Source organism: Agrobacterium sp. Azo12, assembly GCF_029193765.2.
Lineage (GTDB): Bacteria > Pseudomonadota > Alphaproteobacteria > Rhizobiales > Rhizobiaceae > Agrobacterium.
In genome coordinates this window covers 1-57,671 of the sequence record NZ_JARFYO020000001.1, presented here as the reverse complement: position 1 = coordinate 57,671, position 57,671 = coordinate 1, and the positions used below count along the sequence as shown (strand labels likewise).

Sequence of the window (57,671 nt, the reverse complement as noted above, 5' to 3'; positions counted from 1 at the left end):
GTGGCGGGTGCTTTAACCAAACGGTCGAGATCCGGGCTGACCAGCGCGGAACCATCAACGGAAACCGTCGTGTCGACCGTTCCGGTAAAGGCTGCGAGATTTAGGTCCTTGCTTGCCGCAGATAGCTTGATGCCATCCAGACGTCCCTGCGGAATTTCCACAGATCGCAGTGCGGCGGCGACATTCAAGGCTGCAGCCTGCGCGTTGCCGCGCAACGAAATATCGGCGCCATCGATCAGAAGCCGTGCCTGACCACCATCCATCGGCAAACGGAAATCAACAGGGCCATTGGTGCCAATCAGGTTGGCGCTCAAGTCGTTCATGCCTTGCGGATCAACGGTGCCGGAGGCGGCCAGCAGCAGCGCGCCGGTTGTCAGATTTCCGGTTTCGATGTCGATACGGCCGTTCGGATCGAGTGCGACATTGAAGTCGATCTGCGTTTCGCCATTAAAAAGCTGGCGGTACAGCGGGGGCAATAGCATGTCCGGCTGACCACCGCCGGTCAGCGCAATACGGCGCACGCCGGTATCGGCAAGTTTATGCTGGCCGGTCAGGCTCAGGATGCGATTGCCATCGACGGCGCCGACCAATTGGCCGCTCCAGTCGGACAGTGGGCCTTGACCATCAATGTCAAGCGAAACAGCGGGGGCGCCGGGCAATGCCAGAAGGTTTGCCAGCATGCCGCCCTGTGGTTCGCTTAAATTAGCCTTGAGTTGCAGAACATTCTGCTCGGGCACATAGGTGAAATCGGCCGTGATGCCTGCCTGTGGCACATCCTTGCGGTGAACGGCGATGTTGGCGGCCATATCTTTGGACGATGCCTTGGCATTGCCTGACGCTACCAATTCAAACGGGCGTCCAGCCAAGGCTTCACCAAGCTTGATGTCGTCGAAAGCAAGGTTTTTGATATCGACTGCAATCGGCAGCGAGAAACTACCGCTTTCCTGTTTTGCCGGTTGTTCAGATGGCAAGGGAGTGCGGTCAAATTCGATTGTGCTGGCTGAGACCAGATCTGCGCGGAAGGTGCCGGTGAGCAGCGCGGTTGGAGACCAGTCGACAGCAATGCCATTGATACGGGCATAGACCCCTTCGCGGTCGGACAGCACGACGCTGTCAAGGCGCAGATTTCCGGTAAGGAGACCCTGTGGGGCGGAAATCTCAACCTTTTGATCGGCTGTGGAAGCAAGCGATGAAATCTGGCGGGCCGCAAATTTTGAGCCGGATGCGGTAAAGCCTATGAACGAGACAAACAAAACAAGAAACAGCACCAACCCTGCGGCGATGTATAAAACCCATTTTAAAGGTTGAAGCAGTTTCTTCATGGTGGTGTTTTGCCTTGTTTCAGACGAACTGCAGCACGATCAGAACGATTGACCGATACCGGCGTAAATGCCGTAACTGTTGCCGCCATCATATTTGTCGAGAGGCATTGCAACATCCAAACGCAATGGACCGAAAGGAGTTGCATAGCGTAAGCCGATGCCTGCGCCTGCTCTTATATCTGAAAAATCCGGTGTCATGCGGGTAGAAACCGCTGCCGCGTCGATAAATGGCACAAGACCGATTGTTTCGGTGATCTTGATACGGGCTTCTACGGAGCCAAGAACGTAAGAGCGACCACCTGTTGCATCGCCATTGGCGTTATAGGGTGAAATTTCCTGATAGCTGTAACCACGCACCGAGCCGCCGCCACCGGCATAAAAACGTCGAGTTGCAGGCACATCCTGAAGGTCACTTGCACCCACCAAAACGCCCGCGCCAAGTTTACCGGCAAGCACAACGCGATCTTCTTGTCCAAGTCCCTTATAGGCGGTGGCTGAGCCTTCAAAGGTCGAGAAGAATGTGCCGTTCATCGCTTCATAGCTGGGCTTGGCGGCAATGGCCGCACGGAAGCCGGTTGTCGGATCAAGCTTGTTGTCACGGGTATCCCGCACATATTCCAGCGGTATGGATGTCGTCAGATACTTGTTGTTGCCATAGGCATCATCGGTATCCGTCCAGCTGACCTCCAGTCCGGCCGCTGCAGTATCGGTATCATTGACCTCATAACTGAAGCCTGCAGCACCTGTAATGGTCTTGGCTTCATAGGTGTCAGGATGCTCGGTCTTGGCAATAAGGCTTGCTTTGAATGTTGCTGAGGGATGGAAGACGCCTGGCTTCGTGAAGGTAATGCCAGCGGAATAATCCATGCCTTCGACGCTGGATGCCTCACCCAGTCGCGAAACAGAACCTTCGATGCGCAGGGTTTCCGCCTTGCCAAACAGGTTGCGGTGGCCCCAATAGCCTTGCAGGCCAGCACCTTCGGTTGTCGAGAATTGCGCACCGAGGCCGAAATAGCGGTGTTTTCCTTCGGACACTTCGATGGTCAGTGGCAAGGAGCCGTTGGCCGCGAGTTGCTCGGATTCACGAACTGTGACGCTGGAGAAGACACCAAGCTGGCGCAGCCGCTCGGATGCCTTGCGCAGGCTTTCCGGCGAATAGGGCTGTCCGGCATTCAGTCTGGAGTAATAACGAATAAAGTCCGGATCAACGCTTTGCTGACCCTTGATGCCGATCATGCCAACCGGTGCGACTGGCCCCGCTTCTGCCGCCATCGTCACATCAACGGTGTTGGTAGCGTGGTCGGCGACCGCCTGTCTTTTGGTCAGCTTGGCCAGCGGGCGGCCTTCGGATTTCAGCTGCTCAATCAGCTTTTCGCCACCACGGATAATATTGAGCGAGCCGGCCTTGCCGCCGCGCACCAGACCAAACTCTTCCAGGTTGCGCCCTGCGGCGTCACCTTCCAGAATTATGTTGCCAAGAGTAAACTCTGGGCCTGGTGTGATCTGGATATGCACAGGAACCGGCTTTGAATGGTCAAAGACCGGATTGGGGGGAAGATTTTCAATGTCCGTGCCAGCGATACTGACTTTGACGACACCGGAATAACGGGCATTTTCATAAAGAGAGGCGACGAGACGGTCGCGGTCGTCGCGCGCCTTTATGACGAGGCCAAGATCGCCCGATACGGGTTTGTCCTGATCGGAAATCAGAAACGACGCGTTTTCCAGATTTTCGTAGAACTTGGGATCAACGAGCGGAACATCCATGCTTGCGCTGTAGCGAACCGGATTGATGATCTCGAGTTCCGGTTCGTCTGATCCCCAAAGCGTAATGCCAAACAGCTTGAACGCGTTCGCTTCCCGCACAAACGCAGGGTATAAAACCACTGCTGCCGCAACCGCCAGTGCGGTGCCTGCCTTCCGGTACGCAATACTCAATCTCGGGTCAGTCCGTTTTGTCGGCATCTGCTACTTTATGGTTGAGCATTTATTATCGCTCTCACCGGTTTCCCGTTCGTTAATATAATAATCTAAGCATAAAAGTCCGATTTTGATACGCAGAATCAACTTTTCCGATGTTAAAATGCAAAAGCCCCGGAAAACCGGGGCCTGCATTCTGCATAAATCTGCAATCGAGATTAGCAACGGTCTACGTAGCGGTTACCATAACGGTCACGGTAGTAGCATTTGCCAGGTTCATTGGCATTACCAATGAGCGCGCCGCCAACACCGCCGATAGCAGCGCCAACTGCTGCGCCGCGAACGTTACCGGTGATTGCGCCACCGAGAACAGCTCCGGAAACGGCACCGATTGATGCGCCTTTTTCAGTTTGTGTGCAGCTTGCGAGCGCCAAGCCAACCAGTGCAAATACGATGGCCTTCTTCATTTACTCTCTCCAACGTTACAATGAGCCTCAGCTCCGATAGGCGTCCCAGTTTTTTATGCGGTGACTGCTTGTCCTCCGACCGCTACGGATTGCTTTAACAATTCACCGTCATTTATGGAAGCCTGATTAGCTGGCTGATGAACCGGAATTGCCGACAGGTTTCAAACGCATGCTGCCGGTTTTCGTTCCAATCTTTTTCTGAATTTGATGTGAATCAAGTTCAAGCCATCGCGAAAGCGCTAAAAGAAGTATATTGGAATCGTTCAAAAGAGTAGGCGAATTGCCGCAGGCTATGTAAAGTTGGTCTGTCGGGGTTGACGGTTCGAAGGGGAGAACTCAAAACTCCCTCAAGAATTCTGGAGCAAGGCATGGATTTCGAGGCATATTTCAAGGGCGAACTGGACAGCTTACACACAGAGGGGCGGTACAGGGTATTTGCGGATCTGGAACGCCATCAGGGGCAGTTCCCGCGGGCCACTCGCTACAATGCAAATGGTGAAAAGCGCGACGTAACAGTCTGGTGTTCTAACGACTACCTCGGAATGGGGCAGAACCCGAAAGTTATCGAGGCCATGAAAGCGGCGATCGATCACTGTGGCGCGGGTGCGGGAGGCACCCGGAATATTTCTGGTACCAGTCACTATCACGTCCTGCTTGAGCAGGAACTTGCTGACCTGCACGGCAAAGAAGCTTCACTGATCTTTACGTCTGGCTATATTTCCAACTGGGCAACCCTTGGAACGCTCGGACAGAAAATTCCTGGTCTGATCATCTTCTCTGACGCGCTTAACCATGCGTCGATGATTGAAGGTATTCGGTATGGCAAGTGCGAAAAGGTCATCTGGAAGCATAATGATCTCGAAGACCTCGAGGCAAAGCTGAAGGCTGCTGATCCGAAGGCGCCAAAGCTGATCGCTTTTGAATCCGTCTATTCGATGGATGGCGACATTGCCCCGATCAAGGAAATCTGTGATCTGGCCGACAAATATGGCGCAATGACCTACCTGGACGAAGTGCATGCCGTTGGCATGTATGGTCCGCGCGGCGGCGGCATTGCCGAACGCGAAGGTCTGATGCATCGCCTCACCATCATCGAAGGGACGCTTGGCAAGGCATTTGGTGTAATGGGCGGCTACATTGCCGGTTCCACAGCACTTTGCGACTTCATCCGCTCGTTTGCTTCGGGCTTCATTTTCACGACTGCGCTTCCGCCATCATTGGCTGCGGGTGCCGTGGCGTCCATCAAGCACCTGAAGTCCAGCCCGTTTGAGCGTGCACGTCATCAGGACCGGGTTCGCAAATTGCGCACACTCCTGGATGCCAGCGGCATTCCGCACATGCCAAACCCGAGCCATATCGTGCCTGTCATGGTTGGCGATGCTGCCAAGTGCAAATGGATTTCGGATATTCTGCTGGATAACCATGACATCTATGTCCAGCCGATTAACTATCCCACGGTGCCGCGCAAGACAGAGCGTCTGCGCATTACACCGACGCCGCTGCACAGCGATGCGGATATTGAGCATCTGGTGGGTTCGTTGCATCAGTTGTGGGCACGTTGCGCACTGGCACGTGCCGTCGCGTAAGATAAGGCTCAGCCTTAACTCGCTGAAACATTTGGAATGGCCGCCTCTCAGGCGGCCTTTTCTGTTTGGGCGATGTAATCTTCAGCCAAAATACGAGCATGCTGGTCTGCCGCGATAATGTCGTCCATGCTGTTTGCTGTGCGACCATCAGCCATTCGGTCCATCGCAAACTCGACGGCTTCAGCCATGTGCAGGAAACTGATCCGGCCTTCAACAAAGGCATGGAAAGCAGTCTCATCAGCTGCACTCAGCACAGCGCCCTGCACACCGCCACGTTCCAGAGCGGTGCGGGCCAAACGCAATGCCGGGAAGCGTTGTTCATCGGGCGCTTCGAAATCCAGCTTGGCAAGTTTGGCGAAGTCCAAACGATCAACGTTGAGCGGCGCGCGCTCCGGGTAGGTCAGAGCATAAGAAATGGCGGTGCGCATATCCGGGCAGCCAAGCTGAGCAATCACCGAACCATCGTGGTAGCTGACCATAGAATGTATGATCGACTGCGGATGGATGATCACCTCGATCTGTTCAGCCGAAACATCAAACAGGAATTTCGCCTCGATCATTTCCAGCGCCTTGTTGAACATGGTGGCGCTGCCAATTGAAACCTTCAGGCCCATTGACCAGTTGGGATGCGCTTTGGCCGCTTCCACCGTCACACCAGCCATCTGCTCCTTCGTCCAGGTTCGGAATGGTCCACCGGACGCCGTCAGCAGAATACGCTCCAGGGATTGGCGCGGATTTCCTTCAAGGCACTGGAAGATGGCGCTATGTTCGCTATCGACAGGGATGAGCTTGCCGCCGCCCTGCTTGATGGTGCGAATGAACACATCACCTGCCGACACAAGGCATTCCTTGTTGGCAAGTGCGATGTCAGCGCCGCGTTTTGCTGCTGTGATCGTTGGGGCAAGACCGGGTGTTCCGGCAATGGCCGCCATAACCCAACCGGCATCCATCTCGGCTGCTTCCGTCAGGCCATTTTTTCCAGCTGCAACTGCGATGCCGGTGCCGGCAAGCGCTACCTTCAGCGCTTCATATTTTTCATCATTGGCGGTGACGGCCAGCTTTGCGCCAAATTCCTTGGCCTGCGCTGCCAGCAGCTCGATATTATCCGCACCGGTCAACGCCAGTATGTCGAATGCGTCACGGCCGCCGAGTTGGCGCAGAACATCGAGAGTGCTGGTGCCGATAGAGCCTGTCGAGCCAAGTACTGTCAGGCTGCGTGGTGTGGTCATGCCGGGTATCATCGTTGCAATCCGGTATCTTTTACGTTGTGATGGCTCTACCTGCGAAAACAGGACGGAACAAGAAGAAACCATCGCCATTGTTTTCCTGAACGGCGAAAGCCATATGCTGAAGAGCGATAAGGTCAGACCAACAGGAGTTGCATGAACAGATTTATTGTTTCCAGTGGTTGGGTGTTTCTGGCGTCTATTGTCCTGGTTCTGGTTTTCATGCCGTTTGATGCCGCTCTGTCCGAGAGAGCGCAGGGCTTGCCGGGCAGGGTTGTCGGCTTCAACAGTGCCATTACCGATCTCGGTACATTTCGGTGGATGCTTTATTCATCGGGTTTGGTGATCATTATCGCCTTCATTGCCGGAAAGGTTTATCGCAACAGTACCTATGTCGGGAAATTACGGACGGGTTACCGGCTGTTTTTGTATTTCTTCCTGACAATTGCCTCTGCCGGAATTCTGGTCCATCTGCTCAAGTTTCTGATTGGTCGGGCAAGGCCGGAACTGTTCAGTGAACTCGGTGCCTTCAGCCTCACACCCTTTGCCGGTCAGTGGTCTTACGAGAGTTTTCCATCTGGCCATTCCACGGCTATCGGTGCGCTGTGTGGTGCGCTTGCCATGCTGACCCCGCGTCTGCGGCCGGTCTTTCTCCTGCTTGCCCTCATCATCGGAATTTCACGCGTCATCGTTGGGGCGCATTATCCGAGTGATGTCGCTGCCGGTTTGTTGCTTGGTGTGTGGACGGCCATGGCCTTTGCCTTTATCTTTGCGCGTTACAACTGGTTGTTCCGGTTTGATGAGAAGGGCTGGCCACAGCCCAAATCCGTTTTTGCTGCGAAAACGGCCGATAGGGCGCAGTGACTTGCAAGACGTCTGGGGAGTGGAATGAACGTTCAGCAGAGCCTTTCCGATAATCCTCCAGCCGTGCGGCATTTGGAAACCACTGTTGCGATTGCCGGTGGTGGACCTGCGGGAATGATGCTGGGTTTGCTGCTTGCGCGCGCTGGTATTGACGTCACTGTGGTTGAAAAACACGGCGATTTCCTGCGCGATTTTCGTGGCGATACCATCCATCCATCAACGCTTGAGGTGATCGAGCAGCTTGGTTTCATCAAGGAATTTCTGCAGCTACCGCATACGCGAGCTGAAAAGCTGCATGCACAGATCGGGGATGACACCATCACCATTGCCGATTTCTCATGGTTGCCGGTCAAGAACCGCTTCATTGCTTTCATGCCGCAGTGGGATTTCCTGAACTTTCTGGCAGGCAAAGCAGGGCAATACGAAAACTTCCGTTTGTTGATGAATGCGCCTGTTACTGGCCTGTCGATAAAAGACGGTCGCGTTTGCGGGCTGGAGGTCTCAACACCGGAAGGCGATCTTGTCATCAAGAGTGCGCTTGTCATTGGCGCCGATGGTCGAAACTCCGTCGTGCGAGACAAGGCCGGCCTTCAGGTTGAACGGTTTGGTGTGCCAACCGAAGTCTTGTGGATGCGACTTTCCAAACAGCCGGGTGATCCCAACGAGACGATGGGACATGCTGGCCCCCAGCAAGGTCTGGTGTTGATTGATCGCGGTGACTATTGGCAATGCGGTTTTGTGGTGCGCAAGGGTACATTTGCCGAACTGCAACATAGGGGCATCGAAGCATTTTGGGATGCAGTTGCGTCTGTCAGTCCTCTGCCGAAGGACAGGATGCGGGAAATTGCGTCATGGGATGATGTGCATCTACTGACCGTGCGGATCGATCGTCTGAAACGGTGGTGGCGACAAGGTCTGCTTTGTATTGGTGATGCCGCCCATGCCATGTCGCCGATTGGCGGTGTCGGGGTCAACCTTGCCATTCAGGATGCGGTTGCTGCCGCCAATATCCTGACACCTGCACTGAGTACCAGAGGTACCGTCTCAGATAATGACCTTGCAGCTGTTGAAGCACGACGCTCTTTCCCGACCAAAGCTACGCAAAAATTGCAATTGATGATGCGCAGCCGACGAAAGGCACCGAAAGCGAACGCGGGCAAACCATCGGGACCGCCAGGTTTTGTAAAGGCGATCATCAAATTCCCGCTTCTTGCCCATTTGGCCGGCCGCTTGATCGGCCTTGGTTTCCGGCGGGAAAAGCTGAAATAGGCTATACTGTCAGCGCGATTGATAGAGCTTGTGCAGAATTGCAGCGGTGCCTTTCGCACCGTTGAGATCAAGGTTCTGACTATCAGGTGATGGAAGCGCCAGTGCCTGTCTGATGGCATCTGCCATGGCCGGGCCGGAGATTTGGTCTTCCTGCAGGACATGGGCTAGCTGTAACTTCGCCAGCCGCTCGGCACGGGCGCCCTGTTCGGTTTCACCGCCGACAGCGAAGGGAATAAGAAGCGAGCGGCATTTTGCCCGCAAAATATCGCAGACCGTATTATAGCCCGCCTGAGAGACCGATAGTTTTGCCGCTGACAGCAGGCTTGGAAAATCTTTGCGGAAACGGAAAACGGAAACCTTGTCACTGGCCTGAGCGGAAATCGCGTCGAAGTCTGCCTGCGGCATGTTAGGGCCTGTTATCAGGCACCAGCTGTTTACATCGTCAACGATGTTTGACGCTTCCAATGCACTTTTGATGAGTTCCGCACCGACGGCGCCACCGCCTGCGGAAACGACCACGTCATACTGCTCTGTTGGTTCCGGCGGCGGTTCAGGGGCAACGAGGCCAGTGTAAACCACGCGTGCGGAAATCTCGTGCGCGAGCGGGAACGTTTCCTCAAGCTTAACGAAATTCGGGTCGCCATGAACAAGAATGGTGTCGAAGTGTTTTTTGACGAGTTCGATTGTTTCTTCGTCACGGCCCGGTTTGTTGCGTTCCTGTAAGATATCGCGCAGCGACGTCATCAGCAGTGGGCGTGGCCGTGATTGTTCGATGGCTTGCAGCAGTGGCAAAAGCTCAAACCGTACCTGCCGTCGACCGAACGGAAAGGCCTCGATAATAACGATATCCGGTTTCACCTCTTCGAAGGTGTTTAAAAGCAGGGTGGTGCGCAGCTGCTTGAAGCTGTCATCGACCGCCTTACCGTTGATATCGACCAGACCGGAAAAACCGCTATCGCCAACGGCAATCGGCGGCAATGCCACATGCTTCAAACCGTCAGCCGGAAAACCGGGTACTGGCAGACCGCCGGTGACCAGCGTCACATCAAAACCGTCTCTCTGCATGGCGTTGGCGACGCGACTTGCCCGCGCAATGTGACCGATGCCGAGCAAATGCTGGACGTAAAATAAAACGCGTGGTCCCGGCGTGGCGGTTTCTTTGGTCATACGCCTTTTTCCCACTCTTGTTCGAACAGGGATTTGAGATGGGCAATGCTGGTATTGTTATCGAATGCGGTGCGCACTTTCTGCTCGGCGGCAGCACCAAGTCGTGCGCGCAGGGCGGGATCCGTGATCAAGGTATGTAGTGCTGTGGTGAAAGCGGCGACATCTTCCTGATTGGTCAAAAGGCCGTTTTCGCCTGAAATGAAAAACTCCGGGATGCCTGAAATGTTGGTAGAAAGACAGGCGAGCTTCTGGCTAGCAGCCTCAACCAACACGTTCGGCAGACCGTCGCGGTCACCATCCTGCGTGATACGGCAGGCAAGTGCGAAGAGGTCGGCTTTGCGGTAATGGTCCAGAACCTCCTTCTGATCCATCGCGCCTTTCCAGGTCACCCGGTCAGCAAGTCCAAGCGAGTTTGACAAAGCCTTGAGGCTTTCCAGCTTCTCACCACCGCCGATGTGAACGAGTTGCCAGTGCAGAGAAGAGGGCAATGAGGCCAGCGCTTTCAGCAGAATATCGATGCCCTTTTTCTCGACCGCGCGACCTACACTCAAAATGGTGATCGGACGGGCAGCATCCGAGCCGTCATTGATCGGACGGTCGGCATCAAAATGCGGAAAGCGGGTGAGGTCCAGCCCGTGATAGCTCAAATGAACCGAGCCTTTGTCTGCAGCAAGATTGCGCAGATGTTCGTAACCGCTGGCGGTGCAGGTAACCGCCCAGCGCGCGCTGTTGAGCTTGCCCGAGAGATCGTGGTCGTTGGACGTCCAGATATCCTTGGCATGGGCAGAGATCGTCCAGGGAATATCTGTCAGAAGATGGGTATAGGCAGCGACAGAGGCGGGCGTATGAATGAAATGCACATGCAGCCATCCGCCATTGTCTGGCCACTCGGCAACAAGAACGGCTGCCTGACCAAAGCGGCGAATACGGTTACGGTTCACGTCATGGCGAAAATCGCACAGAAAGCGTTTAAAGGCTTTGCCAAATCCGGGGCGTTTGCGGCAGGCCCAAAGCGCCCGCAAAACCCTTATCGGTTCTTCATGCAGATATTCCGGCAGGTAAGAAACCGGAGCCTTGATTTCATCATGGACGGGATGGCGTTTCTTGTCGGTAGGACGGCGCATGGCGACCAGTTCCAGCTCCAGCCCGGCTTTCTCCAGCCCAAGCAATTCCTGTGCAATGAACGTCTCAGAAAGCCGCGGATATCCCTTCAAAAGGACGACGATTTTTTTCTTGTCGCTCAAGCTCTTACAATCTCTTTTTTCTCGGAAGGCTATCGGTTGCTTTGTTGTGTTCAAAAGCGCTTAGCCTGTCGCCTTGGCGGCGTTGATGTCTTCGCTGGCATGCAGCCATTCTGCTATTCTGCGCGAAATGTTCTGCAAACCATCGAGCTGTAAGTTCTGGGAGTTTGCAGAGGGCGGCTGTCGGTGTGGCAGGGCCTTCAGCGCCTCTGCCATCAGCTGAGGATTTTCTGCTTCTTCCGGCAACAGCATGTCCAACAGGCCCAGCTCCTTGGCGCGGCTGGCGCGGATCAGCTGTTCTTCGCGGGGCACGACGCGCGGCACGATGAGAGCCGGTTTGTCGAACGAAAAGATTTCGCAAACGGTGTTATAGCCACCCATGGAAACAACGGCCTTCGCGCCCGCAACCAGATCTTCCATACGGTTGTCGAACTGGATGATTTCCAGATGCGGAATGTGGGCAGCCTTGCTCAACAGCCTGTCGCGTTGCTCGGTCGGCATGTAGGGACCGAGAACAACAAGAGCTTTGTGGGTCAGTGTCTTGTCATAGTCATAGGCGTTCAGAACATCATCAATCAGTTCGCTGCCGTCACCGCCGCCGCCGGTGGTAACGAGGATGTAGTCATCCTTGGGGCGAGGGTTGTCGATTTCACTTTGCGTTTGTGATCGTTGCAGGAAGCCAACGAACTCCATGCGATCGCGTACAGCTTGCGGCACATCGAGGCCATTGAGCGGATCGTGGAAATCGGGCGGCCCGTAGACCCAGACATTGTCGTAGAATTTCGCAATCTTGTTCATCACATCATTGCGTTTCCATTCGACATCAAGAAGCTGTGGCGCATCCATGACGTCGCGTAGGCCAATGACCAGCTTCGTGCCTTGCGATTTCAGATATTCAAGTGTTTCCTCGACTTCGCCGCGCAGGCCCATCGGCTCCTTGTCAACGATGAAGACATCCGGCTGGAAGCTTTCTGCGGTGTGGCGAATGATCGACCGGCGCATTTTCAGCGTGTCCTGAAGGTCGATATGACGATCCAGCGAAGTGTATTCGCCATTGCGCAGCTTGATGATACTGGGAATTTTGACGAAATCGACGCGGGCGCGATAATCGAAAGCCCCGGCTATCGTGGCGCCGGAAATGATCAGCACGTTCAGGCCACGGTAGTCTTCTACCAGCGCATGGGCAATCGTGCGGCAGCGGCGCAAATGGCCAAGGCCGAACGTATCATGACTGTACATCAGGATGCGTGCATCGTTCAGACGGGATGTCACTGAGAATGCCTCATGGTGTTTGGACAGATGATGGCGAGGTGCCGGACTACCGGTTTTTGCTTATTTGAAAGGATCTGCAGCATCTCGTAGACCGTCACCCAGAAAATTGAAAGCCAGTATCACAAGGACAACCGGTAGCGTTGGTAGCAATAGCCAAGGATATAACGCAATAACGCTGACACTGCGCGCCTCAGTGAGCAGAATTCCCCAACTTGTGATCGGAGGGCGCAAACCAAGGCCGAGGAAGCTGAGGGCAGTTTCGCCAAGGATCATGCCGGGGATAGTCAGTGTTGCAGAAGCGATAAGATGCGACATGAAGCCGGGAATAAGGTGCAGGCCAATAATGCGGCGGGTGCTTGCACCCATCAATTGCGCAGCAAGAACATAGTCTTCTTCGCGCAATGCCAGCAGTTTGGAGCGCACCGCTCGTGCAAGTCCCGTCCAGTCCAGCATGCCGAGAATGACGGTGATGCCGAGATAAACAAGGATTGGGCTCCAGGTGACCGGCATGATTGCGGCAAGCGCCAACCACAGCGGAATGCTTGGAATGGACTGCAGAACCTCGATGATCCGCTGAACGATCAGGTCGAATACGCCACCGCGATAACCGGCAAGACCGCCAATCACAATTCCGAGAATGAAGCTCATGGTCACGCCAAACAGGCCGATTGTGAGCGAGATGCGTGCGCCGTAGATGATGCGCGACAGCACGTCACGCCCCAGCCGATCTGTTCCCAAGAAAAAGAACTCGCCGTCTTTGGCAGGGCAGACCAGATGCGTATTGGACTCGAAAAGCCCCCAGAACCGATAGCTGTCGCCACGGCAGAAGAACCGTAGCTGCTGAATGTCGTTGGGGTTGTCAGTATAGACGCGTTTTAGATCTTCCATTTCCAGCGACATGGTCCGTCCGTAGACGAAGGGACCAATAAATTTGCCGTCATGGAACAGATGCACGCTTTGTGGTGGCGCGTAAATCTGCTCAACATTTCTGGTGTGCAGATTATAGGGTGCCAGAAACTCCGCAATGATGATGGCGAAATAGGCCAGTATCAGAAAGATGCCGGAAAACAGCGCCAGCTTGTGCTGTTTGAACTGCCACCACATCAGCTTTAGCTGTGAGGCCCGTGCAATCCCAGCCATGCCGCTGGTGTTCGGTTCGACCAGATAGGGATCGAATGGCGCGGTTGATACATAATGCTGCAACGGTTCACCGGGACCGGGAATAGGCGCGCTCATTTATGGCTCCCTCCGCCCAGGCGAATACGCGGATCAAGGATGGCGAGTGCAATATCCGACACCAGAACACCGATGACCGTCAGGAATGCCAGGAACATCAGGAATGACCCGGCCAGATACATGTCCTGACTTTGCAGCGCTTTGATGAGCATCGGTCCGGTGGTTTCCAGAGACAGCACGACGGCGGTGATTTCCGCGCCTGATATGATCGATGGCAGGATGGAGCCGATGTCGGAAATGAAGAAGTTGAGGGCCATGCGCAGCGGATATTTGGTGAGAACGCGAAACGGGTGCAGGCCCTTGGCGCGGGCGGTGACGACATATTGTTTCTGCAACTCATCCAACAGGTTGGCGCGCAGTCTGCGGATCATGCCAGCCGTTCCGGCGGTGCCAATGATTAGAACCGGGATCCACAGATGTTCAAGAATGGATTTGAACTTGGCCCAGCTCATCGCCTGACCGAGATATTCGCGGTCCATTAGATGGCCGATCGATGTGCCGAACCAAATATTGGCGAAATACATCAGAATCAACGCGAGCATGAAGTTGGGAATGGCAATGCCGAGCAGACCGAGGAATGTCAGGCCGTAGTCACCCCAGCTGTATTTGTGGGTTGCCGAGTAGATGCCGATAGGGAATGCGAGAATCCAAGTGACGATAATGGTCACGAATGAGACGAGAACCGTCAACCAAAGACGGTCACCAACCACGTCACTGACCGGCAACTGGTATTCGAACGAATAACCGAAATCACCAACCAACATGCCCGATACCCAGCGCAGATAGCGGATCGGGGCGGGCTGGTCAAAACCGTAGCGGATGCGAAGGTCTTCGATTTCCGCCATGTCGGCGGTCTCGCCCATGGCGCGGACTTCTGCGACATAACTTTCGAAATAATCGCCGGGTGGAAGCTCGATGATCGTGAAAACCAGCATGGAAATCAGGATCAGCGTCGGGATCATGAATAGGATGCGGCCGAGAATATAGCGCAGCATATTATGCCCCTTCCCCGTACCAGAATGTATCGGGCATATAGACACCAAGGTAGGATGTCGGGTCGTAACCGAACAATCCCTTCGACGGAATGTTGTTCAACCGTGATGAATGCACGAGCGGTTGCAGCGCGCCATTCACGGTGCCGATCGAAAAGACCTGCTGCGAATAAAGTGACAACATCTGCTGCCAGATTGCGGTGCGGTCTTCGAGCGTAGTGCTGGTTCTCCACTGCTTGAGAAGTTGCAGTAACTGGTTGACCTCGGGTAGATCCGGCGCTTTGCCCTCGCGGCCGCCAGACAGGTAGTGCACGCCCCATAGTGGCCATTGCAATTGATCTGTGTCGGTGGGAGCAAGACCTGATGGCAGCATTTCCGCTGTCGGAATGCCATTGTCCATGCCCATCCACACAGCCATCGTCACTTCGCCACCCATTGCGCGGCTGCGGAATACGTCGCGCTGTGTAACGCGAACAGAAAGTGAGATGCCGACGTCTTTCCAGTGATCGGTCACCAGTTCCATCACGTCGGTTTCGAGCGTGCTTTCACCTGAGGATTCGACAACGATATGGGCAGGACGGCCATCGGGCAGCAGGCGTATGCCGGATGAATTTCTGGCCTGAAGACCGGCTTCGTCGAGCAGCGCATTTGCCGCCTCTGGATCAAACTGCGCCCAGGCTTGCGCAAATTCCGGCTTGTAAAGCGGGCTTTCCGGCAGCACTGTATCAGAGCTTTCCGTGCCCAGACCATAAAAACAGGCCATATTGATTTCGTGGCGATTGATGGCAATCGACAATGCGCGCCGCACCCGAACATCCTGAAACAGTGTGCGCCATTGGCTGTCACCGCAGGTCAGGTTTGGCAACAGTGCAATTCGCGATCCTTGGGTACGCTTCCACAGATTGACCTTGAGAGGGTAACGGTTTTCCGCATCCTTCAGGAATGTGTAGTCGGAGAAGTCCAGGCCGAGCAGCTGCAGGTCACTGTCACCGGATGCGGTTTTGGCTGCGATGATTTCCGACGAGGAAACGTTGAGGACAAAACGGTCGAGGTAGGGCAGCTGCAGGCCGTTTTCATCGATGCGATGATAATAGGGATTGCGCTCAAAAACGAACTGTTCGGCTGGCGGTGCAGTCAGCGGACGCCAAGCATCCAGCGTCGGCAGATCAGGGTTTTCCGGCCGGTTCTGGCGCGACATCTTGATGTGGAGGCCGCTCCAGTCATCAACCTTGTTTTTCTTGATAAGGGCCGCAAGTTTTTCAGGTGTCTGGTACTTGCTGTGGAACTGCTTCATGTAGGCGGAAGGCAGATACAGGCGGGCCGGTGATGGTGCCGCCAGCTTGGCAAGAAAGTCCGGATTTACCCCCTGCCAGGTATAACGAACGGTCAGTTTGTCGATAATTTCGACGGTTGGTGGCTGGTCATGCACCTTTAGGTCGATGGGCGGGCCGCCCTTATGGATTTCCTTGTTCAGCGCCACGTCTTCCCAGAAATAGCGGAAATCCTCTGTCGTGAAGTCACTGCCATCGGACCATTTATGGCCTTCGCGCAGATGCAGCGTAAAAATGCGGCCTTCGGATATGTCGTAGCTTTCGAGAATATCAGGCTGGAAACTGAACTTTTCGTCGTAACCAACCAGACGGGCATAGGCATTGATCGGCATAAGGCGTGTATCGCGCTGCCCACCAATCAACATGCGCACTGAACCGCCGTGTTTTCCGGGCACGCGACCAAGTGATTTTAAGTCGAGGACGCGGGGATTTTTTGGCAGACGATTGGCAATGTCAGGCAGTTCTCCGGCCTGTACTTTCTGCTTGAGGCTTTCCGGTTCCACCAGCGCGGCACGGGCGGTCGCCGGGACAAGAGCCGAAGCAAGCAGCATCAAGGTGGTGCGCCGGGTTATCATGAGCGCAACTCCGTTACGTCGACATTGCGGTTGGCAAGCACGACATGTCCATTGCCCAGGTCAGCGGGCGCGAGACCGTGGCTGCCTTCCGACTGGAACTGGCGGCCCCAGCTGGCACGGTTGGTAAAGCCCGATTTTCCAAGTTTGGCATAGTCCAGCGGACGATCCAGATCAGGGAAGGGGACTGCTGTCAAAAGTGCCTTGGTGTAAGGGTGAACCGGGTTCTGCATCAGGATTTCACGCGGCGCGATCTCGACAATGCGGCCGTCGCACATTACGGCAACGCGGTCAGCCATGTAGTCGACCACGGCCAGATTGTGGGAAATAAACAGATATGTCAGCCCCAGATCCCGCTGCAAATCCTTCAATAGATTGAGGATCTGCGCTTGTACGGAAACGTCAAGCGCTGAAACAGGCTCGTCGCAGATCAGCAGTTCTGGCCCCAGTGCCAGAGCGCGGGCGATGCCAATTCTCTGTCTTTGGCCACCGGAAAAACTGTGCGGGTAACGATTAAGGGCGCTGTCACCAAGTCCGATGGCTTTCAGCAGCGCACGCACAGCTTCTTTCCGAGTGCTGGCATTGCCGCGATTGTGGATTTCCAGCGGTTCACTCAAGATATTGCCGACAGTCATGCGTGGTGACAGCGAGGACACCGGATCCTGAAACACCATCTGGATTTTGGTACGCAATGTCTTGAGGTCATCGCCGGCGGCATTCAGCACATCGATATCGCCGGTATCATCATGGAAGGTGACGCTGCCGGCATCGGGCTTTACGGCACGCATCAAAATCTTGCTGACGGTGGTTTTGCCACTTCCGCTTTCCCCAACCAGACCGAGGCACTCTCCACGACGAATATCGAAACTGACATTGTCGACGGCGAGGGTCTTGGTGGCAGCGGCTTTTTCAAACCAGCCGGCTTTGCGGATGGTGAAAGACTTTTCGATGTTATCAACCGAAAGCAGGACGCCATCCTTCTTGTGTTGCTTTGTGGTGCTGCGCCCGATCAGGCTGTGTTTGTCGATAGTAACTTCACGCAACGCCTTCAGCCGTTCTCCCGGCTTCATATCGAAATGCGGAACGGCCGCCATCAGTCCCTTGAGGTAAGGATGGGACGGTGAGCGGAAAATCTCGTTGACCGGGCCGGCCTCCATGATCTCACCCTGATAAATCACGGCAACTTCGTCGGCGATATTGGCAACGACGCCGAGATCATGGGTGATGAGCAACATGCTCATGTTGAGACGTTCCTGCAGGTCACGCAGCAGTTTGAGGATTTGTGCCTGGATCGTCACGTCGAGAGCCGTCGTGGGCTCATCGGCAATCAACAGGGCCGGGCGGCAGATCAGTGCCATCGCAATCATCGCTCTTTGCCGCATTCCACCCGATAGCTCGAACGGGTACATGTTGCAGACTTTGGCCGGGTTAGAGAAACCCACCAGATCAAGTGTATCGAGCAATGTTTCGTAACGCTCTTTTGGCGAGAGCGTCGTGTGAATTCTCAAGGCCTCATCTATCTGATTGCTGATTGTGTGCAGGGGCGAGAAGGATGTCATCGGCTCCTGAAAGACCAGGCCGATACGGTTGCCGCGTATGGAGCGCATTTCTCGCCCATCTTGGGGAAGCGATAACAGATCGACCGGGCCTGCGGATTTCTCAGTGTCATTAAACAGGATACGGCCGCTGGTGTGTGCTGTTCTTGGGTGCAAACCCATGATGGTCTGGCCGAGAACGGACTTTCCGGAACCGGATTCTCCGACCAGTGCGGTGACCTTGCCTGGCAGAATACGCAGGCTGACATCGCGAACGGCATCTATGGTTCCACCCATCAAAGAAAACGAGACGCGCACATTTTCAACGCGCAGCAAATCGACGCCTGTTTTCATGCCAATGGGTTCCCTGTCTCGATCCTTTTGTTTACCTGTAATACGAATGGGTAATCAGGATGTTACAGTCACGTTATCGCAGGGCCATTGGTCTGTCTATGCTTGCGTATGGGCAAAAGCGGAATGACGTTACATCCGCATTTGAACGGGACCGAAGGAAACATGGCGGACAAGACCTATTATGACGCTCTGCTCGCCGATGTCAGAAAATTTCAGAAGGAAAATCGCCTTGATGAGGCGAGGTCTCTGCTGCGAGACTTGCAAAAAGAACCAGATAACGGCCTGATGGGTCCCAAAACCGTGTTTGGTCTGCCGCGCAGGCTGCATGCGGCCTTGCTTCGGCAGGCCAAAGTGGAAAAAGACACACTTAAACGCATTGGCTACCAATACACTCTCGTTCCACCACCTGAGGTACTGGCTGCCTATGGTATCTTTGATGTTAGTGGACATCGCGCGCTTGTAGAGGCAAACCGAAAGCCGGTCCCGAAGATCATTCACCAGATCTGGATTGGACCAAAAGAGCTTCCGGTTAGCATCGAGGCGTGGCGTAAACATGCTGAAGATCATGGCTACGAATTCAGGTTGTGGCGCGAAGCCGACATTGGCCGTGAGGGCATTACGGATAATCCGGTCTTTGCCGACATGTTGAAACGCGGAGATTATCCCGGTGCGGTTGACGTGGCTCGTTATGTCATCCTTGAGCGCTTTGGCGGGATCTATCTTGATTGTGACTGGTACCCGGCGCGCGATGATATCAGCTTTCATGACCTGTTGCCGCTGCAGGGCCTGACCGCTTTTGCCGAAGAGGTGCCACGCGATACGGGACGAGGAAGTGTGCTTCTGGCCAACTCATTTATCGCCGCACCGCCACAGCATCCGGTGTTCACCCGTATGCTGACGGCCATTCCGGCGGCGTTACACGATATGCCACGGGCACCAGCCTGGTGGGCAACGGGTCCGTTGCTATTTACCGTTGTTGCCCGCGCGGCATCGATCTGCCTTGCCGGGGCGGATTTCGTCGCCGGTTCGTTGCCGGACAAGGCACCACTTGATGACGTGCTGGCAGTGCGCGCTGCATTGGATGAAAACTCGTCCGGTCTGCTTATCGCCTGGAAATCATGGTGACAGTGTCGCCATCAGCTGTCGTGAAGCGCGCCAGCTGATGGCCGGATGATTGGCGGTAAGCTCAAACAGCTTTTCCAGAAACGCCCAGGCAACGTTATCATGCACAAGGTGATGGGTCAGAATACCGGTGATACTGCCACTTTGCGGTTCTGATCGCAGCCGCGTGGCGATTTCCTCAAACAGCGCGTCGTGTGGTCGTCCGCCGCCGGTGCCGTGCCAATCCATCAGATCGATATGGGTGTTCAGAAGCGGCAGACTTGCCGGTTTTTTTCGCCCAAACACCGACAGTGTCTGATAGCCGATATCCGGCAATCCATCGACGATACCGTCATCGATCCGGTTCCACGGTGGCACCAGCATGGAAATGAACTGGCTTGGATAGAGGTCGTGCAGTTTTTCAAAGCCGTGGCTCAGTTCGGAGAGGACGATTTCTTTCGGCCTGTGCAGACCGAGTTCGCGTTTTTTTTCAGTTTCTGCCGCGTAATTGCGGTGTGACCAGCCATGAACTGCCACATCAATATGTCGGTAATCGCGCAGATAGGTTGCCAGTTTCGCGCCGGTATGTTCGGGAATCACCGCCAGCGTCAGGGGAATGGCATGCTGCTGCGTCAGACGAACCAGATTTTCCAGCGCAGCTGTTGGTTCAACCGCGTCGTCATCCCGTAACCACAGATCAACCGATTTTCCCTGACTTGCGAATTCATCCAGTGTTTCACGAAGGGAGATGGCTGTCATCGGTGGTTCCAATATCGTTCGTGAGAATGGTGTTGAGGTTTTGGCTTGCACGATCAAGCGAACGTTCCGTCGTTGCGAATAAACGTGCATTACTTGCCAGCGTTTGCCTGTCGTCGTCATGACGCAGCAGATGTTCTATTGCCGCAGCATAGGCATTCACATCATTTGCCGGCGTCAAAAGGCCAGTCTTGCCATGCTGGACCACCTCCGGGACACCGGCTGTGTGTTCTGCTACAACAGGAAGCCCCGCCGCCTGCGCCTCCAGATAGGCCAGGCCATAGGCTTCTCCGTGACCTGGCCAAACATAGATGGCCGCATTGGCCAACATGACTGCGATGTCTTCGGGCTTTTTTTCGCCATGCCAATTGAGACGTGACGGTTCAAACCCATCAAACAAGAGCTCGACGTTTTTACGCTCCGGACCATCTCCAATGATATCCAGTGTCCAAGGCAGGTTAGGCGGTAGTTGTGCCAGGGCGCTTGCCAGCGCAGCATAGCTTTCCAGCTTGTCGCCAGCGCGCATCATCGCCACCGTTACCAGCCGGAAAGGGTTAGGTGCCGGTTTTTGTGCAAGAAAAATGGCGGGATCAATAAATGGTGGCAGCATTGCCAACCGGGCATCAGGCGCGGCCATCAGCAGGCCGTCATGATCGCGTTTCGTAAAGCAAAGATTGACCGCCGCACGCTTGATGCCATCCAGCAGACGGCGCTGGTTTTCAGCCCAGTGGCTGATATTGCGCCGGTTTGAATAGGACGCTTCCGATGTGATGTAGGCAATGCCGAATTCATCACACAGCAAAGGACCAAGCAGGTCCGGCGCCTTGTAATAGGGATGGTAGCAGAACCAGACGTCCGGCTTGCCACTTGTCTGCCATTGTCCCCTGATCCGGCCAATTTCCTCCTGCGCACTTTGCAGCAAAGTCTCGTATTCGGGGTCGTCGGCTTTTCGCAGAAAGCTGCGCAAATTTGAGACGACAGATACATCATGGCCAGCCATCGACATGGCTTGCATCAGCAATTGCGCCATCAGCCGGTCGCCGGAGGGAACGGGATGATTGGGCGATTTGAGCGGAGCGTAGAAAGCAATTTTCATAATGGAGACTGGATTTACGCCGGAGTTGGCAGGAAACGAGCACTTTCCTGCTCCGAGATAACATAAACGCGCATTTGGGACGACCGTCCGCGCACTGTGATGTCATGTTTTTGTAGAGTGCCAATCGGCACGCCTGACTGGACGATAGCCGGTTCCGAGACAACGATTGTGGCATTCAATTCCTTTGCCACACTTTCCAGACGGCTCGCGACATTGACTGTGTCGCCGATCGCCGTCAGCGATTTCGCCTGGCCATAACCCATTACGCCGACGATGGATGGGCCGGTATGAACGCCAATGGCAATACGAAGATGTACCGAGAATTCTTTCTCCAGTTCCTCATTCAGACGCTCTATGTCCTGCACGATCGTCGCTGCTGCCCGCATGGCATCCCGGCAGGCGTTTGCCGAATTACCATCGAGGCCGAACAGCGCCATTGCGCCATCGCCGATAAATTTGTCCAGCCTGCCACCGGATTGCTCGATGGCCTGGCCAACAATCGCAAAATAGCGGTTGAGCAGGAACACGATGTCATAGGGAAGGCGGGCTTCCGTCAACGTCGTAAAGTTCCGCAGATCACAGAACAGGACAGCAATTTCCTCTTCGCGACCTGGACGGATTGGCTCACTTTCGGCTGGGGCGACCTGCTGGTGGTTTTGCGAAAGAAGCAGCGCAACACGAAGGTTGGACTGTGGTCGCAACTGACAGCCAAGTCGAATATCCTGATCTGCATGGATACGTTGGAGAGTGGCTCTCTCAATATCACCGGGTGGCGGGAGGGGGGCGTCACTTTCGAGAATTCTCACTCGGCAGGTGGAACAGCGACCCCGTCCACCGCAAACCGAATAATGAGAAATGCCATTCAGTCGGCTCGCCTCCAGCAGTGTCATGTCCTTTGGAGCGCGAACCGTTGCGCCATGCTCGTAATGAATATCGATCGACGTCGAGTTCTGCCGCAAAGTGCGTGCGCCACGCAACAGGAACACTGTGCCGACCATGCCGACGAATGTCAGCTGGATGGATTTGACGATGTTGTTGATGTTGTCATCAATGCTTGCCTGCCGAGGGTCTGGACGGTGCAATTCATTAGGAGCAGCAATGATGGGGTTGGGCAAGACCCTGTAGCTCTGGGCGCTTTCAAGCTCACGTCCGGCACTGCTGAAGCCGAGCAGTGCGATAACCGGTACCAGAACGGCGATTGTCAGGAAATAGGGTGCGACACGCGGATACCAGGAGCGGTATCGCAGCCAGAAAAACAGGCCGATACAGCCATGGCTCCAGATGACAACAACAGCCACGCTTTGCCGTACGCCCGCCACAGGCGCATTGATCCACAGACGGCGGATGACATTCTCATAGGTAATGGGAATGCTATAGAGCATGCTTGAAAATCTGAGACTTGCGGCATGCTCGATAATCAATAGTGGAATGAGAAGCCCGAATATCAGCTGCAGGGCCTCACGCATCGGCATGTTCAGGGTTCTGCGTTTATAAAGCGCATGCAGCACGAGCAGAACATGGGTCAGAACTGCGCCATAAAAGACGCTGAGACTGACTGGGTTCATCCAGACAGCAGAGAACCAGCGTTTTCCGTGCTCGGCCGCTTCAATGGAGATCAGGCCAAGCGCGTGATTGAGCAAATGCATGCTCAAAAACGAGAACATAATCAGTCCGCTGAGCAGACGCAGTTTTTGCAGTTGTAGCGATGCAGGAAGATTATCGGAGTTCATCTGCTGTTGCCCGATGATAAACGGTCGTTTGGGTCATGACGGGAACAGAATATTCCTGGTGTTTCGGTTGCCGTTTGTTGCCCAAAGATGCCGACTTCCTAAAGACAGTATGACTGATGGTGTTGAATAGCAAACAGCATTGCTGTGCGCCTCGAATATGAACCGCAGTGAACAGCATAGTGAGGTTATGGTGGCGAAAAAACAGCAGGCACGTTTCATACCTGCCAAATCTACATCACGGCCCATCACATGATTGGCATTAAAAATACTTAGAGTTCAATGGTCTGGCCATCAAGGGCAGCAAATGCGCCATTAAATTCCAGTCTAGCTTGCGCATCGATCTTGTCGAGATCTTCGTCACTGCGCCACGGAGAGTGATGGATGAAACCGACACGGGAAGCATTGGCAAGTTTTGCCAGACGAATGGCCTGCTGCCAGGACGAGTGCCCATAGCCCTTGAACTGTTGCATTTCATCATCTGTGAAAGAACAGTCGTAGAGGAACAGATCAACATCCTTGATCAGTTCCAGAACATTGGGATCATTGATGCCTGGCGTGTGTTCGGTGTCGGTGATGATGGCCATTGTCCGGCCTGCCCATTCGATACGATAGCCGATGGCGTTACCGGGATGGTTGAGCATGCCGGTCTTGATGACCAGACCCGGTCGAACATCAAGCGTGTCGCCAGCCTTGAAATCCTGTGGGTCGATCTTGGCGCAGCATATGTCGAGCGGTGCCGGAAACCACGGTGGGCTCATGAATTCGTTGAGCATCTGGCGCGTGGTCTTGATGCCGGCCATATGGCCCGACCAGATGGCAACCTTATTGGCCTGATTGAAGAACGGCTTGAAATAGGGGAAGCCGACAATATGGTCGTAGTGACAGTGGGTGAAAAACAAATTTATGTCGGAGACGCCCTCAGCCTTCAGCGACATGCCGGCTGGCATGATGCCCGATCCGGCATCAAAAATGAGAACGTGCTCTCCGCAGCGAACTTCGATGCAGATGGTATTGCCGCCATATTTGGAGAAATTTTCGCCTGATACGGGCAAGGTGCCTCGTGCACCCCATATTTTCACGCGGAATAAGTCTGCACTCTTTTCCCGACTTGTTTCGCCGGAACTCGCTACCATGATCCACCTCTACTCACCACGGTTCCCATGATACTCTGTGTTTCATGGTGCCGTGCCGCAAGCTCCATCCTGATGATGCCCTGCGGTTGAAATGCTGTCTCTTTAATTCAGTCAGCATTTCAGTTTTATTACAACAGAAAATATTCTTCCTCTTTAATTGTTGCGGTTAATTTCTGCCTCAAAGCGCATGTGAACGAAAATATCCGGTCAGGATAGGGTGCGTGTCACGCAATAAACTTAATGTTCGAGTCGTGCTCTTGCCTTGCCCAGCTCCGTTGTGGTGCTGGTAAGACGTTCTGCGAGAACGCGCATGACCTTGATGGTTACATCCGGGAAGTCTGACATCAGCTTGAAGAATTGTTCCTTGCCGATGCGAAGAGCTTCAACCGAGGTTGATGCGCGAACCGTTGCTGTTCTGACACCGTCACACAGAATGGCAATTTCACCGACGATGGCATTGCCGCTCATTTCGGTCAGCTTGATCTGGCCGGACGGCGAATCCACGAGAACATCAACCTTGCCGGTCAGAAGTACGTAAGCGGCATCACCCATATCGCCCTGACGAAACAGATCTTCGCCAGCCATATAGCTCACACGGTCGGATGAAAAAGCGAGAAGCTTCAGCTTGGATGGCTCCATTTCCGAAAAAAACGGAACACGCCGCAGCATCTGTATTTCATCTTTGAAAAGCATTGCCTTGTCCTATCCGGTTCTTTGTCAGCTTTCGGCTGTCATGCGCTTAAGTCGCTACCATCTTTTGGAATATAGCGTTTTCTTCGTTAAGAGTCTCGTATGTTCCATCTGCCGCCAGAGCGCCTTGATTGAAGACAACCACGCGGTCAAACATACGCGTTAGTGAAACATTCGACAAAACCCATATAATCGCTGGCTTGTCATCTTCGCGGTGCAGGAAGGTTATGACGCTCTCAACGATTGCTTCTTGCAGGCGGTGGTCGAGACCTGGCAGCGGGCGATTGAAGATATAATAATCGGAACGTCGTATCAGCGCGCGTGCCAGATTGAGTTTCTGTCTTTGCAGTGGCGACAGACGTTTTCCGCCCGCACCGACATTAAAGTTCAAACCAACTGCCAGAACACGTTCATAAAGACCTTGATCATGCAGCACATTCGCGACGATGCTGCGAATACGTCGCGATGCATCTGTATGGCGGTGGCTTATCTTGCCAAATAGAATGTTATCCAGCAGGCTTGTAGAGCTTAGATAGCGATCCGGGTCATAAAGTTCAATGAGACTGCGCAAGTCGTCCGGCAGGCCATCATGGAACTGGTGACGTACCTCAACGATCTGCTTCATCAGATCAGGTGTCAGCAAACCGAAACGATGGCGTGGTTCGATGTAGAAAAAGCTCAAACGCAGCATGGCGCGTTTTTCAGCGTCAGTTGCGCCGTTGTATTTGTCTTCCCCAACGTTTTGCAGACGCTGCAGTATCTGCTGATAAGCCGGAATTTCTTCCGCCGTCAGGAAGGTCACCTGCTGGAAGAACGGGTGGTCTGCCGGCAGATCGCCGAAGATTTCGATCAGGTTTTCAGCAATCGTGTAGCCCATGTCGAACAGCGTGCGTGACAGGCCGGTTTCGATCATCAAGTTGCGGAAATACTCACTCTCGACAATCGTGCGGCCTGTCAGGGTGGTATCACGCATAGTGCCGAACAGCAGGTTTTCACCAACCGTTGCTTCCGTGTTGTAGCTTTCCAGCTCAAACGGCACGATGATGTTGCTGAGATTTTCCCGCTGCAATTCGCCACGCAAGGCCTGACGCATTTCAACAATACGGGCAGCAAGATGCAGGTCAGACAGCGGGTCGATGGATGAGCGAAGCGCAAACTCGAGAATATCGGACGAAAGCTGAACTTTCTCGAGAACCGTGAACATGTCATGCGCCAGGCTGCCCGGCTTATCACTGCCGCTAGGTGTGGATTCGTAATCGATCCAGTCTCCGCGCAGATCCATGTCGGTGTTACCGGCAAGCTTGGCTTCCAGAATTTCCCATTTGCGCGTGTCCGCTTCCTTGCCAACATAGGACTTCGACTTCAGCGGCGCATGTTTGAGACCGTAAAGCAGGTTGTCCTTCAGGCTGCCGTGGAAGAAATAGGTGTCGGAAGAGACATAGGAAATGCGCCGCCCAGTCGTTGATTCGGGTATTTCGAGTATGTCGTCCGAAGCGATACAGATCTTGCCGCTGGCGGGACGAATGGTGCGTCCAATTGCTTCGGCAAGTGCTTCAGCCGCCGCCCCGCCGACAATGGCGATTTTTTCGCCGCGCTCGATACTAAGAGAGGTGGGCTCGAGAATGCGCGCACCGCTGTCGTCATCAAGCACCAGCTTGTCGATGGTGATGGCAGCTGTCAGCGTGCCGGCCGCCGCGAGTGAAACGGTCTGGATTTCCGGCGGGATCATGTTCGACGAATCGAATTGTTCGATGACCTGCTCGTATTTGACCTGCACATCCTGGCGTGCCTGATCCCAGTCGATCAGCTCCTTGAGCGGTCCCGGCAGTTCCTTATAGGCGTTGATGACGGCAACCAGCTGACCGACGTCAAGGCTACCCTTGAGGGTCAGATAACCACCGATCGCGTAGAAAAAGAACGGTGTCAGCTGGGCCAGGAAGTTGTTGATGAACTTGACCAGAAACTTCCATTGGTAGAGGTCATAACGAATCCTGAAAATCTCACCAAGCCGATGGGCAGCGTCGGCGCGTTCATAATTCGATGTGTCGTAGGCATGGATTGTGCCAATACCATCAACGATTTCACCGATGCGGCCGGCCAGAAGACGGGCGCTCAACTGGCGCTGACGACCCAAATCGATCAGGCGACGACGCATCTTTGGAATGATGCCGACCTGTATCGCGGCCATAAAAGCAGCAATCAGCCCGAGCCACAGGTTCTGTACAAGGATGAAGAACAGCGCCGAAAATGCCTGCCCGCCAAGAAGGGCGGGCTGCACGAAGGCGTCGCCGGTAAAACCACCCAGCGGCTCCACTTCGTCTTTCACCATACTGGATATTTCCGACCCCTTCACTCGCTTGAAGTGAGAAGGTGGAAAGCGCAGGATACGGTCGATCAAGTCGAAACGAATGCGGCGAAGCAGACGCTCGCCAAGCCGGCCCTTAAAGGTGTTGATGTAATATTTGAACAGGCCGTTGATGATGACGAGGACGAGGAAGGTAAAACTCAATCCCATAAGGGTCATCATTCGGTTGAGTTCGACGCCGGGAAAAAGCGTCACGGTACCCCAGAATGGAAGATCGACTTCCAGATGCATGAACAGCTGGGTGGCGTTTACGCCTTCAAACCCGCCGCCCTGAATCGGACCGTTGACGATCTGCTTTGGCAGATCAAAAGACAGGAAGTATGGAATCATCGACAGGGCGACGATGAACAAAATCCAGAGTTGCTGCCGCCTGGTGTGCGTCCAGATATAGCGGGCGAGGCTTTTTTCCATGTATGCTTAAATGCCCTGTCGGAGTGAAGGTAACTATAATTTATGCCTTGGGTGGCGTCAAAGCCATCCTCGCAAACATGTGAGCTTTATTGGTTGAGGAAATAGGTTCTGACCGGTGAGATTGCCAGAGCAAGATATTATTCTCGGTGAACTAACTGCGATGCTGATTAACTGCAAGCGTGACGCGGTTCAAATTTATGTAAGCGACCGGTGTGATGATTTGCGTGCGTATTACTATAAGATTCGCGTCAGGGTTTTATGCGTTGAAAAAACACACTATGCAATGTGCTAATATTTAAGCTATTTGCGGCAAGGTATGTGGAAATCAGAGCGGTACGGTTTGGATATGGTAGGCACCTCACAGATCAAGACTGATCTTCCTCAGAATATTGATATTCAAGCGAAAAGCAGGCTGCTTGTTTCCTATGCCGCGAGGCCGGTGGTTTTTTCGCAGTGCGCAGGCATTTTTCATTCTCCCGACGAAAACAATCTCACGGATACGGCTGTGCTTTTCCTCAGTCCTTGGGGGATGGAAGAACTGTGCACGCGCAAACTGCAGCGTATCATGGCGGAGCACCTGTCGGACGTCGGCATCGCAAGTCTGCGTTTTGATTATCCAGGCACGGGTGATTCCCTTGATGTCGACGGCAGCGATGCGGCTGCTGAGGTCTGGATCCAAAGTGTCGTGGATGCTGCCCAAACCCTTCGAGCTTTATCCGGCTGCCAGAAACTGGTGGTGATCGCGCAGGGCCTTGGTTGCATCGTGGCCTGCGAAGCCTTGACCAAAGCGGGTAAAATCGATGCGTTGGTCATGATGGCGCCGGTTGTTTCCGGTCGCAATTATCTGCGTGAAACAGCCATGTGGTCTTCAATGATCGATGACGGGCTTGGTTTGCCTGCAGATCAGCGGTTGAAAGATCCCGGTTCCATTGCTGGTCTTCTGATGCCGGCTGGCGTTGCGGATGCGATCAAAAAGATCAATCTGCTCAAGCTTGAAACCATCCCGTCCTCCGATTGTCTTTTTGTGACGCGGCCCGAGCGTATTGCCGAGGATGACCTTCTTAAACATTTCAAGGCTTTGGATGCCAAAGCCGACGCCATTGTGTTTGCCGGATATGATGCGCTGGTGTCTTCTCCAACCCAGTCCATCATTCCCGATGGTCTCGTCGAGAATATTGTCTCCTGGGTGAAGGAGCGGTCAGAACCTTGCGCTGATCGAGCTCACCATGCAGATCAGCCACAAAACGCGGTGCTTGATGGTGCCGGATTTACCGAGACGCCGGTTCAATTTGGTGAGAGGGGCCGTCTGTTTGGTGTGGTGTGTCAACCGCTTGGCCAGCCGCGAGGCGCCAATGTCGTCTTCCTCAACTCAGCCTATGACCGCCATTCCGGCTGGGGACGGCTGACTGCGCGCATGGCCCGCGATCTGGCGAAAGAAGGCATAACCTCCTTGCGATTTGACGGCGCGAATATTGCCGACAGTCCACCGCTGCCGGGTGTTCCGCAACAGGTTCTCTATGAAGAAGCGCAAAATATCGACGTGATCGAAGCGGTCGATTTCATGCAGAGGCGCGGCAAGAGACCGGTGATTGCGGCTGGGCGGTGCAGTGGTGCGTTTGTGGCCTTTAGCAGTGCACTGGCCGATGACCGCATCAGGGGGGCCATCGTGGTGAATGCGGATTGTTTCCGTTGGGAGAAAGGGCGTTCTGTCGAGGATAGCCTTGATCATAAACCTCGGTCGTTTGGCGAATATCGCGAACGCATGTTGAACCGGGGCACCTTTACGCGAATCCTGAAGGGTGAAGTGGATTTGCCGAGTGCTGCCATTAACATTGGCAAGGCGGTCGGCAAACAGATTGGCGTCAGGACGGCACGGCTGTTCCGCTCACATAATGAGTTTGGTCGTTCGGTCTATGCGGCGTTTGATACTTTGAAGGCCCAGAAAACCAAGGTGGCGCTTCTCTACAGCGAAAATGATGCCGGACTTGATCACTTCAATTATTACTTTGATGTGAGCGGGCGGGGGCTAAAGGCCTACCCCAATGTGTCCTTCGCAATCATGCCAAATGCAGATCATAATCTTTCGCCGGAACATGCGCGCAAGATTTATCTCGACAAGGTCAGGGAACTCGCGCTGGCGGTGGATTAAAACCGCAGCGTCTGTTTTGAGGACAGTGTGGTGATTTCACCCGATGGCAGCATTTCGTCACCGCCTCTGGCGACCAGTTCAATCGTCTTGGCGGCACCCGGTGCGAGATGGAACCAGTCGTCCGAGGCGCGGAAATTATCAACCTGAACATGAACGGACTGTGCAAGCCGATTGGTTGTCAGTTTCAGACACCAGTTTCCCTTGTCGTTTCTCAGCAGATGGACCTCAATATCGGGCGCGTGCATCGCCCGTGACCGGCCCAGCGGGAAATGAAACGCTTCTGACATGACCTCCTCGTCAGCAGCATTTTTGAGCCGTGCTACAGTGACATCATGGGACGGTGGACCGAAGCGATAGGCATAGGTCGTATCAAAAAATGCCCCAAAGAGATCGCTCGCTGCGATGGTTTTCGTCTGTCTTGCCGCAAGATGTAACTCTCGCCGTGCGCTTACGACTGGCTGGCTGCCATCTCTCAGGCAGGTCAGTTCAACAATGAAATCCTGCGCAGCGGACGTCTCGTTGATGACGTGTACGTCCAGCCCATTGGTACCTTCATCGCTCAGCAGCAGCTGTACCGGGCGGAATGCCCTTTTCAGACCATACCATGCCGGTTTTGGTTCGCCGGTTGCGTCAATCACGCCCCAGCCTGCACCTGGAACGAGGTCTTGCAATGTCCAGACCAAGGCACCGTTGCAGGATGAACCGGCCCGGCGCCACTCGGCAAATGTCACCTCCATCACTTCAGCGGTGACGGCGCGGGAGTAGTCGAGATAACGGCTTGGATCTTCACGGCGCAATCGGTTTGGAACGACGTCATAAAGCTCTGTCAGGTAATGCTCACGGATATCTTCAAAATCCCAGGATGCGCTGCGGTCGCGGGGGATCTGCTTTTTCCATGTGGGGTCAATCACCGCTGGCACCGGTAGATGCCGGTCGAGAGTCTGTTGTTGCGGCACATTGGAAAATGCCAGGCATTCGGCTGCAAAACGCATATTGGCGCGACGGGCATCGTCCAAAGGGCGGCAGTACGCGCCGACACCGTAATAATGGGCTATTCCAGAATTCGGATAAAACGGTAATGCACCGCCGCTGGGTGAATTGGCAACGAATGGCACATCAGGACGTTGGCGGGTTGCCAGTTCCGGCAGGATTTCCTGTGTTAGTGGGCCATTCCAGATTGTTTCCGGCAGGCCAAGCATGGCGCCTTGCTGGTGCATTTCACTGCCGCCGCACAGGATGGTCAGCGAGGGAGACAAGGCCGTTCCCGCAAGAAATTGCGACACTTCAGTTTTGACGTGCTCGCAAAATGTTTCATCCTTTGCCGGATAATCAAAATTCGCAAACATCAGATCCTGCCAGACCATGAGGCCCAATTCGTCGCAGAGTTTGAAGAACTCAGGCGTTTCATAGGTCATGGTTCCGCCGATGCGGATCATGTTCATGCCGGCATCTGCGGCCAGTTTAAGCCATAGGTCGTAATCAGCGCGCGCTCCGGGAAGCCGGACAATATCGGCATTGGTCCATACGGCGCCACGGCAGAAGATGCGCTCACCATTTATCTTGACGGCAAAGTCATTGCCGTCAGAACCACGATCGACCTCAATGCGCCGAAACCCCGTCTGACCTAACGGGTACGTTTCGCCACCGATCTTCAGGGTAACGTCATGCAGTTGCGGTGTGCCATGCGTGTGTGGCCACCATTGCGCAACGCCGGGAATGGTCAACTGGCCAGCGATTCCCCCGTTATCGTTCTGCTGCAGCTCCATGGAATGATCGGCACAATGAACTGAAATCGTATCGGTGCGGTTTTGCAGTTTGAAGGCGATTGAGAGAAGGCCATCACCTTTGTCTGAAAGGTCGGATCTGAGCACCAGATCTTTGATTGCCTGCTTGGCGGGGCGCGAATAGCTGATTGGTCGCCAAGGACCTACGGCGTATATCTCCGGACACCAGCCGGGCATATAGCCGAGCGCCGTGGTTCTGATTAGCCGTAACCCTTGCGTGTTCATCATTTGCGGACGCCAACGCGCCCGTGGTCCCTTACGGGCAAGACGTGGCGCGAGGGCGCGAAAACATATCGCCAAATTGTCGTTACCGCTCAAATGGACCGGAACATCATGACTTTCAAACATGCTTTCGGATGACAAGATCAGCGTGTTGTTCAGAAACACCTCTGCCACGGTGGCAAGGCCAGCAAAGTGCAGCATGACATCAGCCGGCGCATCAGTTTTCAGGGCAAGCCTGTACCACGCATCGTGCGTATCAAGTGGATGCGGGTTGTTTCGGTCGAACATGCCGGCATTTTCCAGCGCTTCGGCAACGGTGCCGGGAACACATGCCGTGATCCGCTGTGTCTCTGCGGGAATGTCCGATGGTTTCTCGAAAACGTTGGCAGGCGTGTTCGTCAGCATCCATCCATCTGAAAGGAGGGTATGAATCATGCTTTCAGGCAGGATTGGGGGTGTCACGCTGCCTCGCTTGCCGCACCGACGGATCTTGTCAGATCCTGCATCAGCAAATCCCAGGCATCGACTGCAGGATCAAGGACGGTGGTGAGAGCATCAAATTTACGGCGAGTAATGGCGCGAGCAAGTTGGAATTGCACAGTCTTGGAGATTTCTGCGATGCGCAGCGCATGTTGTTGTGCTTCGCCAAAACGGACTTCTCCACCCAGCCATTGTAGGTGGCTGGCGGTCAGTTCGAAGTTGGCGCCAAGCTGCCGCAGGGTATTGAACGCGTACTTGTGGAAAAAGCCGAACGGCCTGTCAGCCATCGCTTCGACCTGTGCGGGGAATACCTTGGCAAAGGCCCGGACCGGATTTTTGGACGGACGCCGCACGAAGTGGTGTCGCAGCAACTGCTCGGCAACCGTGCGAATATGATGCTGCGAAACAGGTGCGTCCGGAAATTTGGCAAATTCCGTATAGGGCAGAAAGGGTGGGGCAGTCTCTTCGAGATGATGCTGGAACAGCCCTGAGAAATCATCGCCCTCAAGGTGGAAGAAACCGGCATTGTGGAAATAATCGAGAGAGCGGTTTTTGACGTCTAGCCGGTTTATCGCAACGGTGGTCTTGCCATGCTCCTTGCCATAACCGACCCCCTGGGTGTCGGGCATGTAGAAGCTGTCCATTTCCAGCAGGCACAGACGGCCACGCTCAATCTGGGTCAGCACATGATTTTCCACGTTATCGAAAATCGCAAGTTCGGTCACGCGGATGCCGTAGAGCACCTCTAGATCCTCAAGCGGCACCTTAAAAAAGGTGAACTGGTCTCCTTCGAAGTCCTGCGACAGGGTAAAACCGAGCATGGCTTCCGGTGGCAGGCCAGCGGCTGAAAGGACCTCGATCCACAGATCGACATAACAATTGGTTTCCGGCCACATGCGCTCGGACGCGTGCAGCGGATGCTGGGTGTAACCATCCGGATTTATAGCCGGAAAAACCTTTGTCATGTCATCAGCCCCAGAGCGTTTCACGAACCGTTGCCGGCCACTCCTGAACGTCGAGACCATGTTTGGCGAACAAAGCAAGCGCAATACGCTCCAGTCCGAAGCCGACACAGGCGGTGTGCGCAACCTGTCCATTGTCGAGGTTGAGGCCCCATTTCGTGCCGAATGCATCCTGGTGGTAATTGAAGCTCATGCAGGCGGTCTTGCTGGTGGCCGAGGTAACCGGGATGAGCAGTTCGAATTTCAGGTTCTGGTCGCGCTGGTTGTTGGCCAGCATTTTGCCAGCACGGCCAAAGAACGGATCGTTAGCAACGTCGATTTCAACGTCCAGGCCAACGGCTTCCATCATTTTCACGCCGCGATCCATCCAGGTCTGACGGAAATCGGTCACGTCTTTTTCAGTGCCCATACGGACATATTCGCGCATGCGGAACAGTTGCTGACGGGCTGGGTCCTTGGAGGGCTCATGCCGGAAACAATAGGACTGAATGTCGTAGAGACCGCCGTCTTTCGGCAGGTTTCCACGCTTGGCGATGGTGGGGTAGAGCGGATAGCAGGCGGCCGGAGTCAAGACGATATCGGTCGCCTTCTGTTCCTTTGTCCAGTCATCACCCTCATCCATGCATTTCAGCAGGTTGATGTGATCCAGTTCACAGCCGCAGAACGAATGAACCGTGCCCGCCAGCTGCGGGAAACTCTTCATGTAGCCGCTTTTTTCAAAATGGGCGCGGTTGATACCGGGCGGAAAACGAATGGCCTCCGCACCATCAATGCCGCCGGTGCGGTCAATCAAACGTTCAAAAGCGGTGATGACATCCTCGAACTGGCCGCTGCGGCCATAGAGACCATCAACGCCCGTATCAATCAGCAGGCCCTTCTCGAAGAGACGGTCCAGAAATGAGGTTTGCATATCCATTTTTTTATCCCAACAGGCTGGTGTCTTGCTTGTGAACAAGCAACAGATTTGCCGTATTGCCCAGAATACGATCGTTCGAGATCATCAATTGTGCGGAATGCGCATCGCGCAGATGGCGTCCGACACTATAGGGCGTACCGTTTTTGTAACCCATGATGCCGCAGATCAGCAGGGCATGGTTGATGATGTCGAGTATGGTCTCCGACGAGCAGATCTTCACATTGTTCATGGTGACCGCAAAACCCATGGACATCAGTGCGTCAGGGTCTTTTTTGGTCTCGGCATAGGCTCTAAGGCCGGCAATGACGTTAGAGCGAACCGTTTGCAGTTTGCTCGATACTTCTGCCAGCCGGATGGCGCCGGGCGGTACGATGCCGGGCGAACGGCGTGCTGCGGCGCGGACAAAGCTTTGTGCCCGCATGACGGCGTCGGCTGCAATGCCGTGCCAGACGGCACTCCACAACAAGTGGGAGGTGGCCAACATGGACTGGGCGGCGATTTCGGCAAAAGGCTTGGCAAATATCTGTACGGCAGGCGCTTCTGCCTTGAACAGGAAGCCATCCGAACAGGTGCCACGCATGCCGAGCGTGTCCCAGACATGGGTTTTTTCCAAGGAATACTGATCTTTCAAAAAGACCGTCATTACCTGATCGGAAGAACTGGCTTCTGCATGGGCACGGGACGTGACGAGGATAGCATCGGCGTCACTGCCATAGGAAATAACTGTCGCGTCTTTTTGCAGTCGGCAGATCGTTCCCTCGCGCTCAATGGCGCAGATGGAATTACGCAGGTTTCCGCCGATACCGCCTTCGGTGGTTGCGGAGCCAAGCAGCAGTTGTTCTGCCGCGATGCGGCGCATGAATTGTGTATGCCATTCACTTTCTTCGCCATGTTCCACAAGGCTGGATGCCTTGATCTGGTGCATGGCAAAAATCATGGCGACGGCCGAGCAGGCCTGCCCGAGTGTCGAGCAAACCTCGGCAATCTGTTCAAGGGAGGCGCCTTCGCCACCCAGATGGACTGGAATCTGAATGCCAAGCAGCCGTTCAGCTTTCAGCGCGTCAACGGCTTCTTTGGGAAAACGTCCGGCATGATCGACATCATCGGCATGTTTGGCCGCGATAACTGCCACCCGCGCAGTCCGGGCTGCAAGCGCGGTTTCCGGCAGGGCAACAGAAACATTCATCAGGCTGCCTCTTGGTCCTTGATAATAAGGGTCACTGTGTCCTCGATAGCCTTGATGCTCGCAAAGGATTTGCGGTTCAAAAGATTATCAGGGAATTCGATATCGAATGCTTCTTCAATTCCAAGCATCAGTTGAACCGACGCGAAAGAAGAAAGCCCGGCTGCATAAAGATCAGCTTCATCGGCAATCGTATCAACGGAAACCGGCAACTGGCCGAACTTTGACAGTATTTCACGGATCTTCGCGTTCATCTCGACTGTATCTCCCTTCAAACTTCTGGATATCCTAGTCATTTGGATAATACTGAAAACATAAGATTCACCTAAACCATTAGGTTAATTGCTGATAACCATGCAGCCAAACACGGGAATTTCAGACCGGCTGTCCACCCGTATATTGATGTTACAGGGTGGTGCAGGATGGCTGAGACAAAGAGGATACCATGGCGCAATTGCAGAATTTGCTGACAGATGTAGCAGGTGTCCGTGTCGGGCATGCAACGGACCTCGCACTTGGGTCCGGCGTCACGGCGATTGTTTTTGACCAACCGGCTGTTGCGTCCGGTTCGGTTCTCGGCGGTGCTCCGGGCGGTCGTGATACCGATCTGCTCAATCCGGCAATGACCGTTGAAACTGTTGATGCTTTTGTGTTGTCGGGTGGCTCTGCATTCGGATTGGATGCGGCCGGGGGCGTGCAGGCGGGTTTGCGTGAACAGGGTCGTGGTCTGCAGGTTGGCACGACACGGGTGCCGATTGTTCCGCAGGCGATCCTGATGGACCTGCTCAATGGTGGTAACAAGGATTGGGGCCGGCATTCGCCCTATCGAGACATGGGTTATGCGGCCTTCACGGCTGCTGACGACACGGCGTTTTCGCTAGGAACGGTTGGTGCTGGCACAGGTGCGACCACTGCGACCTTTAAGGGTGGTCTTGGCTCGGCAAGTGCGGTGACGTCAGGTGGATATGTGGTTGCGGCACTGGTTGCCGTCAACGCGCTCGGCTCAGCAACGGTCGGCGATGGTCCGCACTTTTGGGCAGCACCGTTTGAGCAGGCGGGTGAATTTGGCAACAGGGGGTTTCCAGGCGGCTTTTCAGCGTCTGATACTGCTATGCGCTTGAAAGGTGTTACCCTGACGGCAACCACCATTGGTGCCGTTGTCACGGACGCGACGCTGACCAAGGCGCAGGCCCATCGTCTGTCGATCTTGGCCCATGACGGCCTGGCGCGGGCCGTATTACCAGCGCATCTTTCCAGTGACGGCGACACAATGTTTGCCGCGGCCACTGGCTTGAAACCGCTGGAAACCGGTGTTCATTTTGCCGAGATTTGTCATCTTGCTGGCATTGTCATGGCTCGCGCGATTGCCCGGGGCATCTATGAAGCGACGGCGTTGCCAGTTGCCGGGGCGCAACCGGCCTGGCGTGATCGGTTTGTCTGAAACCGCTCACACCTCCGAGGCAAACAGTCGCAAACGCCGCAGTACGATTTTTTCGATCTCCAGAACGATCATCAGCACGATGCCTGTTAAAACCACGACTAGCCCGTCAAGCAGGGGCAGCGGTGCCGTTTCGAACATTGTCTGCATGAATGGTGTGTAGGTGAACAGGAACTGCGCCACAGTGACGGCGATAATCGCCAACAGCACCGGAGGTGTGCCCATTGCTCCGCGCAGGCTGAAAGACGTCATGTGCAGGTAACGCACGTTGAACAGGTAGAAAATCTCCATCACCACGATGGCATTGACCACCATCGTCCGTGCTGTGGTTTCTCCCAGTCCACGCCACAGACCAAACTGAAACATAGCAAACACACCAAGCATGAATAGGATTGAAACAAAAATCATCCTCCATAACAGGAATGGCGAGAGCATTGGTGCATCGCGTTTTCTTGGGCTTCGCTGCATGACACCAGGTTCCGGTGGCTCAAACGCCAGCACCAGCCCCAAGCTTATCGTGGTGGCCATATTGATCCAGAGAATATGGACCGGTGCCATTGGCAGGGTCAGTCCGAAGATAATAGCGATAATCACCGACAGAATCTCGCCGCCATTCGTCGGCAGGGTCCAGGAAATCACCTTGCGAATATTGTCGTAGACCGTACGTCCTTCGTGCACCGCCGCCACAATCGATGCGAAATTGTCGTCCAGCAGCACCATTTCGGCGGCTTCCTTGGCGGCCTCGGTGCCCTTATGACCCATGGCGACGCCAACGTCGGCCTGTTTCAAGGATGGCGCGTCGTTGACACCATCACCGGTCATGGCGGCAATATCGCCGTTTTCCTGTAGAGCGCGCACGATCCGCAGCTTGTGTTCCGGGCTGGTGCGGGCAAAAACGCTGACGGTCTTGACGGCTCTTTGCAGGTCCATGTCGGAAAATGCATCAACCTCAACGCCCGTCAGCACCTCAGGATTGTCGGCAATGCCGAGTTGGCGGGCAATTGCCAGCGCCGTTGCGCCGTGGTCGCCGGTGATCATCTTGACGGAAATGCCAGCCGACCGGCATTGCGCTATTGCGGAAAGTGCTTCCGGGCGAGGTGGATCGATCAGGCCGGTTATGCCGAGAAAGACCAGACCGGAGGCCATATCGTCAGGGTTTATGTCTTGTTTGTCCTGCCGCGCCGGTTTGGTGGCAAAGGCCAGAATTCTCTGTCCCTGTGCTGCAGCGGCCGCAATTTTTTCCTGCCAGTAACTGATGTCGATTGGCTGGTCCGTATCGAGATCGGCTTGTCTTTGGCAGAGAGAAAGCAGTGTTTCCGGCGCTCCCTTGACGAAAATGACCCGTTCGCCTGACGGTGTGGCGTGGAGTGTTGCCATGTAACGATGGCGCGCATCAAAGGGGATTTCATAAAGACGCGGCCAATTGTTTCGCTGTTCTTCCTGCCCAAGGCCTGATTTCAGCGCAAGCGTCACCAGCGCACCTTCCATCGGATCACCCAGCGTTATCCAATGGGTATCTTTATGCGTCAGGACAGCGTCGTTACACAACAGAGCGGCGTTGACGAGCTGGTCGCGGGCGGGGTCGTTTCTCGCTGGCGTTTCGTTACCGGCTTCAACCAGCATGCCTTCTGGCTGATAACCTGCTCCTGTGACATCGACTGTCGATGACGCCGTGACCACGCAGGCGACGGTCATTTCATTTTTTGTGAGAGTGCCGGTTTTGTCTGAGCAAATGACCGAGGTAGCACCCAGTGTTTCCACGGCGGGCAAACGGCGGACGACAGCGTTTCTAGCGGCCATACGCTGAACACCGATGGCAAGGGTGATGGTGATAACGGCAGGCAGGCCTTCCGGTACAACACTGACCGCCAGCGCAACAACCAGCATCAGGGCGTCGGCCCAGTCATATTGATGGACAAGCAGCGCGATCAACAGCAGCACGGAGGCCAGAGCCAATGCTGCCCAGGTGATCAGTTTTCCGAAGCGGTTGATTTGCTCAAGCAAAGGCGTTGTCAGGCCTTGGACCTGGCTGATCAGCGAAGAAATACGGCCGATCTCGGTCGCGCCACCGGTTGCGACCACCAGTCCGGTTGCTTGGCCTGTGGTGACGATGGTGCCGGAAAAACCGAGTGAGCGGCGTTCTGCAAGGCTGGCATCTGGTTGCGATGGGCTCTCATGCTTTTCAGCAGGAACCGATTCCCCTGTTAGAATAGCCTCGTTGATCTGCAGATTGCGCGCACGCATGATGCGAATGTCGGCGGGAACCTTGTCTCCAGCCTCCAGCAGAACCACGTCGCCCAGCACGATCTGTCTGGCATCGATATTCTGCTTTTCGCCGTTTCTCAGAACCGTGGCATGCGGCGCAATCATGTTGCGGATGGCGTCAAGCGCGCTTTCTGCCTTGCCCTCCTGAATGAAACCGACAATCGCATTGATCGTAACGACTGCAACGATCACGGCAGCATCGACAAAGTGCCCAAGGAAGGCGGCAAAGGCGGCAGCAATCAGCAGGAAATAAATCAGCGTATTGTTGAACTGGGCGAGAAACCGCAACAACGGGCTGGTTTTGGGAGGTTCAGGAAGCTGGTTTGGTCCGTGGGTTTCCAATCGCCGTTTTGCTTCATCCGGGTGCAATCCGGCTTCATTACTATTCAGCTTGTTAACGGCGTGCAGAACTTCCAATGCGTGCCAGGGAACTGGCTGGCTGTTGGAGTTCGCGTCGGTTTTTGGCGGCGCTGAAACAGTCATGAATACCCCTGATTTTAGATAGACCGAACGGGGCGGCATATCTTGTCTATTTACAGGATAGGGGAACGATATGCGCAATCATTGATTGAAATCAATTCTACGGTCAAAATCGACCCTATGATCCTGATGACAAAAGCGTGCGCGCTTGGTGAGATTGTCGGGTACATGCAACGGGAGGTCAGTCATGACGAGCAAGATGCTTCTTACCTTCAATGCCGGTTCATCGACCGTGAAGATTGGTCTTTTTGCGGTCGAGGCGGATAAGGCCACCCGTGTTGGCAAAGGCATCATTGATTTTCGGGAGCGTCCGTTGGTTTTCCATTTGATGGAAGGTCCGCAAGATTTTGAAGTGCCATTGACCTCGGATGGGCAGGATGTCCTGCATGACGTGCTGGAAGAAACCTTTGGCTGGCTCGCCAAACATTTCAACCTGGATGATGTTTATGCGGTGGGGCACAGGGTGGTGCATGGTGGCGACAGGTTCGAAGGCCCTGTTGTTCTAAGCCACGAAACACGTGTCGGTATTGAAGATCTGACACCTCTTGCACCTTTGCATCAGCCACAAAGTCTGCGGTTGATCCGGGCGATTAGTCATCTTTTCCCTGATATGCCGCAGACGGTTTCATTCGACACCGCGTTTCACAGAAGCCAGCATCCGTTGGCGCAACGTTTTGCGCTACCCTCTGCCCTGCATGATGAAGGCGTAAGGCGCTACGGTTTTCATGGGCTGTCCTATAAATTCATTGCCAGTGCCTTGAAGCGCATCGCACCTGAGCTTGGCTCGGGGAAGGTTGTTGCCGCGCATCTGGGAAGCGGGGCAAGTCTGTGCGCACTGGAGGAAGGCATTAGCCGTGACACCAGCATGGGCTTTTCGACACTGGATGGCATCCCGATGGCAACCCGGTGCGGAGCGCTTGATGCCGGGGTTCTTTTGCATCTCCTTACTGAAAAGGGCATGAAGCCTGTCGATCTGCAGGAGTTGCTTTATCACAGGTGCGGCCTGCTTGGCGTTTCCGGCGTCAGTGCTGACATTCGTGATTTGCTAAAGAGTGAAAATCCCGACGCCAGACTTGCGCTTGATCTGTTTTCTTTCCGGATTGCCGGCGAGGCTGCACGGCTTGCGGCGACACTTGGGGGTCTGGATGCATTTGTTTTTACGGCTGGCATTGGTGAACATCAGCCGTTGATGCGCAAAAGCATAGCCGAGAGGATGATGTGGCTGGGTGTTGAGATCGATGATGCCGCCAATAATGAAAATCGCAGGCTGATCAGCAGTGAGGCCAGCCGGGTCGCGGTCTATGTTATCTCAACCGACGAGGAACAGACGATTGCGGATGAAGCTCTCTCTGTTCTTTCCGAATAAGGCATGAAATAACAGCGACCATAGTCCTGCTGAATGTGTCGAGATGGTTGATGGAAAATAGTGATGATGTCTTGCGACTGGTGTTGCGGATCGATTTTCCGCCAGATAGCAGGCTGGGTCATGGCAAGATCCGTCTGCTGGAGCTGATTGCCTCGACAGGATCCATCTCTGCCGCAGGACGCGCGATGGATATGTCCTACCGAAGGGCCTGGCTGCTGGTGGATGCCTTGAACAGCATGTTCCGCAGGCCGGTTGTCGAATCCCAGCGGGGCGGCAAGCAGGGCGGTGGTGCTGCCCTGACGGAGTTTGGTAATGAACTGCTTCACACCTACCGTAATATGCAGGAGAAGCTTGAAAAGGCTGTCAAACCAGAGTTGGACTGGCTGGAGAAAAACCGCCACCGGTCATCTGATGCCGGTCAGTAGCGGTCGAGTGCTGCCGATTTGACGATCGCAAAAACCGGCTTGCCCGGTTCAAGCCCCAGCCTTTCCTGAGACAGGGCGGTAATCCGTGACAGGATGGTATCGCCACCACAATTGATGCTGACGGTGACCATGCCATCGGTGGCGTCTGATATGTCCTTGATGGTGCCCTGCAAAATGTTCAATGCACTCAAACCATTGGGATTTTCGGTTGCCAGCATGACGTCGCGGGCAGGAATGTGCACACGCACGGTTTTGCCGATTTCGCCTGCCTTGGCAGGTATGGTGAGGCTTTTCTGTTTGAGGCGAACGGTCAGCAGTCCATATTTATCGTCAACCGCTTCGATCTTGCCGGAGAGAATGCTGCCCATTTCACGGCGTTCGAGTTGGTTGGAAAAGGCGGATTCACCAAGAACTTCGCTGGCGGGACCTGCCGCTTCCACCTTGCCGTCCTTCATCACGATGACCTTGTCGGCCAGACGGGCGACCTCGGCGACCGAGTGGCTGACATAAACGATCGGCAGGCGCATTTCGTCGCGCAGAAGTTCCAGATAGGGCAGGATTTCCAGCTTTCGGGCTTCATCTAGCGCCGCAAGCGGTTCATCCATCAACAACATGCGTGGTGAAGACAGAAGTGCTCTGCCAATGGCGACACGTTGTTTTTCGCCGCCTGACAATTTGTCCGGATGTCGCGACAACAGCGCGCCGATGCCAAGCATCTCAATGATGCGAGCATCGTTGGTCTGGCGGTTGGCCTTTGGTGTAAACCAGCGGCCATAATCCAGATTTTGCTGCACGGTCATGTGCGGGAAAAGCCGTGCTTCCTGAAACACATATCCAAAGCGGCGTTTGTAACCCGGCACAAAAAGTCGTCTGTCGGAATCCGCCAGCGTCGTGTCATCAAGAACGACCTTACCGTTATCGGGTTTCGTCAATCCGGCAATGATACGGATCATCGAGGTTTTGCCCGATCCTGAACGGCCGAAAAGTGCTGTCACCCCACGCTCGGACACAAAGGATGCGTCCAGATGAAAAGACTGAAAACGGTGATTGATGCTGACGGTAAGGGTCATTCTGCGTTCACCCGTTTTCCGACGAAGCGCGCCATGAATTCCGAGGCAAGAAGTGCCAGCATGGAAATGACTATGGCGACGATCGTCAACCTTAGCGCGCCGAGGTCTCCGCCCGGAACCTGCGTGAATGTATAAATGGCGGCCGACAATGTCTGTGTTTCGCCAGGAATATTCGACACGAATGTAATGGTGGCGCCGAACTCACCCATGGCCTTGGCAAAGGCCAGAATCATGCCGGCGATAATGCCGGGCAATGTCAGCGGCAAGGTAACGGTGAGGAACACCCATAACGGGCTTGCACCCAAGGTTCCGGCTGCCTCCTCCAGCTTTCGATCAACGGATTCGATCGAAAGGCGGATCGAGCGGACCATAAGCGGAAAGCCCATGATACCGCAGGCAAGCGCTGCGCCCGTCCAGCGGAAGGAAAAAACGATGCCGAAATATTCATCAAGATAGGAGCCGATGAAACCGCGTCTGCCAAACAGAACCAGCAGGATGAAACCTGTCACGACCGGTGGCAGGATCAGAGGCAGATGCACGATGCCGTTGAGCAGGGATTTTCCCCAGAAACGGCCGCGCGCCAAGGCCAGTGCGGTGATAATGCCAAAGGGCAGGCTGACCAGCATCGCGATGGTGGAAACCCATAAGCTGAGGCGAATTGCGATCCATTCGTCAGGGCCAAGTGTTAGCCAGTCCAATGCGGGTTTCCTTTATTCTTGTCAGCGAACGCCCCGGCCATGACCGGGGCGTGTATGTCTTTTCATCCGAGTGGATGAGGATTACTTTACGATTGTAAAGCCTTCCTTTTCGAAGATCGGTACAGCTTTGTCCGACTTCAGGTATTCGAGGTAGGCTTCAGCTGCCTGTGTCTTCGAGGAAGACAGGACTGCAACCGGATAGATGATAGCTGGGTGGGTATCTTCAGGGAACGTGCCGACAATCTTTACGCCTGTGTCAGCAGCGGCATCCGTCTGGTAGACGATGCCGTAAGGAGCTTCACCGCGCGATACCAGCAGCAGCGCTGCGCGAACGCTTTCTGCGCCGGCAACCTTGGCTTCAACCGATGACCATACGCCGAGCTTTTCCAAAGCGGCCTTGCCGTATTTGCCAGCTGGAACGGAATCAACTGCACCCATCGCCAGGCGGCCATCACCCAGCAGACCAGCCAGGTCGAAACCTTCCTTGATTTCAACGTCCTTTCCCTTGTCAGCTGGAGCTACCAGAACGATGCGGTTGCCCAGAAGGTTGGAGCGGGTGTCCTCCTTGATCAGCTTCTTTTCAGCGACATAGTCCATCCATGCCAGGTCGGCGGAGATGAAGATGTCGGCAGGTGCGCCAGCTTCAATCTGCTTGGCCAATGCAGAGCTCGCTGCATAGGAAACAGTGGTTCCGTTCCTGGTTTCCTTGGCCCAGTCTGCGTTGATCGCATCCAGCGCATTCTTCATGCTGGCAGCGGCAAAAACCGTTACTTTTTCTTCAGCAGCGGCTGTGCCGGAAAGCATGGCTGTGGACAGGAATACGGCTGCAACGGAAGCCGCGATTATTCTGAACATGTGGCGTCTGAGAAATTTCATGGCGGTTCCTTTTGGTCAGTCGATATGTTTTGTTGTATATGACGGTTTGGCTTAACCGAGAATGGATGTGTTTTCAAGAATACATCGGCTTGCGCCGACGTCGTATGCTGATGTCAGCCAGTCTTGTCCGTATTTGCGGCAAATAAAAACCGGACCTGCGGCGGTCGAGCACGCAGATCCGGTCAGAGAGGCCTTCTCAGGCAACGGGTGCTAGAAACGTGCCCCGGCAATGTGGGCAATCTGTGCGCCCGCTTCGTAGTAAAGTTCTTTGACGCTGCGCAGTTTCTGCTCTCTCGCTTCGGTCAGAGGCAAGGGCATGTTGTCTTCGGTGATATCACCGCTGACATGGCTTGCTATTGTTTTGCCGAAGATTGTGCCCGGCGCGATGCCGCGGCCGTTGTAACCAGAGAACCCGACGACATTGGGTGCGAATTTATGGAAACGTGGCAGGGCGTTATCCGTCATCCCGATCTTGCCGTACCATTCGGCGTCAAATTCTACTTTGCCAATTTGCGGGAAGAGTTTTTGTAATGAACGGATAGCCCAAGCCCGGTGAACGGCTAGACCAGTGTTGCGCAATGCACCGACGCTGCCGAAAACCAGCCGGCCTTCCTTGTCCAGCCGGAAAGACGACAGGATTTCCCGTGTGTCCCAGCATCCTTCTTTGCCCGGCAAAATGGTGTTGAGGACGGCTTTGTTCAGCGGTTTCGTTGCGAAATTGAAGTAGGGAAGATAGACCTGTTCCTGGCGAACGACTTCCCAGGGGCCGGTGCTATAGGCTTCCGACGCAACAATAATCCATTGTGCCGTGACGGAGCCTTTTGCAGTCCTGACGATCCAATTTCCAGCCTGTCGTTCTGTCGATAGGACCGGGCTTTCAGTGTGTAGCTGGGCGCCTGCATTTTGTGCGGCGCGGGCAAGGCCGCGTGCATAGGCGAGTGGCTGTAAGGTTCCAGCCCTGCTGTCGTGAAGAGCGCCAGCATAGGCGCGGGTGCCAACACGTCTGGCGGTCTCTTCCGCATCAAGAATTTTCACCGGCGCGCCGCGTGCGCTCCATTGGCGGCAGCGCTCCTCAATTTCCTCAAGGCCTGACTTGCCGACAGCGCAATGCAGCGTACCGTTCGTCTGCAATTGGCAATCGATGGCGTATTTTTGAATGAGCTCGCGCACAACCAGCGGCGCACCGCCCAGCAAATCCAGCAAGCGTTCGCCATAAACAGGACCAAGCACGGTTGGCAGTTCCTTGGGCATGGTCCACATGCCGCCATTGATCAGGCCGACATTTCGGCCAGCGCCGCCAAAGCCAAATTGTTTTGCCTCCAGTAGGGTTACCCGCGTGCCGCGTTCTGCCAGATGCAAGGCTGCGGAAAGGCCGGTATAACCGCCACCCACGATGACGACATCTGCCGAGACATTGCCTTGAAGCGGCGATGTTTCAGGCGGCGGGGGAGCTGTCATTTCCCACAGGCCGTGGGAGCGTGGATCGTTGTACATGTTCGCCATCCGGAAGTGGGTTTCTCCCGTTGACCGGGAGTGATTATGCTTCGAGCTTAGCGAGTGTGAAGGCTGTTGGATATCGACATATCGTCAACAGATCATTCCCTTAGGGAATAATGCCGATCTGCCCGGGTTTGTGCGAGGGCAGCAAGACAATGGTCTTTGCTAGAGGGCACAAAATGGCCAATGGACTTGCAACACAGGCACGCCTCAGCCAATAGTGTTGTTGAAAAGAGGTGTGCCACCTCATCGAAAGCGCATATCAGGGTATCTACCAATGAAGCCAATCTTCGTTCAATTGCAATGCACACCGGGCAAGACCTACGAGGTCGCGGATGCAATCTACAAAACGGAGCTGGTGTCCGAGCTTTATTCGACCAGTGGTGAATATGATCTGCTGCTGAAGATATACCTGAAGGAAGATCAGGATACCGGGAAATTCATCAACGATAATATCGTCTGCATCCCGGGCATCGTGCGTTCACTGACGACGCTGACATTTACGGCATTCTGAATTTTGTGAGCTTCCGAGCTTTGTCGAAATCACTCTCTTGTCGTGAGAGAGTGGTGATGTCGCTTTTTCGACATGAGACTTTCAGCGCATGGTTTCGCGCCGGATTTGTCCTAGGTGTTTCTGACATATAAAAAGCGCGGAGCGGTATAAAATACCAGGCTTCGCGCTTTATCTGTCGTGAAATATGGTTCAGCGTATAGGGATCGCACATCCGGTGTTGCGTGAGATTTCACGCGACAGCCGCGATATTGCGATTGTGAACGAGATTGCGAATGGCCAGTTTCACATCATCTGGCGTATCGAACCGCTGTTCATCGAGATCGTGAACGTGGAACTTCACCGCGATGAACTTGAAACGATCATTATCCGGAATGACGATGCCGACTGGTTCACCGGCGAATTCTATAACTTGCTTTTGCATATGCCTACTCCCGCTACAGCTCGATTGCTGTGGCTTTGTCGAATAAATTTTGAAATGAATTGAACGGTGTTCAGGTCACATTCGACAGAAGCAGGAGCACGAAATTGTGCGCTCGTGTTTAAGCACAATACGACCAAGGGTGGCGGCATTGAATGTTAGTTTAAACATGTCACTCTCCTTTGTTCGCGTGTTGCACTAAAACCGGAGTCTAAGCTCCAACAAGTTGCTTCGTAGCCGAATTCTAAATCAAAATCAACGTAAATGATTATGCGCAGAATATTTTTCTTTATGATGACAGATTTCGGGCGGAATTGTGAAATTTTGTTTTCGTGCGGTCTCCATCAGGCCTCCACCCGCTCAGCACAAATCTGCTTTTGGTGAACATCCGCGTTGAAACGTCGGGCATACCGATTGGTTCCGGCGATTGTGGAAAAAAAACACGCGGCTGGATCAGCGAAATGTGATCGGAATCAATTGTACGAAAAAAATTATGCCGGAGGGTATTTGTGACTCTGTCCGGTAAAGTCGGACACCGAATAACAGCCATCGCCCGTCTGGCGGATCACCGATTCGCCGACCGGCGCTTTGCCGTAGCCGCCAGGAATATCCAGAATATATGTCGGCTGGCAGAGGCCGGAGATATTGCCACGCAATTGCGCGACTATTTTCTGACCTTCCTCGATGCTCAGACGAAAATGTGATGTACCTGGCGCAAGATCGGGGTGATGCAGATAGTAAGGTTTGATTCGAGTTTCGACGAAAGCGCGCATCAAATCTGCCAGGATGGTGGCATCATCATTAATGCCCTTCAGCAGAACGGTCTGGCTGATCATCACAACACCCGCATCAACCAACCTGTTGCAGGCAGCGCGTGCTTGTGGGGTCAGTTCGTCGACATGATTGGCATGTAGTGCCACATAGGTGGTCTTACCACTGGCTTTCAGTGCATCGACAAGAGCGTCGTCAATTCGTTGCGGCTCGACGACAGGCACGCGCGTGTGGAAACGAACGATTTTAACATGGTCGATCGCTTTCAGCGCCAACATGATTTCGCTCAGCCGGCGAGCCGATAACACCAGGGGATCACCACCGGTCAGGATGACTTCCCAGATCGTCGGGTTGTCCCTGATATAGGCGATGGCCGTGTCCAGCTCTTCGCGGTTCAATGTGCCGTTGCCATCAGGCCCGACCATTTCACGGCGAAAACAGAAGCGACAGTACACCGGGCAGATATGAACGGCCTTCAGCAACACACGGTCAGGATATCGATGCACGATGCCCGGAACTGGGCTGTGCGCCTCATCACCAATCGGATCTTCGCGTTCAGTATTGGTGATGGTCAGTTCGGCTAGGTCCGGTACGAACTGACGGCTTATCGGTCCATCACCATTTTCCTGTTGTATTAGGGCTGCGATATCAGGGGTGATGGCCACCGCATAACGCTCTCCAACCGGCGTCAGGCGATCAGACGCCGGTGCGTCGATCAACCCGGCCTCGTTTAAGGCCTTTACCGATTTGAGGCTGCGGGTAATCGTTGTCATCTCCCGTATTCCGCGACTGGTGCCCACATGACGAGATCGATACGCGGAGCGCCGGTTGCCAGCATGACAAGACGGTCAAATCCAAGCGCGATGCCGCTGGCGGCTGGCATCAATTCCAGCGCTGCCAAAAGGTCTTCATCCAGCGGATATGTCTCGCCATAGACACGTTGTTTCTCAATCATTTCCTGCTCGAAACGGATGCGCTGTTCTTTGCTATCGGTCAGTTCTCCGAAGGCATTTGCCAGTTCCACACCGCAGGCATAAAGCTCAAAACGTTCGGAGACGCGGCCATCCTTCGCTGTCCGGCGGGCGAGTGCGGCCTCGCTCGACGGGTATTCATCGAGAATTGTCACGCGGCCATAACCAAGTTCCGGTTCGATACGTTCGACGATGACGCGGCTGAACAGGTCTGCCCAGGTGTCGTCAAATGATGTGCGGATGCCGGCATTTGTCAGTGCGGCTTTCAGATGGTCGCGATCTGTCTCGCCATTTTTATCAATGCTGGCCAGAAGGTCGACGCCCGCATAACGCTCGAACGCTTCAGCGACACTTATTCTTTCCGGCTCCAGAAATGGATCGACACTACGACCATTGTAGGTGAAATGTTTCGTCTTGGTGGTTTCGGCAGCAAGGGCAAGAATGTCTGCGCAATCGGTCATCAGCGTTTCATAGCCGGTGTTGGCGCGGTACCATTCCAGCATGGTGAATTCCGGATGGTGCAACGGGCCTCGTTCCCTGTTGCGATAGACATGTGCGAAACAGGAAATGCGTTGTTCGCCGGCTGCGAGCAGCTTCTTGCAAGCAAATTCCGGAGACGTGTGCAGGTAAAGCGGAAAATGTTCGCCGGCCGTTGTTATGCCCTGCGTTGCAAAAGCATGCAGATGCGCCTCATTGCCCGGAGACACTTGCAGTGACGGTGTATCAACCTCAAGGAAGTCGTTTTTGGCGAAATAGGCTCTGAGATTTGACTGTATCGCGTTGCGCCCCAAAAGAAATGGCCTGCGGTCGGCATGCACATCCGGCGTCCACCATGGGGAAGATGTCTTGGCTGACGGGTTCATGGCTGGCTTTCTTTTTGGTCGATACAGTTGAAGGCTGGCTATTTGCGTGAATTTAAGGTACTTGCGCCCGGAAAACAGATTAAACGTCTACCGGCAGGCGCAGCCGCGCTGTCCTTTACGACGCATTTTACTGAGTTACAAGGAAGTCATATGGTCAAGGTTATCGCCTCATCTGTCCGTAAGGGCAATGTTCTCGAAGTCGAGGGCAAGCTTTACGTCGTTCTCACCGCCCAGAACTTCCACCCAGGCAAGGGCACGCCTGTTACACAGGTGGATATGCGCCGCATCGTTGATGGCGTGAAGGTTTCCGAGCGCTGGCGCACGACCGAGCAGGTTGAGCGCGCATTCGTTGAAGACCTGAACTTCCAGTATCTTTACGAAGACGGCGAAGGCTTCCACTTCATGAATCCTGAAAACTACGACCAGGTTGTCGTAGACGTCGAGACCATGGGTGACCAGAAGGCCTATCTTCAGGAAGGCATGACCTGCGTTCTGTCGATCTATGAAGGCAACCCGCTGGCTCTCGAACTGCCACGCCACGTGACGCTTGAGATCGTTGAGACCGAGCCAGTCGTTAAGGGCCAGACAGCGTCTTCGTCCTACAAGCCTGCTATCCTGTCCAACGGCATCCGTACAATGGTGCCGCCGCATGTTGACGCTGGTGTTCGCGTTGTTATCGCAACCGAAGACAATTCCTACGTTGAGCGTGCCAAGAACTAATCAGCTCGAACCGAGTTGACAGCAAAAACCTCCGGCCAAAACCGGAGGTTTTTTATTGTCTTGCCAACAAAAAAGCCCGCAACATGTGTTGCGGGCTTTTGTTTTGGGATGCGCTGGCAGGCAGCTTACATGGCTGGCTTGGCAGGTGTCGCGCCAATGGCGTAACCGCCACCGATAGCAACACTGAGGGCGACGTAGTCCTGCGCTGTCTGCTGTACAGCCTGAGCAAGGCTTGCCTGGGCTGTCGAAACGGAACGCTGTGCGTCCAGCACGTCGAGCAGCGAAGATGCGCCGTCACGGTAGCTGGCTGTCGAGAGCGAAAGCGCTTCGTTGTAAGAGTTGACCGTTGCACGCAGAGCACTGGCCGTGCGCTGGTCACGGTTGATGGCTGCAAGTGCGTTTTCAACTTCTTCAACGGCGGTAAGGACCGTCTGTTTCCAGACAAGGTACTGTTCGCGTGCGGAAGAGTTGGCAATGTCGACGTTGGCGCGCAGGCGGCCACCGTCAAGAATTGGCAGAACGAGCGACGGACCGAAAGACCAGGAGTTGGACGAACCACGGCTGCCACCGCTGATGCGCGAGTAGCTTGGTGTGATCGTGCCGCCAAGCTCGATGCTTGGATACAGCTGCGCTTCGGCAACGCCGATCTGAGCGACCGCTGCTGCCAGTGTGCGTTCTGCTGCACGGACGTCAGGACGGTTGCGGATCAGGTCGGCCGGAATGCCGGTCTTTGGAATGGAGCGCGCAACAGGCTGGCGTGCGCCGCGCTGCAGTTCCACAACCAGCGACGATGCAGGCATGCCAAGCAGCGTTGCAACGCGGTGTGCTGCACGACGGAAGTTGGTTTCAAGGTTCGGAATTTCTGCGAGTGTCGAGTTTACCAGACCTTCGGACTGTACAACGTCCAGACGGGAAGCTGCACCGGCTTCAAGCTGCAGCTTGGTCAGGTCGAGTGTTTCACGACGCGATGTCAGGTTCTGACGGGCAATTGCCAGACGCTCCTGATAGTAGCGCGCATCGATATAGGCCGAAACAAGCGAAGACAGCAGCGAAAGCTTTGCAACATCGGCGCTTGCGTAAGCGGCGTCGAGGTTTGCATTTGCGGCTTCCTTGGAACGGCGATACTGACCAAACAGATCCAGCAGCCAGGACACGTTTAGCGATCCAGCCGATGTATTGGTGACACTGCTGTCTGCCGTTGGCAGGCTGCCCTTGCGGCCGCTGGTTGTGTGCTGGCCCTGGGTCGTGAGGCTTGGCAGTGCACCCGCGCCGGCAACAACCACGCTGGCTTCAGCCTGATTGATGCGCTCCAGTGCCTGAAGCACTGTCAGGTTCTGCGCCAAGCCGGTGGTGACGTACCCATTAAGACGGCTGTCGTTGAAAGCATTCCACCAGGCAACTGTTGAAACATCGCCATTGCTCGTCTTGCCGCCCTCAGCAAATTTTGTTGGCAATTGAATTTCTGGTGCCTTGTGGTCTGGTCCCACAACGCAGCCGGAAAGCAGCAGCAGGGCCAGTGGAATGGAAGTCCGAATGGATAGCATCATAATACCCTAAAAGTTTCGAGATCTCACGGCTGCCCCGAATACTGGCCCCGATCAGCATTTATGGTGAATCGTAGCATAAGGTTTGCTACGATTCGTATATTTTTTAACAATCAGAGAAGTGCAGGCACAACGTTTTTTCTGTCAGTGTGACCGTTTTGATATCTTTCTGATGATTACGAAGAACGACGGTACGAAGAATACGCCCAGAACCGTCGCTGCAAGCATGCCGCCGAGAACGCCGATACCGATGGCGTTCTGAGCTGCAGAGCCAGCACCCGTTGCGATTGCAAGCGGTACCACGCCAAGAATAAACGCCAGTGACGTCATGATAATCGGGCGCAGACGCAAGCGTGCTGCTTCCAATGTGGCATCGAGCAAGCTTAACCCATGCTCCATTCGTTCCTTCGCAAATTCCACGATCAGGATCGCGTTCTTTGCCGCCAGACCAATGGTCGTTAGCAGACCAACCTTGAAGTACACATCGTTGGACTGGCCAAAGAAGTGTGCTGCCGCCAGAGCACCCAGCACGCCAACCGGAACGGCCATGATGACCGAGAACGGAATGGACCAGCTTTCATAAAGTGCAGCAAGGCAAAGGAAGACGATGAGGACCGAGAGAGCATAGAGGGCAGGAGCCTGCGAACCGGACAGACGCTCCTGATAGGAGATGCCCTGCCAGGCCACGGTGTAACCACCGTTGAGGCTTGCCGTCAGTTTTTCCATCTCATCCATGGCAACACCCGAGGCAATGCCTGGTCCGGCTGTACCTTCAAGCGAGATCGCCCCCGTGCCGTTGAAGCGTGCAAGGGTTGGAGCGCCGCTTACCCAGGATACTTCCGAGAAGGACGAGAATGGCACCATTTCACCGCTGCTGTTACGGGCGTACCAGAACTTCAAGTCGTCCGGTTGCATACGGTATTGTGCGTCACCCTGAACATATACCGGTTTCAGTTCACCATTCAGCGTGAAGTCATTGACGTCACGACCGGCAAAGATGGTCGAGAGCATCAGGTTGACCGAGGCAAGATCCACACCCATGGCGCCCATCTTTTCCTGATCAAGGTTGATCTTCATCTGCGATTCGTTATCGCGGCTGTTGCTGCGCAACGAGCTGATGTTCGGGTTGGACCCGGTCATCTGGATCAGTTCCTTCGATGCAGCTGTCAAGGCGTCATTACCGTTACGACCACTGTCGACCAGATACATTGAGAAACCGCTCGACGTACCCATGCCCTGAATAGCAGGCGGAAGCAGCGGGAAGACCTGAGCATCACGGTATGTGAAGAAGGTTCCCATGGCGCGTTGAACAATCGCTCCAGCGTGCTGTTCAGGTTTGCTGCGAAGCGAGAAGTCCTTCAGCTTGGTGAAAACTATCGCGTTGTTCTGGCCGGAACCGGTGAAGCTGAAACCAAGAACGCCGAATACAGAATCGACATTGTCTGCTTCGTTTTCGCGGAAATATGTTTCAACCTGTTTTACAACCGCGTTGGTCCGCTCGATCGTCGACCCTGTTGGCAGCTGAACGATTGTCAGCAGAACGCCTTGGTCTTCCTGAGGAAGGAACGAACTTGGCAACTTGGTGAAGAACCAGGCGCAACCACCGATGACGATGGCGAACATCACCATGACGCGCAGAGGGCGCTTTAGCAGGTAACCGATGCTCGAAACATAGCCATCAGTTGTTTTGCCAAAGCCTCGATTGAACCATGCACCGGGACCACGCTGTTTTTTGTGGTGGTCTACAGGCTTCAGGATCGTAGCGCAAAGTGCTGGTGTCAGAACGATTGCGACGACGGCAGACAAAAGCATGGCCGACACAATGGTGATCGAGAACTGGCGATAGATAATGCCGGTGGAGCCGCCGAAGAAGGCCATCGGAATGAACACGGCCGTCAGAACCAGGGCGATACCAATGATCGCGCCGGTAATTTCACCCATCGACTTTTCGGTCGCCTCGAGAGGCGGAAGCCCCTCATCGGACATGATACGTTCGACGTTTTCCACCACCACGATCGCATCATCCACCAGAAGGCCGATGGCAAGCACCATCGCGAACATCGTCAGCGTATTGATGGAATATCCCGCCAGCGCAAGAATGCCGAATGTGCCCAGCAGAACCACGGGAACCGCGATCATCGGAATGATCGTTGCTCTCAAATTCTGCAGGAAGATCAACAGAACCACGAAGACGAGAATGATCGCTTCGATGAGTGTGTGAACAACCTTCTCGATGGAAAGTTGAACGAATGGCGTGGTGTCATACGGGTATTCAATGACAACACCTTCAGGTAGGCCCTGCGAGGCGACCTCAAGCGCTGCCTTTACTCGGGCGGCGGTATCGAGAGCATTGGCACCGGTTGCAAGGTTTACCGCGAAACCGGAGGAAGGCCGGCCGTTCGAGCGGGAATCGCCGCCGTAGCTTTCTTCCCCAATTTCAATGCGGGCAACATCACTCAAGCGGACGGTTGCACCGTCCTTTTCGACTTTGAGGATAACCGATTCAAAGTCCGCGACGGTTGTCAGCTGGCTCTGCGCGGTAATTGTAAGGTTCAGCTGTTGACCCTGTACGGCTGGCAGTGCACCAAGCTGACCAACGGAAACCTGAGTGTTCTGGCTCTGAATAGCCGTAGTGACATCGCTGGTCGTCAACTGATATTTGTTGAGCTTGAAGGGATCGAGCCAGACGCGCATGGCGTAACCGGAACCGAAGATGTTGATGCTACCAACACCTTCAAGACGCTTGATCTGGTCTTCGATGCGGGTTGAGAAAATGTCACCCAAATCCACCGATGTACGTTTGCCATCGGTCGAAATCAGCGCACCGACCATTAGGATGCTCGACGTAGAGCGGCTGACTTCAATGCCGGCCTGCTGTACAACATCCGGCAGCTGGGTCTGGACAAGCTGCAGCTTGTTTTGCACTTGAACCTGAGCAATATCCGGCATGATGCTGTTACCAAAGGTCAGCGTAACGGACGAGCTACCAGTTGAAGATGAGGACGTCATGTAAGTGAGGTCATCGAGGCCGGTCATGCCGTCTTCGATAACGGTCGTCACCGATTTCTGTACGGTTTCCGCGCTTGCACCGTTGTAGCTTGCGCTGATGCGAACGGTTGTCGGTGCGATATCTGGATATTGCGAGATAGAGAGTGTGTTGATGGCCAGCAAGCCGCCAAGCATAATCACAATCGCTATCACCCAAGCAAAGATTGGGCGCCGGATGAAGAAGTGGGCCATATGTGTTTCTGCGCCTTCGTTGTTACGGTCGTCGGGCGATTGTCGCGATTATCAGTTTGCGGGAGCGGCTGCCGGAGCCGCTGGCTGGGTTACCACTAGTCCCTTGTCGTCAATTGTTACTTCAACAGGTGCAATCGGTGCGCCGTCGCCAATCCACTGGAAACCATCCACAATCAGCTTGTCACCGTCTTTGACGCCTGTGGTTACAAGCCAGGAATTGCCTGACTGGCTGCTTTCAGCAAATGTGCGCGTTTCAACGGTACCCTTTTCGCTGACAAATTTTGCAGTCAGTTCGCCGCTCGGGTTTCTGTCGGCAGCACGCTGCGGAATAAGGAAGCCTTTTTCCTTGCCGATCGTCAGCGTGGCGCGAACGTACATGCCCGGCAGAATGAGGTCATCCGGATTGTCGAACTGGGCGCGGATGTAATAAGTGCCGGTGGTTTCGCTCACCGCCATATCCGACATGTCGACCTTACCGGCATGAGGATATTTCGTACCGTTTTCCAGGGTCAGGTGGAGGTCGGCCTCGGCATTGTTCGGTCCCTTTGAGCCTGCGGCAACTGCCGTGCGAAGACGTAGCAGATTGGCACTGGATTCAATCAGGTCAATGTAGATCGGATCGATACGGCGCAGTGTGGTCAGCGCGGCGGACTGGTTAGCAGTGACTACGTTACCGATGCTGAAGCTCGTCGATGTGGTGATGCCGTTGAACGGTGCGCGGATTTTCGTCAGGTTGAGATTGATATCAGCCGCCTGAAGCGCCGCTTTTGCCTGCGCAACATCTGCTTCGGCCTGAAGTAATGTCACCTTGGCATTTTCATACTCAATCTGCGTTGCACCGCTGTTGACCAGACGCTCATAGCGGGCCAGGTTTGCCTGAGCACTTGGAACACTGGCTTCAGCCTTTGCAAGGCTGGCGCGGGCCTGCGCAACTTCGGCCACATAGGTGTCGTCTTCGATTTGGTAGAGCAGGTCACCCTGCTGCACTTCGCTACCTTCCTTGAAGGTGATCTCGCGGATGATGCCGGTGACGCGCGGTCGGATTTCCGCAGTCTGGAAGGCGCTGGCACGACCGGGCAGTACCGTCGTCAACGGCTGCTCGGATTCTTTCATGATGACAACGCTGACAGGAGCAGGTGGACGTTCTGGCGCTTGCGCCTGTGCAGTCTGCTTTTCATCGCTGCAGCCTGCAACCACGCCAGCCACGCACAGGGCGGCAAGAACCGGAAGGATACGTCTTGTCATTCGTGTTTCCCACATAAGAGCCAGCTCTGCGGATAAAGAGAGCTTTTTCTGATGATCCGCAAGCCGGAGCTGATTTCAAGCAATTATCAATAATGAACCAAAAACATCCGGCTTATTGGATACAATGAGCCGGATGATTGAATTTCGTCAGTTGTTATCAAGTGACGTAAAATTAAAAGCGTCACTTTGCAAGTGTATTTCGCAGCGCAGCATCCATCATATTGACGAGTTTCGTGCAGCGTGTGGCTAAAATATCCGGGTTCTCACCTGCGATGAGTACAGGATGGATAACGCTGACGAGGGCATGATTGATGGTATCGGCAGTTCCGTCGAGATCGTCTGTCTGGTAAATTCCAAGCTTGATGCCGGCTGCGATAATTTTGCTGACATGCGCATTGAGCACCTGAAGATATTGCTCGCCGCAATCCAGCTCCTGTTTGGCCATCAAAACCAACATCTCAAACACATAAGGTGTTTCTTCGAGCGTCACGACATGTTTGCGCATCAGTGACAGCGCCATCTGGTGCAGTCGCTCATAGGGGGGTAGCGTGGTGTCCATGGCATCCAGATCATTTTGCAAAGATGTGATCTGTCTAAGGACGATGGCATCAACCAGCGCGACCTTGGAGTGAAAATGCTTGAACACATTGGCTGGCGACATCGACATTGCTGCGGCAATGTCGGCAATCGTCACAGTCGAGAAGCCGCGCATGCTGAACAGCTTCTCGGCCGTGGCCAGAATTTCACTGCGGGTTTCTTCTGCAGGCCGCCGCAGCCGCTTCCGGGGAAGCGCGGTTTTTGCTGTATTGCTGACGGTTTTCATGGATGCAGATGAGTTTACCACAATCAGGCTCCGGTAAAATAGGGCTCCAAATTCTCGCGAACACGTTCCAATGGTGTGTTTTCGCTATTATCAGGAACGAATGTTTTCCCCGTTATTTGCTCATATGCACTTATATACACATCCGATGTGTCCATGACGAGCTTTTCCGGAATCTCCGGAATGTCATCCTTATAGGGATCGCAACGTTCAACCACCCATGCTCTGACAAAGTCCTTGTCAAAGCTCGCTGGCCGTGTGCCATTTTCGAAGCTTGCGCCATAGGATTCTGCAATCCAGTAGCGGCTGCTGTCAGGTGTATGGATTTCATCGGCAAGAATGATGTTGCCTTCGGCGTCTGTGCCGAACTCATATTTGGTGTCGACCAGGATCAGGCCATGTTTGGCGGCGATCTCCTGGCCGCGCTTGAACAGCGCCAGCGCATATTTTGACAGAGTCTGCCATTGCTCACTGGTGAGTAGCTTCTTCTCAACGATTTCGTCGGGTGTCAGGGGTTCATCGTGTCCGCCGTCAAAGGCCTTGCTGGTCGGGGTAATGATCGGTTCCGGCAGTTTCTGGTTGTCGCGAAGGCCATCCGGCAGAGTGATGCCATACATCTGGCGCTCGCCCTTCTTATAGAGAGTAAGGATGGAGGTGCCTGTTGTGCCAGCCAGATATCCTCTGACAACGATCTCAACAGGAAGAATATCGAGACGTTTACCGATCACCACATTCGGGTCCGGATAGCTGATAACGTGGTTCGGGCATATGTCTGCGGTTTGCTCAAACCAGTAACGTGCGGTTTGGGTCAGCACTTGTCCCTTATAAGGAATGCAGGTCAAGATGCGGTCAAAGGCGCTGATCCGGTCTGTCGAGATGATGATGCGCGAACCGTCTGGCAAGTCGTAATTCTCGCGTACCTTTCCGCGATAGTAATTGGGAAGTTCGCGAATAACGGCTTCTTCTAGTATGCGCACGGCTGCTCCAATCCTTGTATCAAGCGGGCCTGTCAGTGGCCTCAGTCGAATAGTGCTGGCAATTCCTATGGCATTTTTCAAACGGCAGGGCCAGCATATGCTTTTGAGCCGCCAAAATCGGCTAAAATCGATAAACGTCAT

The 57,671-nt window shown here is 54.5% G+C and carries 45 protein-coding genes (1 of these 45 running past the window's edge); 10 read left to right on the top strand and 35 right to left on the bottom strand.

Going from position 1 to position 57,671, the window contains the following annotated elements; translation table 11 throughout:
* From PYL13_RS00225 to PYL13_RS00215, 3 genes are all read right to left on the bottom strand, one after another.
* Positions 1-1,322, bottom strand: partial view of a translocation/assembly module TamB domain-containing protein gene (locus PYL13_RS00225; RefSeq protein ID WP_275643682.1) — the start only. 2,836 nt of this gene lie to the left of the window's left edge; 1,322 of the gene's 4,158 nt are visible here — the first part of the coding sequence; its start codon is at positions 1,320-1,322; its stop codon lies off the left edge, out of view.
* Positions 1,323-1,361: 39 nt separating this feature from the next.
* A complete protein-coding gene (locus PYL13_RS00220) occupies positions 1,362-3,287 on the bottom strand; it encodes an autotransporter assembly complex protein TamA (RefSeq protein WP_250984309.1) in 1,926 nt (641 codons plus the stop codon).
* Between the two features lie 173 nt (positions 3,288-3,460).
* A complete protein-coding gene (locus PYL13_RS00215) occupies positions 3,461-3,709 on the bottom strand; it encodes a YMGG-like glycine zipper-containing protein (protein ID WP_192490377.1) in 249 nt (82 codons plus the stop codon).
* A 368-nt stretch (positions 3,710-4,077) separates the two neighbouring features.
* Between PYL13_RS00215 and hemA the strand changes: the two genes are divergently transcribed.
* Positions 4,078-5,295 (top strand): 5-aminolevulinate synthase, encoded by a 1,218-nt coding sequence (gene hemA / locus PYL13_RS00210; RefSeq protein WP_275643683.1) that lies wholly within the window; start codon positions 4,078-4,080, stop codon positions 5,293-5,295.
* Positions 5,296-5,342: 47 nt separating this feature from the next.
* Here the strand turns inward: hemA and PYL13_RS00205 are convergent, their stop codons facing one another.
* Positions 5,343-6,536: a 1-deoxy-D-xylulose-5-phosphate reductoisomerase gene (locus tag PYL13_RS00205; RefSeq protein WP_441296652.1), complete on the bottom strand. Its 1,194-nt coding sequence runs from the start codon at positions 6,534-6,536 to the stop codon at positions 5,343-5,345.
* 141 nt (positions 6,537-6,677) lie between these two features.
* Here PYL13_RS00205 and PYL13_RS00200 point away from each other — a divergent pair, with 141 nt between their 5' ends.
* Both PYL13_RS00200 and PYL13_RS00195 read left to right on the top strand, forming a co-directional pair.
* Positions 6,678-7,385 (top strand): phosphatase PAP2 family protein, encoded by a 708-nt coding sequence (locus PYL13_RS00200; RefSeq protein ID WP_250984311.1) that lies wholly within the window; start codon positions 6,678-6,680, stop codon positions 7,383-7,385.
* A gap of 24 nt (positions 7,386-7,409) precedes the next feature.
* Positions 7,410-8,654, top strand: a complete 1,245-nt coding sequence (locus tag PYL13_RS00195; RefSeq protein ID WP_275643685.1) for an FAD-dependent oxidoreductase — start codon at positions 7,410-7,412, stop codon at positions 8,652-8,654.
* A gap of 9 nt (positions 8,655-8,663) precedes the next feature.
* Here PYL13_RS00195 and PYL13_RS00190 read toward each other — a convergent pair whose 3' ends face one another.
* The 7 genes from PYL13_RS00190 to PYL13_RS00160 are packed head-to-tail and all read right to left on the bottom strand — an operon-like array spanning position 8,664 to position 18,354.
* Positions 8,664-9,821, bottom strand: coding sequence for a glycosyltransferase family protein (locus PYL13_RS00190; RefSeq protein WP_275643686.1), 1,158 nt, complete (start codon positions 9,819-9,821; stop codon positions 8,664-8,666).
* Positions 9,818-11,065, bottom strand: a complete 1,248-nt coding sequence (locus PYL13_RS00185) for a glycosyltransferase (RefSeq protein WP_275643687.1) — start codon at positions 11,063-11,065, stop codon at positions 9,818-9,820. The genes PYL13_RS00190 and PYL13_RS00185 overlap by 4 nt, the downstream gene beginning before the upstream one ends.
* A 60-nt stretch (positions 11,066-11,125) precedes the next feature.
* Entirely contained in the window at positions 11,126-12,334 is a 1,209-nt protein-coding gene (locus tag PYL13_RS00180) for a glycosyltransferase family protein (RefSeq protein ID WP_250984315.1), read from the bottom strand.
* A 60-nt stretch (positions 12,335-12,394) separates the two neighbouring features.
* Positions 12,395-13,570, bottom strand: a complete 1,176-nt coding sequence (locus PYL13_RS00175; protein ID WP_192490369.1) for an ABC transporter permease — start codon at positions 13,568-13,570, stop codon at positions 12,395-12,397.
* Positions 13,567-14,565: an ABC transporter permease gene (locus tag PYL13_RS00170; RefSeq protein WP_192490368.1), complete on the bottom strand. Its 999-nt coding sequence runs from the start codon at positions 14,563-14,565 to the stop codon at positions 13,567-13,569. Before PYL13_RS00170 ends, PYL13_RS00175 begins: the two co-directional genes overlap by 4 nt.
* Before the next feature lies 1 nt (position 14,566).
* The gene (locus tag PYL13_RS00165) at positions 14,567-16,468 is read right to left on the bottom strand and encodes an ABC transporter substrate-binding protein (protein ID WP_275643688.1); all 1,902 of its coding nucleotides are present in this window, start codon (positions 16,466-16,468) and stop codon (positions 14,567-14,569) included.
* Positions 16,465-18,354, bottom strand: coding sequence for an ABC transporter ATP-binding protein (locus PYL13_RS00160; protein WP_250984318.1), 1,890 nt, complete (start codon positions 18,352-18,354; stop codon positions 16,465-16,467). The genes PYL13_RS00165 and PYL13_RS00160 overlap by 4 nt, the downstream gene beginning before the upstream one ends.
* Positions 18,355-18,516: 162 nt before the next feature.
* On the opposite strand from PYL13_RS00160, the gene PYL13_RS00155 reads away from it, so the two are divergent.
* Positions 18,517-19,479, top strand: coding sequence for a glycosyltransferase family 32 protein (locus PYL13_RS00155; protein WP_275643689.1), 963 nt, complete (start codon positions 18,517-18,519; stop codon positions 19,477-19,479).
* Here the strand turns inward: PYL13_RS00155 and PYL13_RS00150 are convergent.
* The 6 genes from PYL13_RS00150 to PYL13_RS00125 all read right to left on the bottom strand — a co-directional run bounded on the left by PYL13_RS00150 (position 19,471) and on the right by PYL13_RS00125 (position 27,636).
* Complete coding sequence (locus tag PYL13_RS00150; protein WP_275643690.1) at positions 19,471-20,214, bottom strand: polysaccharide deacetylase family protein; 744 nt, start codon at positions 20,212-20,214, stop codon at positions 19,471-19,473. The two genes, PYL13_RS00155 and PYL13_RS00150, sit on opposite strands and share 9 nt — an antisense overlap.
* Entirely contained in the window at positions 20,192-21,307 is a 1,116-nt protein-coding gene (locus PYL13_RS00145; protein WP_275643691.1) for a glycosyltransferase family 4 protein, read from the bottom strand. Before PYL13_RS00145 ends, PYL13_RS00150 begins: the two co-directional genes overlap by 23 nt.
* A gap of 14 nt (positions 21,308-21,321) precedes the next feature.
* Positions 21,322-23,037 (bottom strand): adenylate/guanylate cyclase domain-containing protein, encoded by a 1,716-nt coding sequence (locus tag PYL13_RS00140; RefSeq protein WP_275643692.1) that lies wholly within the window; start codon positions 23,035-23,037, stop codon positions 21,322-21,324.
* Positions 23,038-23,306: 269 nt separating this feature from the next.
* Positions 23,307-24,170 (bottom strand): MBL fold metallo-hydrolase, encoded by an 864-nt coding sequence (locus tag PYL13_RS00135; protein WP_368077670.1) that lies wholly within the window; start codon positions 24,168-24,170, stop codon positions 23,307-23,309.
* Positions 24,171-24,407: 237 nt separating this feature from the next.
* The gene (locus PYL13_RS00130; RefSeq protein WP_192490361.1) at positions 24,408-24,863 is read right to left on the bottom strand and encodes a cyclic nucleotide-binding domain-containing protein; all 456 of its coding nucleotides are present in this window, start codon (positions 24,861-24,863) and stop codon (positions 24,408-24,410) included.
* A gap of 46 nt (positions 24,864-24,909) precedes the next feature.
* On the bottom strand, positions 24,910-27,636 hold the full coding sequence (locus PYL13_RS00125) for an ABC transporter ATP-binding protein (RefSeq protein ID WP_275643693.1): 2,727 nt from the start codon (positions 27,634-27,636) through the stop codon (positions 24,910-24,912).
* Positions 27,637-28,141: 505 nt separating this feature from the next.
* Here PYL13_RS00125 and PYL13_RS00120 point away from each other — a divergent pair.
* The gene (locus PYL13_RS00120) at positions 28,142-29,785 is read left to right on the top strand and encodes an alpha/beta fold hydrolase (RefSeq protein WP_275643694.1); all 1,644 of its coding nucleotides are present in this window, start codon (positions 28,142-28,144) and stop codon (positions 29,783-29,785) included.
* Here PYL13_RS00120 and PYL13_RS00115 read toward each other — a convergent pair.
* From PYL13_RS00115 to PYL13_RS00095, 5 genes are read right to left on the bottom strand one after another with little or no spacing between them, the layout of a single operon-like run.
* Positions 29,782-32,196 (bottom strand): glycosyl hydrolase 2 galactose-binding domain-containing protein, encoded by a 2,415-nt coding sequence (locus PYL13_RS00115; protein WP_303298575.1) that lies wholly within the window; start codon positions 32,194-32,196, stop codon positions 29,782-29,784. The genes PYL13_RS00120 and PYL13_RS00115 overlap by 4 nt on opposite strands.
* A 53-nt stretch (positions 32,197-32,249) precedes the next feature.
* On the bottom strand, positions 32,250-33,236 hold the full coding sequence (locus tag PYL13_RS00110; RefSeq protein ID WP_275643696.1) for a DUF1839 family protein: 987 nt from the start codon (positions 33,234-33,236) through the stop codon (positions 32,250-32,252).
* Between the two features lie 4 nt (positions 33,237-33,240).
* Positions 33,241-34,149 (bottom strand): amino acid--[acyl-carrier-protein] ligase, encoded by a 909-nt coding sequence (locus tag PYL13_RS00105; protein ID WP_275643697.1) that lies wholly within the window; start codon positions 34,147-34,149, stop codon positions 33,241-33,243.
* A gap of 4 nt (positions 34,150-34,153) precedes the next feature.
* Positions 34,154-35,335, bottom strand: coding sequence for an acyl-CoA dehydrogenase family protein (locus PYL13_RS00100; protein ID WP_192490355.1), 1,182 nt, complete (start codon positions 35,333-35,335; stop codon positions 34,154-34,156).
* The gene (locus tag PYL13_RS00095) at positions 35,335-35,586 is read right to left on the bottom strand and encodes an acyl carrier protein (RefSeq protein WP_192490354.1); all 252 of its coding nucleotides are present in this window, start codon (positions 35,584-35,586) and stop codon (positions 35,335-35,337) included. Before PYL13_RS00095 ends, PYL13_RS00100 begins: the two co-directional genes overlap by 1 nt.
* Positions 35,587-35,777: 191 nt before the next feature.
* Between PYL13_RS00095 and PYL13_RS00090 the strand changes: the two genes are divergently transcribed.
* A complete protein-coding gene (locus PYL13_RS00090; RefSeq protein ID WP_275643698.1) occupies positions 35,778-36,773 on the top strand; it encodes a P1 family peptidase in 996 nt (331 codons plus the stop codon).
* Positions 36,774-36,779: 6 nt separating this feature from the next.
* On the opposite strand, the gene PYL13_RS00085 is transcribed toward PYL13_RS00090, so the two are convergent.
* Complete coding sequence (locus tag PYL13_RS00085; protein WP_275643699.1) at positions 36,780-39,518, bottom strand: cation-transporting P-type ATPase; 2,739 nt, start codon at positions 39,516-39,518, stop codon at positions 36,780-36,782.
* Between the two features lie 184 nt (positions 39,519-39,702).
* Here PYL13_RS00085 and PYL13_RS00080 point away from each other — a divergent pair, with 184 nt between their 5' ends.
* Both PYL13_RS00080 and PYL13_RS00075 read left to right on the top strand, forming a co-directional pair.
* Entirely contained in the window at positions 39,703-40,881 is a 1,179-nt protein-coding gene (locus tag PYL13_RS00080) for an acetate/propionate family kinase (RefSeq protein ID WP_275643700.1), read from the top strand.
* Between the two features lie 50 nt (positions 40,882-40,931).
* Positions 40,932-41,306: a winged helix-turn-helix domain-containing protein gene (locus PYL13_RS00075; protein ID WP_250984332.1), complete on the top strand. Its 375-nt coding sequence runs from the start codon at positions 40,932-40,934 to the stop codon at positions 41,304-41,306.
* Here the strand turns inward: PYL13_RS00075 and modC are convergent.
* From modC to PYL13_RS00055, 4 genes are all read right to left on the bottom strand, one after another.
* Positions 41,300-42,376 carry a molybdenum ABC transporter ATP-binding protein gene (modC, locus tag PYL13_RS00070; RefSeq protein WP_250984333.1) on the bottom strand — a complete coding sequence of 359 codons (1,077 nt, stop codon included), beginning with the start codon at positions 42,374-42,376 and terminating at the stop codon, positions 41,300-41,302. The two genes, PYL13_RS00075 and modC, sit on opposite strands and share 7 nt — an antisense overlap.
* Complete coding sequence (modB, locus tag PYL13_RS00065; protein ID WP_250984334.1) at positions 42,373-43,074, bottom strand: molybdate ABC transporter permease subunit; 702 nt, start codon at positions 43,072-43,074, stop codon at positions 42,373-42,375. Before modB ends, modC begins: the two co-directional genes overlap by 4 nt.
* A gap of 81 nt (positions 43,075-43,155) precedes the next feature.
* Positions 43,156-43,929, bottom strand: a complete 774-nt coding sequence (gene modA, locus PYL13_RS00060; protein ID WP_441296651.1) for a molybdate ABC transporter substrate-binding protein — start codon at positions 43,927-43,929, stop codon at positions 43,156-43,158.
* Positions 43,930-44,160: 231 nt separating this feature from the next.
* On the bottom strand, positions 44,161-45,444 hold the full coding sequence (locus PYL13_RS00055; protein ID WP_250984336.1) for an NAD(P)/FAD-dependent oxidoreductase: 1,284 nt from the start codon (positions 45,442-45,444) through the stop codon (positions 44,161-44,163).
* Between the two features lie 280 nt (positions 45,445-45,724).
* On the opposite strand from PYL13_RS00055, the gene PYL13_RS00050 reads away from it, so the two are divergent.
* Positions 45,725-45,961 carry an Lrp/AsnC ligand binding domain-containing protein gene (locus PYL13_RS00050; protein WP_192490345.1) on the top strand — a complete coding sequence of 79 codons (237 nt, stop codon included), beginning with the start codon at positions 45,725-45,727 and terminating at the stop codon, positions 45,959-45,961.
* 229 nt (positions 45,962-46,190) lie between these two features.
* On the opposite strand, the gene PYL13_RS00045 is transcribed toward PYL13_RS00050, so the two are convergent.
* The 3 genes from PYL13_RS00045 to epmA all read right to left on the bottom strand — a co-directional run bounded on the left by PYL13_RS00045 (position 46,191) and on the right by epmA (position 48,984).
* A complete protein-coding gene (locus tag PYL13_RS00045) occupies positions 46,191-46,382 on the bottom strand; it encodes a hypothetical protein (protein ID WP_192490344.1) in 192 nt (63 codons plus the stop codon).
* 488 nt (positions 46,383-46,870) lie between these two features.
* Positions 46,871-47,923 (bottom strand): lysine-2,3-aminomutase-like protein, encoded by a 1,053-nt coding sequence (locus PYL13_RS00040; protein ID WP_250984337.1) that lies wholly within the window; start codon positions 47,921-47,923, stop codon positions 46,871-46,873.
* Positions 47,920-48,984, bottom strand: a complete 1,065-nt coding sequence (gene epmA / locus PYL13_RS00035) for an EF-P lysine aminoacylase EpmA (RefSeq protein ID WP_250984338.1) — start codon at positions 48,982-48,984, stop codon at positions 47,920-47,922. Before epmA ends, PYL13_RS00040 begins: the two co-directional genes overlap by 4 nt.
* Before the next feature lie 150 nt (positions 48,985-49,134).
* Here epmA and efp point away from each other — a divergent pair, with 150 nt between their 5' ends.
* Positions 49,135-49,704 carry an elongation factor P gene (gene efp / locus PYL13_RS00030; RefSeq protein ID WP_192490341.1) on the top strand — a complete coding sequence of 190 codons (570 nt, stop codon included), beginning with the start codon at positions 49,135-49,137 and terminating at the stop codon, positions 49,702-49,704.
* Between the two features lie 125 nt (positions 49,705-49,829).
* Here the strand turns inward: efp and PYL13_RS00025 are convergent, their stop codons facing one another.
* The 5 genes from PYL13_RS00025 to PYL13_RS00005 form a co-directional block, all read right to left on the bottom strand.
* Positions 49,830-51,248 (bottom strand): efflux transporter outer membrane subunit, encoded by a 1,419-nt coding sequence (locus PYL13_RS00025; protein ID WP_250984339.1) that lies wholly within the window; start codon positions 51,246-51,248, stop codon positions 49,830-49,832.
* Positions 51,249-51,392: 144 nt separating this feature from the next.
* Positions 51,393-54,488: an efflux RND transporter permease subunit gene (locus PYL13_RS00020; RefSeq protein WP_250984340.1), complete on the bottom strand. Its 3,096-nt coding sequence runs from the start codon at positions 54,486-54,488 to the stop codon at positions 51,393-51,395.
* 51 nt (positions 54,489-54,539) lie between these two features.
* Positions 54,540-55,733 (bottom strand): efflux RND transporter periplasmic adaptor subunit, encoded by a 1,194-nt coding sequence (locus PYL13_RS00015; RefSeq protein WP_259149614.1) that lies wholly within the window; start codon positions 55,731-55,733, stop codon positions 54,540-54,542.
* A 181-nt stretch (positions 55,734-55,914) separates the two neighbouring features.
* Positions 55,915-56,577 carry a TetR/AcrR family transcriptional regulator gene (locus PYL13_RS00010; RefSeq protein ID WP_275643701.1) on the bottom strand — a complete coding sequence of 221 codons (663 nt, stop codon included), beginning with the start codon at positions 56,575-56,577 and terminating at the stop codon, positions 55,915-55,917.
* Positions 56,578-56,579: 2 nt separating this feature from the next.
* Positions 56,580-57,530 carry a phosphoribosylaminoimidazolesuccinocarboxamide synthase gene (locus PYL13_RS00005; protein WP_275643707.1) on the bottom strand — a complete coding sequence of 317 codons (951 nt, stop codon included), beginning with the start codon at positions 57,528-57,530 and terminating at the stop codon, positions 56,580-56,582.
* Between the last annotated feature and the right edge of the window lie 141 nt (positions 57,531-57,671).

Bases quoted from the DNA above. Each gene is read 5' to 3' on its own strand.
- PYL13_RS00220 (WP_250984309.1), bottom strand. From the start codon at position 3,287: ATGCCGACAAAACGGACTGACCCGAGATTGAGTATTGCGTACCGGAAG.
- PYL13_RS00215 (WP_192490377.1), bottom strand. From the start codon at position 3,709: ATGAAGAAGGCCATCGTATTTGCACTGGTTGGCTTGGCGCTCGCAAGC.
- hemA (WP_275643683.1), top strand. From the start codon at position 4,078: ATGGATTTCGAGGCATATTTCAAGGGCGAACTGGACAGCTTACACACA.
- PYL13_RS00205 (WP_441296652.1), bottom strand. From the start codon at position 6,536: ATGATACCCGGCATGACCACACCACGCAGCCTGACAGTACTTGGCTCG.
- PYL13_RS00200 (WP_250984311.1), top strand. From the start codon at position 6,678: ATGAACAGATTTATTGTTTCCAGTGGTTGGGTGTTTCTGGCGTCTATT.
- PYL13_RS00195 (WP_275643685.1), top strand. From the start codon at position 7,410: ATGAACGTTCAGCAGAGCCTTTCCGATAATCCTCCAGCCGTGCGGCAT.
- PYL13_RS00190 (WP_275643686.1), bottom strand. From the start codon at position 9,821: ATGACCAAAGAAACCGCCACGCCGGGACCACGCGTTTTATTTTACGTC.
- PYL13_RS00175 (WP_192490369.1), bottom strand. From the start codon at position 13,570: ATGAGCGCGCCTATTCCCGGTCCCGGTGAACCGTTGCAGCATTATGTA.
- PYL13_RS00170 (WP_192490368.1), bottom strand. From the start codon at position 14,565: ATGCTGCGCTATATTCTCGGCCGCATCCTATTCATGATCCCGACGCTG.
- PYL13_RS00165 (WP_275643688.1), bottom strand. From the start codon at position 16,468: ATGATAACCCGGCGCACCACCTTGATGCTGCTTGCTTCGGCTCTTGTC.
- PYL13_RS00160 (WP_250984318.1), bottom strand. From the start codon at position 18,354: ATGAAAACAGGCGTCGATTTGCTGCGCGTTGAAAATGTGCGCGTCTCG.
- PYL13_RS00155 (WP_275643689.1), top strand. From the start codon at position 18,517: ATGGCGGACAAGACCTATTATGACGCTCTGCTCGCCGATGTCAGAAAA.
- PYL13_RS00150 (WP_275643690.1), bottom strand. From the start codon at position 20,214: ATGACAGCCATCTCCCTTCGTGAAACACTGGATGAATTCGCAAGTCAG.
- PYL13_RS00145 (WP_275643691.1), bottom strand. From the start codon at position 21,307: ATGAAAATTGCTTTCTACGCTCCGCTCAAATCGCCCAATCATCCCGTT.
- PYL13_RS00140 (WP_275643692.1), bottom strand. From the start codon at position 23,037: ATGAACTCCGATAATCTTCCTGCATCGCTACAACTGCAAAAACTGCGT.
- PYL13_RS00135 (WP_368077670.1), bottom strand. From the start codon at position 24,170: ATGGTAGCGAGTTCCGGCGAAACAAGTCGGGAAAAGAGTGCAGACTTA.
- PYL13_RS00130 (WP_192490361.1), bottom strand. From the start codon at position 24,863: ATGCTTTTCAAAGATGAAATACAGATGCTGCGGCGTGTTCCGTTTTTT.
- PYL13_RS00125 (WP_275643693.1), bottom strand. From the start codon at position 27,636: ATGGAAAAAAGCCTCGCCCGCTATATCTGGACGCACACCAGGCGGCAG.
- PYL13_RS00115 (WP_303298575.1), bottom strand. From the start codon at position 32,196: ATGCTGACGAACACGCCTGCCAACGTTTTCGAGAAACCATCGGACATT.
- PYL13_RS00110 (WP_275643696.1), bottom strand. From the start codon at position 33,236: ATGACAAAGGTTTTTCCGGCTATAAATCCGGATGGTTACACCCAGCAT.
- PYL13_RS00105 (WP_275643697.1), bottom strand. From the start codon at position 34,149: ATGGATATGCAAACCTCATTTCTGGACCGTCTCTTCGAGAAGGGCCTG.
- PYL13_RS00100 (WP_192490355.1), bottom strand. From the start codon at position 35,335: ATGAATGTTTCTGTTGCCCTGCCGGAAACCGCGCTTGCAGCCCGGACT.
- PYL13_RS00095 (WP_192490354.1), bottom strand. From the start codon at position 35,586: ATGAACGCGAAGATCCGTGAAATACTGTCAAAGTTCGGCCAGTTGCCG.
- PYL13_RS00090 (WP_275643698.1), top strand. From the start codon at position 35,778: ATGGCGCAATTGCAGAATTTGCTGACAGATGTAGCAGGTGTCCGTGTC.
- PYL13_RS00085 (WP_275643699.1), bottom strand. From the start codon at position 39,518: ATGACTGTTTCAGCGCCGCCAAAAACCGACGCGAACTCCAACAGCCAG.
- PYL13_RS00080 (WP_275643700.1), top strand. From the start codon at position 39,703: ATGACGAGCAAGATGCTTCTTACCTTCAATGCCGGTTCATCGACCGTG.
- PYL13_RS00075 (WP_250984332.1), top strand. From the start codon at position 40,932: ATGGAAAATAGTGATGATGTCTTGCGACTGGTGTTGCGGATCGATTTT.
- modC (WP_250984333.1), bottom strand. From the start codon at position 42,376: ATGACCCTTACCGTCAGCATCAATCACCGTTTTCAGTCTTTTCATCTG.
- modA (WP_441296651.1), bottom strand. From the start codon at position 43,929: ATGTTCAGAATAATCGCGGCTTCCGTTGCAGCCGTATTCCTGTCCACA.
- PYL13_RS00055 (WP_250984336.1), bottom strand. From the start codon at position 45,444: ATGTACAACGATCCACGCTCCCACGGCCTGTGGGAAATGACAGCTCCC.
- PYL13_RS00050 (WP_192490345.1), top strand. From the start codon at position 45,725: ATGAAGCCAATCTTCGTTCAATTGCAATGCACACCGGGCAAGACCTAC.
- PYL13_RS00045 (WP_192490344.1), bottom strand. From the start codon at position 46,382: ATGCAAAAGCAAGTTATAGAATTCGCCGGTGAACCAGTCGGCATCGTC.
- PYL13_RS00040 (WP_250984337.1), bottom strand. From the start codon at position 47,923: ATGACAACGATTACCCGCAGCCTCAAATCGGTAAAGGCCTTAAACGAG.
- epmA (WP_250984338.1), bottom strand. From the start codon at position 48,984: ATGAACCCGTCAGCCAAGACATCTTCCCCATGGTGGACGCCGGATGTG.
- efp (WP_192490341.1), top strand. From the start codon at position 49,135: ATGGTCAAGGTTATCGCCTCATCTGTCCGTAAGGGCAATGTTCTCGAA.
- PYL13_RS00025 (WP_250984339.1), bottom strand. From the start codon at position 51,248: ATGCTATCCATTCGGACTTCCATTCCACTGGCCCTGCTGCTGCTTTCC.
- PYL13_RS00020 (WP_250984340.1), bottom strand. From the start codon at position 54,488: ATGGCCCACTTCTTCATCCGGCGCCCAATCTTTGCTTGGGTGATAGCG.
- PYL13_RS00015 (WP_259149614.1), bottom strand. From the start codon at position 55,733: ATGACAAGACGTATCCTTCCGGTTCTTGCCGCCCTGTGCGTGGCTGGC.